Consider the following 55822-nt stretch of genomic DNA (forward strand, 5'->3'; position numbering starts at 1 on the left):
ATCCACATAAAGACACCGACGCGCTGACAATAATTGCACCCGATCCGGTCGGCGGGCTTGAGGTACAGACCCGCACCGGAGGCTGGATCACACCGGACTGCCCTCCAGGCGGCTTCGTGGTCAATATCGGCGACATGCTGGAACTATGGTCAGGCGGGCGATTGAAATCGACCCCGCATCGCGTAGTCAATCGATCCGGGCATGAACGCTATTCCTTCCCGTATTTCGCCGTTCCGCGCCACGATGTGGTGGTCGCGCCGCTGCTGCCCGCCCTGCCCGGCTTTGGTCGCCCCGAGGTGCATTGCGGCCACTGGTCAGCAGAAATTTGGCGCACCAATTGGCCTGATGAAATGGCTACAGGAGATACTCCGGAACTGGGTACACTGACAGACTAGGGCGTAAAAATTGCGCACCATGAACCGCTTGCATCGCCGGGCGTCATGGGCCAAGAACACGGCAATGCTGTGCAAACGAGGGATTGCGCTATGGCCTTGCCGGTGAAGGATCAGCTTAGATACTGGGGCATTGCCACTGTCGTTTTCGTGCTGCTTTTGTACCTGTTGGGTGATGTCTTGCTACCCTTCGTGATCGGTGGTGCGATTGCCTATTTCCTTGATCCTGTTGCGGACCGCCTGGAAAAACTGGGTCTATCGCGAATGGCGGCGACCGCGATCATAACCGTGGTTGGAGTGCTGGGCTTTGTATTGATGATCTTGATGGTCGTTCCGGCCCTGATCACGCAGCTACTGGATCTGATCGATACCTTACCTAGCCTTTTCAAGCAACTGCGCGCATTTATTGAACAACAATTCCCCGCTCTTCTGGACCGGGAATCGAACACGCACCAGATGTTGGTGTCTTTCGGCGAAACGCTGAAATCCAAAACCGGAGATGTTTTGCAGACGGTTCTGGCCTCGCTGGGATCGGCCATAAACGTTGTCGTATTGCTGGTCATCGTGCCGGTTGTTGCAGTCTATCTGCTTATGGACTGGGACCGCATGATTGCCCGGATCGGAGAGCTGCTGCCCCGCGATCACGCCCCTACGATTAAACGGCTGGCTGGCGAGATTGATGCCGTTCTGGCCTCATTCGTGCGCGGTATGGGCACAGTCTGTCTGATCCTTGGTACATATTACGCAGTTGCGCTGATGCTGGTTGGCTTGCAATTCGGCCTGATCGTTGGCTTCATCGCCGGGCTGGTCACGTTCATTCCTTATCTCGGTGCCTTAATCGGAGGCTCTCTGGCCATTGGTCTCGCTCTGTTTCAGTTTTGGGGGGACTGGGCGCATGTCGGTTTGGTCGCGGGCATATTTGCCATCGGACAGGTGACCGAGGGCAACTTCCTGACCCCTAAGTTGGTAGGCAGCTCAGTCGGTTTGCACCCCGTCTGGCTGCTACTGGCGTTGTCAGTCTTCGGCGCACTATTTGGCTTTGTCGGAATGCTGGTCGCAGTTCCAGTTGCTGCAGCCTTGGGTGTTTTGGCCCGGTTCGCGACCGAGCAATATCTGAACAGCCGTCTTTATACCGGGCTCGAAGGGCTCGAACAGGACGACGACTAAATGGCCACTCAGCTAAGCTTTGATCTGCCGTCCAAGACCGCCTTGGGCCGCGAAGACTTCTTTGTCTCGCCCGCCAATGCGTTAGCCGTCGCGATGATCTCTGCGACCTCATGGCCGGGGAACAAGCTGGTGCTGAGCGGCCCTGCAGGGTCAGGGAAAACCCACTTGGCCCATGTTTGGGCGGCGGAAACAGGCGGCCGCATCGTGCAGGCCACTGATTTGCGCTACGAAGAGGTTCCCAACCTCGCGCGTACCTCGGTCGCGGTCGAGGATGTTCCCCTAGTTTCAGGTGATCTTGAACAGCAAAAAACGCTATTTCACCTGCATAATCTGGTGCTGGCCGAAGGGAACGCCTTACTTATGACCGGACGCGCCGCACCAAAGCTATGGCGCCTGCCGTTGGCCGATCTGCAAAGTCGTGTGGAAGGGGCGCATTACGTGGCCTTGGAAGCGCCGGATGACGCTCTGTTAGGTGCAGTGCTCGCAAAGCTCTTCACTGACCGTCAGCTAAGCCCCGGCCCGGATGTTATCGCGTATCTGGTCAAACACATGGATCGTAGTTTTGAAGCTGCAGCGAAAGTGGTTGACGAATTGGATCGCATTGCACTCGATGAAAAGCGCGATATCACCCGTGCACTGGCGGTGCGTCTATTGAACACAGAACTCGAACAATCTGATGCCCACGATTGACCCAACACAGGTGATCCCGCATCCTGCGCCCAAAACATCTGGGGACACAATGACACAGACTGCCGAGACCGATTTCCCCGATCACGGGCTGTTTGGAAAGCCCATTTTCGAAGATCCGGGGGCTCGGGCGCTGTCTCGGGTTGGCGTTGTCGATATCGGATCCAACTCGGTCCGCATGGTGATCTTCGATGGTGCAGCGCGCTCTCCGGCTTATTTCTACAACGAAAAGGTCATGTGCGAATTGGGGGCAGGCCTATCCGAAACCGGGCGCCTTAACCCGTTGGGACGTGTACGCGCGCTGGCTGCATTGCATCGGTTCAAATATCTGGCCAACGACCTCGGGCTACCTACCCTGCACGCCGTCGCCACTGCCGCAGTGCGTGAAGCAAGAGATGGTCGCGATTTCTGTGAGCAGGTAAAAGCGGAAACAGGATTGATCATCAATGTGGTCAATGGCGAAGAAGAAGCCCGCCTGTCAGCGCAGGGCGTATTGTTGGGATGGCCCGGCGCGTATGGTTTGATCTGTGACATCGGAGGTTCGTCAGTCGAACTGGCAGAAATCGGAGGCGGCAAGGTCGGGCGTCGCATGACCTCGCCTTTGGGTCCGCTCAAACTGCGCGATATCAAAGGCGGTCGTCGGGCGCGTAAGACACATATCAAGAAGACTATGGAAGAGATGCGCGATAAGATGGGCCCCCAGCGGGATCGCCTGTTTCTTGTTGGCGGCAGTTGGCGCGCCTTCGCACGCCTTGACATGCTGCGCCGAGGCTACCCGCTAAACGTGCTGCACGAATACCGTATGACTCAGAGTCAAGTTCGCGAGACCATCAAATTCATCGAACAGAATAACGCGGATGAATTGCGCAGTAAGGCTGGTGTATCTGGTTCGCGTATGGCGCTGATCCCTTATGCAATGGATGTGCTTTCCCGCTTGATTCGCACCTTCAAGCCCAAGGACATCGCGATATCCAGCTATGGCATCCGCGAAGGATTACTGTATGAGCAGATGCCGCAACGCCTGCGCGATCGCGACCCGTTGATCGAGGTAAGCCGTTTTGCCGAAGCAAAAGATGCACGCCTGCCCGGGTTCGGAAAACACCTGTTCGATTTTGTCATGCCCCTTTTTCGCTCGGCGCCAGAGCAGCGGGTGCGACTGATCAAAACCGCCTGCCTGCTGCACGACGTCAGTTGGCGCGCGCATCCCGATTACCGAGCCGAGGCCTGTTTCGAATATGTGACCCGCGCCAACATGAGCGGGATCAAACACTCTGAGAGAGTATTTATCGGCCTCGCTTTGCAGCACCGATATAGGAACAAGCGTGAGGGAAGCCGATTTAACAAGCTCTATGAACTGCTGGATGAACGCGGCCAAGAACAGGCCGAAATTCTGGGTAAAGCGCTTCGCTTTGGCGCAATGCTTTGGATGCAGCATGACGCGGCTATGGGTAAGTTGCGCTACTATCCGAAGAAGCAAAAGCTTGAACTGCGCTTGCCCAAATCAGCAGGTCCATTGTTCAACGAAGTTGCCGAAGCGCGGTTCAACTCATTGGCTAATGCGCTGAATTCTGAACCCAAGGTTATCCTGAGGGGCTGATCAAATATCAGTCAAGCCATCGGATGGAATGTCATCTTGCGGAACCGTTTCTTCGGGTCGTTCCTGTGCTGGCTTTTTACGGATGATAATATCGCCGTTGGGCAACATTTCGGGCGTTTCATAGGCCGTCCAATCCTGAACCTGAGTGGCGAGTTCAGCCAGCGCTGGCCCCATCTCCTGCAGGAATGATTGCAATGCCGGGCCGAACTGCTCGGCAAAACCGCGCAAATCCTCGATCGTGGGCTCCATTTCCTGCCGTAGACCTTCCAGAAAAAGCTCGGCACCTCGCTCCATCAAGGACTTGCTGTCCTCTTCAGCATGGGCGGGTATTGCCACCAGTGCGCAGGTTGCGCAGATCTTCAACACATGTCGCATGGTTGAAATATAAGAGGTGGCCGATGCAGTTGAAAGGCTACAGATCTATATCCAGCGTCACAGGAAAGTGGTCGGATGCTGCCAGCAAAGCATCGCGCAATTCGGGGGTGCCCCAGCATGCTGCGTCTCGAAATGGATGCCATATGCGCCAGACCGGGTCATGATCACGCAGATCATTGCTGATCATGATGTAGTCGAGCAGCGCCTCAAGGTATCTTCCCTCCTCCCGACGTTCAAAACGCGCCGTAGCCGGTATTGATCCGGGACGCGGGCGATGCGCTTGCGCGGCATGAGGATCATAAAGCCCTGCCTGCAATAGAATCTCGACCGAAGACCGCCCGAACAGATGCTCAAACTCATCCAGCCCCGGGCCATCGTTCAGATCACCAAGCAAGATAACTGGCTCGTTGGCGTCAATGTGGTGTTCAACGCGTCGCGCCAACCAAACCGCCTGCGCCAGTTGTTTGCGGCGATTGGCAATGGACAGACGGATCATTTCGTCCCGTGACCCGGCACCATGGGGGGCTTTGGATTTTAGATGTGCCCCTATCAGGCGGAGGGTCGATCCATTGGACATCTCAATGGCCAGTTCCATTGGCGGTTTCGAGAACTCGACCTGATCTTCGGTCGCATCGATGTCCAGATCAATGCGGAACACGCCATCGAACCGAGGAGCGGCTAGATCACTCAGTTGTCCAACTGGCTCGTGGCGTGCTTTTAAGACATCCGGATCGAACAACAGCGCCAGTTCCTGATGCGTATCATTGGCAAACCCCATCACTGCATGGGACGTGCGCAGATTGAATGTTTCGGCAAACCGTTGAAGGGCGCGGACGGTATTTTGCGTTTTGCCTGTATTTGGGGCCTCAACGACTAGTACAGCATCGGCATCAACGGCGGTCAGAACCTTGGCCACCGCTTCGATCTGCTGCACTCTGGTTATGTCACGCCGCCCTGACCAACTATCGTCGGCGACCAAATTATCATCGCGATCAAACAGATTGGCGAACCATTCGATATTGTAGGTCGCCAGCCGCACCGATCACACCCGAGCGCCGTTTATTTCATCCCAGGCGCGATTGATATCGATCATTTTTTTCTCGGCCAGACGCACCGCTTCCTCGGGCACGCCGCGTGCCATCATCGCATCGGGATGAGTCTCTCTCACCAACTGCCGCCAGACTTTGCGTATTTCGGGCAGTGGCGCATTCCGCGCAACGCCCAACACTGTGTACGGATCTTTTGGTGCGTCCGGCACAAATCGCGCACGCAAGGCCATGAATTGAGCGTCAGTCTGACCAAATATTCGGCTGACCTCTTCAAGAAATTCATTCTCGTTTGGGTGATAGAACCCATCTGCCATAGCGATGTGAAAGAGCCCTTCCATCAAATCGCAAAGCGTGGTGCTGTCTTCCGCAAACATTCCCGCGATCTTGCGGGCGTAGTCTTTGTATCCAGCGACATCGGTTCGGGCCATGTCAAAGACCTTGGCTGCGCCGTCTTCGTCTTCGGGCGCGATCTGGAACACTTCGCGGAAGGCTGTAACCTCATCGCGTGTCACCTGACCGTCGGCCTTGGCCATCTTGGCCCCTAGTGCCACAACGGCAATTGCAAACGCGACCGAACGTTCGGGGGGCGTACGCAGCTTTTCAAATACTGCGGTCAGGCTTTCGCCCTGGGCAAGCGCACTCAGCGCATCAGCTATTCTGGTCCAGATCGACATGGCCGCACCCTAGCGCGCCTTTGCGCGACTGTCAGGTGCGACAGATGACTGCGGGGCAAGTATTTTCTGCATCAGAACAAGATCCAAGCGCTGCCCCCATTTAAACCCCACTTCGGGCATATGCCCCACCTGTTTGAAACCGATTGCCGAATGGAAAGCGACGGCTGCAGGGTTGGCCGAGGAAATACCCGCAACCAGAACATGCACATTGTTCGTTTTGGCGATGGCCTCCAAGGCCTGCATTAATGCGCGCCCCGTGCCCTGCCCTCTGGCCTCAGGCGCCAACTGGATCGAATGCTCGCGGCACTGCGCATATCCGGGGCCCGATCGGAATAAGTTATAAGTTGCAAATCCCTCGACCACCCCATCGCGCTCGGCGACCAGAAAAACCGGCCCACGGGTTTCTATCTCTGCCGTCACTTTTTCCACACTACGTTCATCGGAGGTGAAAGTGACCAGCGTGTCACGAATGATCGCGTTTGCGATCTCGGTAATCGCGGGTGCGTCGTCGACCGTTGCTTGTCGGATGATCATTCCAGCACGCGCAGCCCATGTGGAGTTTCAATTTCTGCGCGCAATGCTGCCGGACCACTATCAAAAATGACATAATCCAACGCCCCCAAGCCTTTGGCCAGATCGAGAGCATCCGGGTGGCACACGATCAAGCGTTGCAGCTGGCAGCCGCTGTCCTGCAACATTTGTGCAGGATGCAGATCGCCCAGCCACTGGATGAGGGCAGGAAAGAGATTATCAAACGGCAGACGCCCGTTCGGTGGAACCGCCATGCGCCAGCGCAGCGCGCCTCGGTTTAGATCGATGGGCTGACCAACACCGTCAGGAAAGACGGTCAGCGAAGCCTCGATATCGGGAACCTGGCAAATCCAGTTTGTCAGGCGGGGCGATCCGGAGAACCGGTCCAGATCGAACCAGCGCGTCCTTTGCGGGTTGGGCGCATCGGGATCGATCGCAATCGCCTCCAGATACAAGCCATCTCGCAAGCCCAACAGGCGGTTATACGTCCCGAATTTCTCGTGCTTGCCGCCATCCTGCAATCGAACGCCCAACGCCTGTTCGATATGGTCAGAAGCCTCTTCCAGCGTTTCACCTGCAACAGCCAAATGGTCCAACAACATTAAGACGCTCTCCCAAAAAACATGCGACCAGACAAGAAGTGTCTGGCCGCATGTTTTCCTCAAAGGTTCCGGATCACAAGATTTTTCGTACGAAAAATCTTGGCTCACCTCAGCCTTTGGCTTCGCCGATCAAACGCAAGATGTCTTGAGCCGCGTCAGGGATGTTCGTTCCCGGACCAAATATCGCCTTTACACCGTGATCGTAGAGGAACTGGTAATCCTGTTGCGGGATGACGCCACCACAGATGACGATGATGTCTTCGGCCCCAGCCTTTTTCAGTTCTTCAACCAACTGGGGTGCCAACGTCTTATGCCCAGCAGCCTGAGAAGAGATCCCGATCACATGCACATCATTGTCCACCGCGTCCTGCGCGGCTTCTGCGGGGGTCTGAAACAGAGGGCCGACGTCCACGTCAAACCCGATATCAGCAAAGGCGGTGGCAATCACCTTGGCGCCCCGGTCGTGACCATCCTGCCCCATTTTGACCACCAGTAGACGTGGGCGACGTCCTTCGGCCTCGGCGAATTTTTCAATGGATTTCTGGATCGCGGCAAAGCCTTCGTCACCTTCATAAGCCGCGCCATAAACCCCGGCCAGGGTTTTCACTTCGGCGCGGTGACGACCGAATTCCTTTTCCATTGCCATGCTGATCTCTCCTACGGATGCACGGGCGCGGGCGGCCTCGACGGCGGCGGCCAGCAGGTTACCACCCTCACGGGCAGTGGTGGTCAGCGCGTCCAACGACTGCTGACATGCTGCTTCGTCACGGGTGGCGCGAATGCGTTCCAGACGCGCCACCTGCGCCTCGCGTACGGCTACGTTGTCGACGTCCAATATGTCGATCGGGTCTTCCTGTTCCTTGCGGTATTTGTTGACGCCAACGATGACCTCTTCGCCCCGGTCGATCATGGCCTGACGACGGGCCGCGCTTTCTTCGATCCGCAGCTTGGGCATGCCAGAAGCAACCGCCTTGGTCATGCCGCCCATCTCCTCGACTTCTTCCATCAAAGCCCAGGCTTTTTCGACCAATTCATTGGTGAGGCTTTCGACGTAGTAAGAGCCCGCAAGCGGATCGACCACATCTGTCACGCCAGTCTCTTCCTGCAGCACCAATTGCGTGTTCCGTGCGATGCGGGCAGAAAAATCGGTGGGCAACGCAATCGCTTCGTCCAGCGCGTTGGTATGCAGCGACTGGGTGCCGCCCAGTACCGCGCTCATCGCCTCATAGGCGGTTCGGATCACGTTGTTATAGGGATCTTGCTCCTGCAGTGACACGCCCGAAGTCTGGCAGTGGGTGCGCAGCATCTTCGACCGTTCGGATTTCGCTCCGAACTCGGTCATTACCCGATGCCAGAGCGTGCGTGCTGCGCGTAGCTTCGCAATCTCCATGAAGAAGTTCATGCCGATAGCAAAGAAGAACGACAGACGGCCCGCAAACTTGTCCACATCCATGCCCGACTGAGTCGCGGCACGCACATATTCGCGGCCATCGGCCAGCGTATAGGCCAGCTCCTGCACCAGGTTCGCCCCGGCCTCTTGCATGTGATAGCCCGAAATCGAGATCGAGTTGAACTTCGGCATCTCGTTCGAGGTGAACTCGATAATGTCCGAGATGATCTTCATCGATGGCTCGGGCGGGTAGATATAAGTGTTGCGCACCATGAACTCTTTCAGAATATCGTTCTGGATGGTGCCCGACAGCACGGCCTTGTCATGCCCCTGCTCTTCTCCCGCAACTATGAAACTGGCCAGAACCGGGATCACCGCCCCGTTCATCGTCATCGAGACCGAAACCTTGTCCAGCGGGATGCCGTCGAACAGGATCTTCATGTCCTCGACACTGTCGATGGCCACACCGGCCTTGCCGACATCGCCGACAACGCGCGGGTGGTCGCTGTCATAGCCCCGGTGCGTCGCCAGATCGAAGGCCACCGAGACACCCTGCTGACCAGCGTCCAAGTTGCGACGATAGAAGGCGTTCGATTCCTCGGCGGTCGAGAACCCCGCATACTGACGGATGGTCCAGGGACGACCCGCATACATCGTCGCCTTCACCCCACGGGTAAAAGGGCCGAAGCCAGGCAGTGACCCCATATGCGGCAGGTCTGCGGTGTCGTCCTGCGTATAGAGCGGTTTGACATCGATGCCTTCGAGCGTTTCCTTGGTCAGATCGTCCAACGGACGCCCGCGCAGTTCTTTTTCGGCCAGCACCTGCCAGTCGTTGGTGTCGGTCATGTCGATTTCCTCTGTTCCAATCGGGGTTCCGCGGGGATGATCCCGCGCGTATCTCTTTTTGTCCGGCAGACAAGCTCGGCCAAGCCGTCTGCGCCGGAGGCAAGCCATTCCAGATCATCCGCATAATCTGACCACAGCTTCATCGCCTGATCTGCGTTTAGGCCGTGAGGGGCAGGATTGGGCGCGGCATTCAGCGAAAGGCCGTCGTTGGCCTCGGGTGCCTCGCGTCCGGTCAAAGCCTCAAGCTGTGCGCGCTGATGGCCCGCAAAATCTTCGAAGGGCAAGACTAGCAACGGAACGCCCGGAAACGCGCGGCCCATCTCCGTAATCACATTTCGCCAGCTCCGCTTGCTCTGGGTGATACGTTTCCATTTGGCGGGCTCAATCGGCTCACTTCCGCGTTTGAATTTATAGGCCGCAACAGAAGACCAATACATATCCAACGCCCGGATATTCAGAGCCAATTTGCCGACCCCGTCATCAAAGGCCTTCGCAAGCAGCAGACCACGCTCGTGCATGCTGGGATAAAGCGAGGCGAATGCAATATTACGCTCCATAGAACCTACGAAGTTCTCTTGACTTACTAATAGCTGCTTGGCACCCGCACGCCGACACGCATCCAGATCACGGCGTAGCGCGTCACAAACATCTGGCGTCAATTTGTTCAGGCTATTCAAACCGTTGGCACGTGTGCGTTCAGGCCCCCAATAGACCAACCCTTGCTCAGCCAGCGTGTTCTCATTCCTGCTTAGATAGTTTTGAAAGCTGGTGGTTGCGCACCTGTGTGCGCCGCAATGCAGGATGATCTCCATCGCCCTACCCTCCCCACCGAAAGTCTTCAGGAACAACCTGTATTCTCGGCGCTTGGATAGGCGCGGATGAGACGGGATCGAGCCTGAGGTACAATTTTTTGATGTCCGTAGACATTTCGCCAGTCGCATTCGTCCGCGCAGAGGCTATATTCAACAGAACAGGAGGCCATATGACACGCACGCTTGCCCTTGTTTTCTCGGCACTATTCCCGCTGGCCGCCTTGGCCGCGGACGCAAATGCCCCTGCGGATGACAGCTTTGTGCGTCCCGTAGATGACAGCGATCTGAGCGATTTTCTCTGGACCCATCGCCCGATCGTTGTATTTGCCGATACCCCTGCAGACCCAAGGTTCCAGCAACAGATTGACATGCTGTTGGAGGGCGAAGCGGCAATGCGTGATCGCGACGTAATCGTATTGACCGATACCGATCCGTCGGCACGATCTCCGATACGGTCAAAACTGCGACCGCGCGGTTTCCAGATGGTATTTGTCGACAAGGATGGCGTCGTGAAACTGCGCAAACCCAGCCCATGGAGCGTGCGCGAGATTGGCCGCTCGATTGACAAGACGCCCTTACGTGAACGCGAAATTCGCGAACGGCGCGAAGGCGGCTGAACACCTGAAACTTGCCTTAAGGTCCCGACGGAAGCCGCCGAGAACCCTGACAGGTATGAAACAGGTGCGCACATGATCATTCGAACTCGATAATCACATCGTCAACGGCAAGGCCGTCGCCGGGACCAGCATTGATTTTGGAGACAACGCCTTTCTTCTCGGCGCGCAGGATGTTCTCCATCTTCATCGCCTCGACGGTGCAAAGCGCCTGACCCTCCTGTACCTCCTGCCCCACTTCGACATCGATCTTCACGATCAAGCCGGGCATCGGGCAGAGCAGCATCTTGGATGTATCAGGCGGCAGCTTCTCGGGCATCATCCGGGCCAATTCGGCCTGACGTGGGGTGCGAACATGCACCTTGAGATCCGCGCCGCGGTTGCGGATGCGGAAACCGCCCGACACTTTGCCGACCTTCAGAACCAGTGGGCTGCCATCGACATCGAGCACTGCAAGCTGATCGCCCGGTGTCCAATCGGAGGCAACACGGTGCTTCGTGCCATCTGCAAAGGACACGGTGGAGCCATCCTGATCGGCCTCTATCGCAACCTCGAACTCTTGCCCTTGCAGCGAGACGACCCAATCTGTTCCAACCTTGCGTTCATGATTGTCCATCCGCCCCGACACCCGTGTACGACGAATCTCGGCCACGCGGTGCATCGCTGCGCACGATGCAGCGACTCGGCGCAGGTCAGCTTCAGGCAATTCCACACCCTCAAATCCGTCAGGATACTCCTCGGCGATGAAGGCGGTCGTCATATCACCGCTAACGAATTTCGGGTGGTCCATAACCGCTGACAGGAACGGTAGATTGTGACCGATGCCTTCAACCTCAAAACTGTCGAGCGCCACACGCATGGCTTCGATCGCCTGCTCGCGGGTCGGCGCCCAAGTGCACAGCTTGGCGATCATCGGGTCATAATACATACTGATCTCGCCGCCTTCATAGACGCCGGTATCGTTACGTACAGCGCTATCCCCTTTGGGCGCATCGCCTTGCCATTTGTCATTCACCAGCAACGGGCCAGCGGCGATTTCCTGTGGTGGGCGATAACGGGTCAGGCGGCCAATCGAGGGCAAGAAGCCGCGATACGGATCCTCGGCATAAAGACGGTTCTCGATGGCCCAACCCGTCAAGGTCACGTCATCCTGAGTGATGGTCAGCTTTTCACCAGCAGCCACACGGATCATCTGTTCCACCAGATCAACACCGGTAATCAGCTCGGTCACAGGGTGTTCCACCTGAAGGCGGGTGTTCATTTCAAGGAAGTAAAAGTTCTTTTCCCCATCCACGATGAATTCGACCGTTCCAGCACTGGCATAGTCCACGGCCTTGGCCAGCGCGACCGCCTGTTCTCCCATCGCTTTTCGGGTTTCAGGATCAAGGAAGGGCGAAGGCGCCTCTTCCACAACCTTCTGGTTCCGGCGTTGGATCGAGCATTCACGCTCGCCCAAATAGATGCCGTTGCCATGACTGTCGCACAGGACCTGAATTTCGATGTGGCGCGGTTGGGTCACGAATTTCTCAATGAAAATCCGGTCGTCGCCAAAGGAATTTGCAGCCTCGTTCTTGGAAGATTGGAAGCCTTCCCGCGCTTCTTCATCATTCCACGCGATCCGCATGCCCTTACCACCGCCGCCAGCGCTGGCCTTGATCATCACCGGATACCCGATATCATTCGATATCTTCACCGCCTCATCAGCGTCTTCAATCAGCCCCATGTAGCCGGGGACTGTCGAAACCCCGGCCTCCTGTGCGATCTTCTTCGAGGTGATCTTATCACCCATGCTTTCGATCGCACCAACCGGTGGGCCAACAAAGGCGACGCCTTCGGCATCCAGCGCTTCAGCAAACTTGGAATTCTCGGACAGAAAGCCATAGCCGGGGTGGACAGCCTGCGCACCACTTTGACGGATGGCGTCCATTACCTTGTCGATGACAATGTATGACTGATTGGCCGGTGGTGGACCAATATGCACGGCCTCATCCGCCATCGACACGTGCAGGGCGTTCCTGTCAGCATCAGAATAGATGGCGACCGTGCCAATGCCCATCTTGCGGGCAGTCTTGATGACCCGGCAGGCAATCTCGCCCCGGTTTGCGATCAGGATCTTGTTGAACATGGAACGTCCTTTGGATTGAAGTTCTGGAAACGCAAAACGCCGCCGCAGGGTGTTGACCCCACGACGGCGTGATGCGTGATGACGGACAGGGCGTTGGCTGCCCCGATAAATTCAGCGTTAGTTACAGGTGTTTTGGGTTTTGCAGTACAGCACGTTCCCCGCAGCCCCGACCGCTGCGCCAAACAGCGGATCTGCATTGAGGACCGCAGCCCCAACCGCACCTGCGCCGCCACCGAGGATCGCCTGCTCGCCTGTTGTGTCACCACAGGCCGCAAGGCCGGCGCATGTCGCCAACGCAAGGAAGATTCGTGATTTTTGCATGTTTTCTGCCCTTTTTGGTTTCTCAAAGTCTTTGAGGGCAGATGCCGATTTCCGGCATTGTTATGCAATAACAGAGGTTGCAAACCACAGAATTGCGCAGTTTCTCGCCGTTTTTGGCCTGTGTTCGGCAAAAAGAAAACCGCGGACAGAACTCTGTGGGGAACACAAGCCTGCCCGCGGAAGGAAGGGGTACGGAATAGTAGGTGCTTGTGCGACGCAGGCAAAGTAGAGCCGCACGGCCTCTTCACTGTGCACAGCACAATTTGCAGCGCAAACCCGTCTTCGTTTCCGTTTGAGATTCCGGCTAAAACTTGCCCACCGGCAGCGCGTCCGCGCAACTTTGCGCCGACACCATATCGCCCTGCACCCCCGAATTCCCTGCTCATGCCAGTCACGTTCATGTGACGATACTCGGCCGGATGATGGCCAACACGGCGGTATACCTCACGCGTTGCTTTCGGCAGTCCACTAAGAAAATCTACAGGGGCCAGGCGCTTATCCTGAGCTTTCACCGAGCTGTGAAAGCACGAGCCATTCTTGACACGGTTACTTGAAAAACTGCGCAGAATTCCTCGCAGATTGGTGATTTTCCTCGGGCTCTTATGCGTGAAACGGTGCCGGTGCACACTCGCATACAAGGAAATATCCCCATGATAATAAAGGGCAAAACTGCTAGCCTGCTTGCTGCCAGCACGCTTTCCGTGACCGGAATGCAGGCCTTGGCGCAAGATGCACAAACTCAGGCTGAACTCGATGCGCTTCGCGCAAGAGTAGAGGCTTTGGAATCGTCCAAGCCCGGAGCCGGGACCGGTGATCTGAGGATCGGAAACACCACGCTTGACGTCTATGGCTATGTCAAAGCCGATTTCTTCTACGACTTCGAATATGATCAGGGCGACACAGCGTTTGTGAATGTCATAGGTGAGCCCTCGGCCGAAACCGATGGCACATTTGGTGCCACCGTTCGGCAATCGCGAATCGGACTGCGTACCAACACACCAAGCGGCATTGGCGACATCCAGGGTCAGATCGAAGTGGATGCTTTCGGCTCGGGCGGTACAGCAGAATTCCGCATTCGTCACGCGAATATCCGGATTGGTGAACAATGGCTCATCGGTCAGTACTGGACCAATTTCCAGCCTCTGGACACTTACCCCACCACAGTTGAGTTCAATGGACCGGTCGGCATCCCTTTTGCGCGTGTTCCTCAGGTTCGATACACTAACGGCTTCGGATCGAATACCACCTTTGCTGTTTCTGTAGAGGAAAACGTCGGAGGTTCGAACTCGGATGATCCGGTGCTGACTGGTGCGGTCGAGTATAACGACGGCAAATACCTGGCGCGCGCCTCGGTTTTGTACGGCAAAGCCCAATCCGGCGATGTCGAAGTGGATCAGACCGGCTTTACCCTTTCTGGTTCGATCCGTCCCTGGCAAGGTGGCCTGTTCCAAGTCAACTACGTCAACGGTGAAGCGATCGGCCCCTACCTGATCGGTTTGGGTGACGCGATTGTTGGCGGTCAGGCGAACGATGTCGACGGGTATACCATCGAGTTTCGTCAAGATTTGACCCCCAAATGGAACGTGGGCATCTCCTACGGTAAGGAAGATTACGACCTGCCCACCTCGACAGGAAGTTTGTCCTTCACCGAGCTTGAGACCATCCATGTCAATGCGTTCTACAAAGCAACTGACAATCTGACATTGAGCGCCGAATACATCTATGGCGAGCGGAACGATACGATTTCGGGTGACACTTTCGATGGCAACCGTATTCAGTTGGCCGCACAGCTGAACTTTTGACTTGCCCCAAGTGCCCTGCCTGTTCTCGGGCAGGGCTCCACCAATTTGGGTTGGTCGAACTTGATATGCAGCTGCGGTGGGCAAATTCAGCGTACCCCGTCGAAGATTTCTGGAAACGATAGACGAGCAACGTCCGGGTCGATCACCAACAGCGCGTCATAGCTGGCGGGATCAAACGGATCTTCAGCGGCGATCACTTCCCGCTCGAACAGCCAACTCAGTCGGCCTGCATCCAGGTTACCACGCTCGAACGGCTGATCACCAAACTGCGCCCATAGCGCTTCCATGAATGCGGCATCTGCACGCCTATCTGCAGGCTTGCGGTCCCGAAAACGTTCGCGCCTGGTCAAGGGTGTCACTCCCTTGGGATTGGCGCGCCGGATCGTGAACTGAAAGTCAGTCCCGGCCAAGCGGCCGGGGAAGCCACGGTGTTTCAACATTTCGACACCTCGCTGGTTAAGGCATTGAAATTACATGGGTGCAGACGACCCTGCCGGGATGAAAACACGATATGAACCTCCGATTTGTATATGGGCACCCTGTGACCGAGATCGCGTACTCTCATGGTCAGAGTCCCTCCCAGATACATTGGGATTGTTCCAGCCGATAGGCCTCAAAAAACTGCGTCGCGTCAGGCTCGGACGTGCCGAACTCCAGCGGTCGATCCGAGAACGAAATCACGACACGCGCAGGATCCAGATCGTGCAGCGCCACGTAAGGGACCGCAAGCGTCTGGCACAGATGCTCCATGTCGATCACTGCGACATCATAGGTGATGCGGCCCACGGTCGCCCCGATATTGGGAGCAATAAACCTGAAACGAACCCAGAGTTCCCCGGGATTGGTATCAAGCAGTACATTGCTGAGCTCTACTGGCTGACCCGATGGCACGGGCAATAGATTACTTGCCTGAACCGAACTAGTCATAGACATCGCCAATACCAGCGCGCTCCCCAGGAAGCGTCCAGCGCGAGCCAGCCCCTCCGAAGTTGCTTGCGCGGCAAACGCGCTTTTATGTCCAATCAAGTCGATCATGAAGCAAATCGGTTTGTTCCATCTAACTCTTAGAGCGGGATATTATCGTGCTTTTTCCATGGGTTCTTCAGCTGCTTTCCGCGCAGACTGGCAAAGGCACGCGATACGCGGCGACGGGTTGAGTGTGGCATGATCACTTCATCGATAAAGCCACGCTCGGCAGCGACAAAGGGGTTGGCAAACCGGTCTTCGTAATCCTGCGTGTGTTTCGCGATCTTATTCGCATCTCCAAGATCAGCACGATGGATGATCTCGGTGGCGCCCTTTGCACCCATCACTGCGATCTCGGCCGTGGGCCATGCATAGTTGAAATCCCCGCGCAGATGCTTCGATGCCATCACGTCATAAGCACCGCCATAGGCTTTGCGCGTGATCAGCGTGACCTTTGGCACTGTTGCCTCTCCATAAGCAAACAGCAGTTTCGCGCCATGCTTGATTACGCCGCCATATTCCTGTGACGTCCCCGGAAGAAAACCCGGCACGTCGACAAGCGTAAGGATCGGAATTTCAAAGCAATCGCAAAACCGTACAAAACGCGCAGCTTTGCGCGAGCTGTCGATATCAAGACACCCGGCAAGAACCATCGGTTGGTTTGCCACAACGCCTACGGTTTGTCCTTCAAGGCGGATAAAACCGGTGATGATGTTCTTGGCGTAATCTTCCTGAATTTCGTAGAAGTCGCCCTCGTCCGCGACTTTGGTGATGAGCTCCTTCATGTCGTAGGGCGTGTTAGGATTATCTGGGATCAGAGTGTCCAGCGACGTCTCGATCCGACCCGGCTCATCAAAGAAGGGACGAACCGGAGGCTTTTCGCGATTGTTGAGCGGCAGGAAATCGACCAACCGGCGGACCTCGGCCAGCGCCTCAACATCGTTTTCGAACGCCCCGTCCGCAACCGAGGATTTTTTGGTGTGAGTCGAAGCCCCACCCAGTTCCTCGGCGGTAACGACCTCATTTGTGACAGTCTTTACGACGTCCGGACCGGTCACAAACATGTATGAGGTGTCTTTGACCATGAATATAAAGTCGGTCATCGCAGGGCTATAGACTGCGCCACCAGCGCACGGCCCCATGATCACACTGATCTGAGGCACCACGCCCGAGGCCATGATGTTGCGTTGGAACACCTCGGCATACCCCGCCAGCGAGGCAACGCCTTCCTGAATGCGCGCGCCACCCGAGTCATTGATCCCGATCACCGGCGCTCCATTTTGAACCGCCATATCCATAATCTTGCAAATCTTCTGCGCATGGGTTTCGGACAGCGAGCCGCCAAACACGGTAAAGTCCTGACTGAAGACATAGACCATCCGGCCGTTGATCGTGCCCCAACCAGTGACCACGCCATCACCGGCTGGCTTTTGCTTTTCCATTCCGAAATCGGTGCAACGATGGCTGACAAACATGTCAAACTCTTCGAAGCTGCCTTCATCCACCAGCAGCTCGATCCGCTCGCGCGCTGTCAACTTGCCTCGGGCATGCTGTGCGTCAATGCGCCGTTGTCCACCCCCTAAGCGTGCATCGTTGCGGCGGCCCTCGAGTTCGGAAAGGATATCTTTCATGACGGTAGTCTCCCATGAGATTTTGCGGGACCATAACGATACGAATACCGAGACCAAAGAAGTTTTCGGCAAATTTGCAAACATAAGAAAATCAAGCAGGTGGTAATTGCAAATTTGTAAAGTTGTGTGACATCACAAACCCGCTCTTGGCATTCCCCCAAACTAAGTTCTAAGTGTGAACCATGCAGTTCAGTTCAACATCCATCAGCCGGACACCCCCGACCCTTACAACGCTAATATTGTTGTCGGGCCTGTCAGCGCTAAGCATGAACTTGTTCCTACCCAGTCTCCCCTTCATGGCCGCCTACTTTGAGGCAGATTACAAGCTGATGCAGCTATCGATTGCATTGTATCTTTTGGTCAACGCGGTCTTACAGATCATAATCGGTCCCATCGCCGACAAGGCGGGGCGCCGGCCTGTTCTTCTATGGGGACTCGCATTGTTCCTGCTTGCGACTCTGGGCTGCATCTACGCACCAACAATCGAGGTCTTTCTGGCATTCCGCATGAGTCAGGCCGTGATTGTCGTTGGCATCGTTCTTAGCCGTGCAGCGGTGCGGGACATGTTCACCCAGGACAAAGCCGCATCGATGCTTGGGTATGTCACAATGGGCATGGCTGTCGTCCCAATGATCGGACCTGCAGTTGGCGGTCTGCTTGAAGAGGCGTTCGGCTGGAAAGCTAATTTCTGGCTGCCCTTTGCGTTGGGCGCACTGGCCCTGTTGCTTACCTACCGTGACTTCGGCGAAACCGCCGCTGCCAGCGGCAAAACCTTGGTACAACAATTCCGCGAATATCCCGAGCTTTTGGCCTCCCCCCGATTCTGGGGCTACTCGCTCTCTTCTGCGTTTTCGTCTGGGGCGTTCTTCGCATATCTCGGTGGAGCACCTTTTATCGGAACCGAAGTGTTCGGCATGACAGCGGCAGAAGTTGGCATATATTTTGGCGCGCCCGCACTTGGCTACTTCTTCGGAAACTTCATCAGTGGTCGTTATTCTGTACGCTTTGGCGTGAACCGAATGGTCCTCTGGGGATGCTGGCTGAATGCTATCGGCGTAGCCATTTCCGCTTCCCTATTTTTAGCGGGCATTGGCACCGCGCTCAGTTTCTTTGGCCTGATGACCTTTGTTGGGCTTGGCAACGGCATGTCGATACCCAATGCGACCGCCGGGTCATTGTCTGTCCGGCCTCATCTGGCAGCCACCGCATCAGGCCTTAGCGGAGCGATCATGCTCGGCGGCGGCGCTGCCCTCAGCGCGTGGGCGGGCGCATTGCTGACACGCGAGACAGGTGCAATGCCATTGCTCTGGCTGATGCTGGGGACGTCTATTCTGGCTATTTGCGCTATCAGCAGCGTAATCTGGCGCGAGAAGCAATTGGGGCTTTAGAGGGCTTGCGCCAATCGGTTTGCAAAGTTAACTTGAGCAATTAGTTAAGTTGCAAAGAATCAACATGGCTACTCAAAAACTCTATGCGGGCGCAAAACTGCGTGAGATGCGGACCCGGTTATCTCTGACCCAAAAGGAGTTTGCAACAAAACTAGGCGTTTCTCTGCCATATTTAAACCAGATGGAGAACAACAACCGTCCGATTTCAACGACAGTTGTATTGGCGCTGGCGCAAGAGTTCGGCATGGACGTGACCGAGCTTAGCACGGGCGATAGTGAGCGCCTGGTCTCGGACATGCGCGAGGCGCTTGCCGATCCGGTTTTTGCTGACACCATGCCCCCATTGGCTGACCTGCGGCTGACTGCATCGAATGCCCCTGCGCTGGCCCGCGCATTTATTGAATTGCATCGAAGCTATCGCCAAACTCATGAACGTCTGGCTTCTTTGGACGAAGCATTAGGTCGGGAAGACGCCCGCATTCAAGCCAGCCCTTGGGAAGAAGTGCGCGATTTCTTTCACTATTGCGACAATTACATTGACGCCGTTGACCGGGCAGCCGAACGGTTCGCCAGTCGCGCTGATGAATTCGGTGGCATTCGTCAGGCAGCGATCAACAGCCTGACTGAACGAGGAATCCACGTCACCTTCACCGATACCGAGACCCTACGTAGCTACAACGCGGATGATAAGACACTGCGCCTTTCTTCACGCGCTGCTCCGCAGACACAAGTCTTCCAGCTTTTGCTACAGGTCGCGCTGATCAGTCAGGACAAACTGCTTGAGGCGACGCTCGACTTCGCGCGCTTCCAGAGTGAAGAGGCCCGTGCGATCGCCAAGATTGGCCTCGCAAACTACTTCGCCGGGGCGTCCCTAATGCCATATGGTCTGTTCTTAAGTGCTGCGCAGGACTATCGTCACGATCTGGAATTGCTCAGCAATCGGTTCGGGGCATCCATCGAACAGGTCGCGCATCGTCTTTCCACTTTGCAGCGACCGGGGGCCAAAGGCATCCCGTTCTTCTTTGTGCGGGTCGATCAGGCCGGAACGATCACTAAACGCCATTCGGCCACTCGACTTCAATTCGCACGCTTCGGCGGGGCCTGCCCCTTGTGGAACGTCCACCGTGCCTTTGAAACTCCGGGCCACTTTCTGCAGCAGCTGGCAGAAACACCAGACGGTGTACGATATATCTCACTTGCGCGCGATGTATCGAAATCCGGAGGTTCCTTCGGCGCGCCTGTTCGTCGCTATGCCATCGCATTGGGGTGTGAAGTACGCCATGCCGAAGCATTGGTTTACGCCGACAATCTCGATATTAACAATGCCAGTGCCTACGAACCGATCGGCATCTCCTGTCGCATATGCGAACGCCAGACCTGTCATCAGCGTTCAGTACCGCCACTCGAACGCCGCCTGACCATCAACTCCGATATCCGCAGTATCCTTCCATACGAAGTCACCTGATCTTCATCTGGCCTGAAATACTCCGGGGGAGTCGCGGCTTGCCGCGACGGGGGCAGAGCCCCCGCCTATTCGTCAGCTTTTTGACAGGATCGCCCAGATTTGATCCTTGAGCACAGCTCGTTTCTTGCGCAACTCAACCTCGGCCAACTCTTCCATTGGCTCAACATTGGTTTCAGCTCGATGCACTACGCGATTGACCTCATGATATTCATCCGCAAGCCTCGCAAAATGGGCGTCCGTTTGCTTGAGCTGGCTTATGGTGTCGATCTTATCGGGAAACTCTTCAGCCAGTTCATGCGGGGTGTGCGACATCCTGTTAACTCCTCAATGTTGCGTTACATCGGAGAGATAAACATGGTTATCTCTCACCGCTTTGACGCCAATCAAATTCCTCGATAATTCTCTGCGAGCTACCTCTACTAATAGAACCGGATCAACGCTGCGCCGTGGCCCATCTCGGGCTGATCCAAGGCGCGTCATTTGCTTTGGCCAATGGCTCCTTGTCCAGCAGGTGATCCGACATTTTTTCCCCTACCATAATCGAAGGCGCATTCAGGTTTCCGTTGGTAATCTGAGGGAAAATCGAACTATCCGCGACGCGCAGCCCGTCCACCCCAATCACACGACCATGCGGGTCAACAACTGCAGTCTTGTCATCCGCGCGCCCCATTCGGCAGGTTCCACAGGGATGATAGGCGCTTTCCGCGTGCTCCGCGATGAACGCGTCAAGCTGCTCATCCGTCTGTACGTCTTTACCCGGCTGGATCTCCTTGCCGGCAAACGGCTTGAAAGCATCCTGCCCGAAGATTTCGCGCGTCAGGCGTATGCATGACCGAAAATCCTCCCAGTCCTTATCATGGCTCATGTAGTTGAAACGGATCACTGGGGCATCCTCAACCCGTGCCGAGCGCAGTGTGACAGCCCCCCGAGACGGCGAACGCATTGGTCCCACATGCGCTTGGAAACCGTGCCCCTCAGCCGCTGCCTGACCGTCATAACGCACCGCGATAGGGAGGAAATGGTACTGAATGTCGGGATATTCGACACCAGGTTTCGAGCGAATGAACGCCGCACTCTCGAACTGGTTCGACGCGCCTAGGCCGGTTTTTGTGAACAGCCACTGCGCCCCGATCAAACCTTTGCTGATAAGGTTCCAATGTTTGTAGAGCGTGATCGGCTGCAGCGAGGCTTGCTGGATGTATAGCTCAAGATGGTCCTGCAAATTGGCGCCAACACCAGGTCGATCCGCGACCACTTCGATTCCATGTTCGTTCAAATGCACCGCCGAACCGATCCCCGACAGCATCAGCAACTTGGGAGAATTGATAGATGACGCGGCCAATATGACCTCACGCCTTGCCGCAATAATTTCTTTCTTGCCGCCGCGGATCAATTCGACGCCGGTGGCGCGGCCGTCATTGATGATCACGCGTGCGGCGAGACCCCGAACAATGTCACAATTTTCACGTTTCAAAGCAGGCTTCAGATACGCGTTTGCCGCCGACCAACGCCGTCCTTTCCAGACGGTCTGCTCCATCGGCCCAAAGCCTTCTTGTTTTTCACCGTTGTAATCTCCGGTGACCTCATATCCCGCCTGCTGCCCCGCATCGACAAAGGCTTTGAACAGCGGGTTTTCACGGGGTCCGCGCGACACATGCAATGGCCCGTCAGTCCCGCGCCATGCGTGATCGCCACCATGGCCACCATCATGCCAGGTTTCCATGCGTTTGTAGTACGGCAGCACATCCGCATAGGACCAACCATCCGCACCCATATCCGCCCAGGTGTCGAAATCCCGTGCGTGGCCTCGCACATAGACCATTCCATTGATCGACGAAGACCCGCCAATCACCTTGCCGCGTGGGCAAACAAGGCGGCGATTGTTCAAATAAGGCTCGGGCTCGGATTTATAGCCCCAGTCATAGCGCGACATGTTCATCGGATAGCTGAGAGCGGCTGGCATCTGGATGAATGGGCCCGCATCGGTGCCGCCATGTTCGATCACCAGAACCGAGGCACCGGCCTCACTTAGTCGATACGCCATCGCACAACCGGCGGACCCAGCGCCAACGATGACAAAATCTGCTTCCATATTCGTGTCTCCATTTCCACGCAGGCTAAGATTTTTCGGCCAAAAATCTTAATCGCCTCTGGCAGAAGTATTTTGAAAAAGTGAACGTTATTCGCCCCGCGGGAAGCGTTGGCTTTCTTCAACGTCGTTTAGATCCATGTGATTGCGCATGTAGCGTTCGGATGCTTTCTGCAGCGGCTGGTAATCCCACGGGTAATAACCGCCTTGCCGCAGCGCTTCGTAAACTACCCACCGACGGGCCTGACTGGCCCTTACATCGGAATCAAATCGCTCAAGGTCCCAACGCGCCTCGGATTTGGCGCGTAAGGACTGCAGGGTGCCCGCGTGCTCGGGTTGGCTCGCCAGGTTTTTCAGCTCGTGAGGGTCCTCTTCAAGATCAAAAAGCTGGTCCGGGTCCAATGCGCAGCGATTGTACTTCCACTTTCCATACCGAAGCGAAACCAAAGGCGCGTAGGAGGCTTCTGCCGCGTATTCCATCGCGACAGGCGCTGTTCGTTCATTGCCCTTCGCCAAAGGCACAAGGTCTTCGCCATCAGTCCACGGAGCGATTTCGGCCATATCTACGCCGGCGAGCGCCCCAAGTGTTGGTGTGACATCGATCGTTGATACCGGTGTATCGATCCGGCCAGTGGGAAGATCGGGCGACGAAATCATCAAGGGCACTCGCGAGGACCCCTCGAAGAAAGTCATCTTGAACCACAATCCACGCTCGCCCAACATGTCGCCATGGTCCGAGACAAAGAGGATGATGGCCTCTTGCCGCGTGGATTCCAGCACTTCCAATATCTCGCCGATCTTGTCGTCCAGATAAGAGATGTTGGCGAAATAGGCGCGGCGGGATTTGCGGATATCATCGGTCTTTATGTCGAAACTGCGCCAGTCATTTGCATCAAAAATACGCTTGGAATGCGGGTCCTGATTGTCATAGCCCAAATCCGAGATCTGTGGCTCAAGATGCTCACAATCCTCATACAGATCCCAATATTTACGACGCGCCACGTACGGATCGTGTGGGTGCGTGAAGCTGACGGTTACACACCAAGGGCGTTCATCTTTGCCACGCGCCAGATCATACAATTTGGCCTTGGCGTAATAGGCAACTTCGTCGTCATATTCCATCTGGTTGGATATTTCGGCAACGCCTGCCCCGGTGACTGATCCCATATTGTGATACCACCAGTCGATACGCTCACCGGGTTTACGATAGTCCGGTGTCCAGCCGAAATCGGCTGGATAGATGTCGGTGGTTAGGCGATCCTCGAACCCATGCAACTGGTCGGGACCAACAAAGTGCATCTTACCTGATAGACAAGTGTAATACCCAGCCCGGCGAAGATGGTGCGCATAGGTTGGAATATCGCTGCGGAATTCAGCCGCATTATCATAGACGCCTGTCCGCGAGGGTAACTGGCCAGACATAAAGCTGGCCCGCCCCGGCGCGCACAGTGGCGACGCCGTGTATGTATTCGCGAAGCGCGTTGATTTTGCCGCCAGTTTTTTCAGGTTTGGCGCATGCAACCATTCCGCGGGACCGTCGGGGAAGAGGGTCCCGTTGAGCTGATCCACCATCAGGATCAGAATATTCGGCTTTGTCATTTTTCGGCCTCTAGGAAAACTCTCATAACCCGCAGCGCATGGTTCACGGCCAACTGCGGCTCTTGCGGGGCGTTCAAAGCAGCGTGGATGTACAGCCCATCGATCAGAGCAATCATGTCTTCGGCGGCTTCGGTCGGATCGCGCATTAGCGGGCGTAACGCGTGGATGAGATTCGAGCGGATACGGGCCTGATAGATTTGCCAAAGTCTAAGCGCGTCATCGTTGGTTTGCGCCAGAACATAAAAGGTCATCCATGCTGCAATCACGTCCGGCGTGAAACAGGATGGCGCAAAACAGGCGCGGATGATGGCCTGCGCACGTTCTTCAGGCTTGGCGGAACCAAGCTGGGTGCGCGCTTCTGCTCCGAAATCCGAAAGGATACGGCGCATAGCAGCAAGGAATATCTGCTCTTTCCCACCGAAATAGTGATGGGCCAATGCGCTGGACATTCCCGCACGCTTGGCGATTTGGCTGACGGTCACATCGAGGGATTTTTGTACGCCAAGTTCGGCAATCGTCGCCTTTACGATCGCATCCCGCCGGATCGGCTCCATTCCGAGTTTTGGCATCTTCGCCTCTCTACCCTGCTTGAGTGTAAGAGAAGCTAAGCGCTTTATATTGACTCGTCAATCAATAACGACTCTGGGCGGGTGTTTCTGAACCCTGGAGCGGGGTCGGCGGAGTAGCTTTGCCCTTACTAAGTATCGCCTCGCGCCACGTGATGAAACTGACGGCTGCCAGGATCAGAGAGCCTCCGACAACAACCCATATGTCGACACTCTCATGGAAAACCAATGTGCCAAGCAACGTCGCCCAAATCAACTGCAGGAATGTCACGGGCTGAGTCACGGCTACCGGAGCAGCTTGCAACGCGAGCGTCATGAAATAGTGCCCAGCCGTGGCAAAGCTGGCAACGACAAGCAGAATGCCCAAATCACGCATGGAAGGTGGCTGCCATACGGCGACAGCAAAAGGGATCAAGACAATCGTGACCCAGATAGAAAGATGCGCAACTACTGCCGATGGGCGAATATCACGCACCATAACTTTAGCCAGCAGATACGAACCTCCAAGTGCCAAGGCCGTACCCAACATCGCCAGATGTCCCGGCGATACCTCGCGAAATCCGGGTCTCAGTACGATGACAACCCCAACAATCGCAACACCGATTGCTGCGATTCGACGAATAGCGAGCCGCTCTCCCAGGAAAAGCGCGGCACCCAGAGTTACATAGATCGGCGTCATGTAATTCATTGCCGTTACTTCGGCCAGCGGAATGCGTGTCATGGCATAGAACCAGAGCATAACCGCTATCGCGTGAATCACGCCCCGCAAGCCAAACAGGGTCAAGTTACGAGTGGACAGCGGCGTTCCAATCAGCGCACGCCACGCGGGAATAAGAAAAACCAGCCCAAAAACATACCGCAAAAATGCGGCCTGAATTGGATCCATACTGGTCCCGAGCACTTTCACCAGAGCATTCATGCCCACAAAAGACAGACCTGCTGAAAGCATCCAGAACATGCCGACAAGCGGGCGCTGCTGATCGTTGGGTGAAGTCATACCGACGGTTGAACACCGTTTTCTGATCGGGAACAACCCTTCACATGATAACAAGTTTCATCGCAATACCCAGCATCACGATGCCGATCAGTACGTCGAGTATTTGCCATGCACGCGGACGCGCAAAGATCGGTGAAAGAATGCGCGCACCATATCCCAGTGAGAAGAAGAACACGAAGCTTGAGGATACTGCACCAATAGCAAACCCCATTCGGTCATCGTATTGGGCAGAAATCGATCCGATCAATACCACCGTATCCAGATACACATGAGGGTTAAGCCATGTGAAGGCCAATACGGTCAACATAGCCGCGCGCAAACTGGTACGCTGCCCTGCATCGGTGTCCAACATTGCGCCACCCCGCCAGGCGGACTGGAAACTGCGCAAAGCATACCATGTCAGAAAGATCCCGCCCCCATAGCGCATTACCGTTTCAAACCACGGTGCGGCCTGCGCCAGCGTGCCAAATCCGGCTACCCCAGCCGCAATTAGAATTGCATCCGAAACCGCGCAGGTCAGGCAGAGAGGAAAGACATGCTCGCGTCGTAGCCCCTGACGCAGAACAAAAGCGTTCTGAGCGCCAATCGCCAAGATAAGGCTGAAGCTAAGGGCAAATCCTGCGATCATTGATGGGAACATGCGACCTCCTGTTGTTGGCCGTTGACTATAGCCATCCCGAGGCCCTATCAAATTAATGTTTGTAACCTGAATTAAGAAAATCTAATGCTCCTGGATCCGCATCATCTTTCAGCGCTGTCTGCAATATTGCGCCATGGAAGCTTTGATGCGGCAGCAGCTGAATTGTCTGTGACCCCCTCCGCAATCTCTCAACGCATCAAGGCTTTGGAAGATCGTGTTGGAGCCGCTCTGATACATCGCGGTTCCCCTTGCACCGGAACACCTGCTGGCTTGCGGATTGCGCGTCATGCCGAAGATATTGGCCTGCTTGAAGCAAAGCTCGCACGAGAGCTGACCATGGATGAGCGCGAAGGCCCTACCCGCGTGCGGATCGCTCTTCCCGCCGACATTCTGGCAACATGGTTTATCGACGCTATGGCGCAGGCTGGCGATTTATTGTTCGATCTGGTGATTGACGATCAGGATCACTCGGCCGAATGGCTGAGGCGCGGCGAGGTCAGCGCGGCGATTACCGTCGGTGGACAAGCCGTCACTGGATGCGATTCATTTGCGCTGGGCGCGTTGCGCTATCTGCCAACCGCCAGCCCCGCGTTCATGGACCGCTGGTTCAGCGATGGCGTATCGGCAAACTCGTTGTCGCTGGCACCTTGTCTGACTTTCAATAGCAAAGACAATTTGCAGAAAATCTGGATCAGTAAACAGATAGGACGTCGGCTTGCGCCACCGACGCAATTTATGCCTTCCACAAACGGCTTTGTTGAGGCAGCGATTGCAGGCTTGGGCTGGGGGATGAACCCTGAAAGCCTTGCGCGCCCTGCAATTGTAAAAGGTCAACTCTGCGAGGTTATTCCCGGCGCGCCATTGGATGTGGAACTGACCTGGCAGATCGGGCGGGTGCTTGCCCCTGCCCTTGCACCGTTGACCAAGGCAGTTCGTCGTGTTGCAGCCCAGGCGCTCATCACAACAGACTGACCTTATGCCTGCGTATTCGCCTTCTGTTGCGGCTGCGCAATTCGGTAACAGGAAAACGCTGCCCAAATACTGACAAGCACGATGAACACAATAGCTGATGCAACCTCGTGCATATGGGCAACTGCGGCCAACGCAGCCGATAATGCAACGGCCGTTAACCGACACATAGACTTGATGGCTGCAGCGCCCTGAATACGTTGTTCTTTGGGGGCAATGTCCAGAAAATAGAGCTTCCGCGCGCTTGATATTCCGGTTGTTGCGACCGAGACGACAAACAATGCAATCGCGTGCAGATGAACTTCGTGGTCAATGTGGGCATAGTGGAAGGCCAGCAGAACGATCCCGGTTGCTGCGACCATCAGGTTGCCCGAGACCATCACCGCGCGGTGAGACTTCATGTTCACCAACTGCCACAACGGCGCCGAAACCAGATACCCGGATGCGGACGAAATGATCATGGCCGTCAGCCCCTTTGCAGAAGTATGGTGTGCCTCTGCAGCGATAAGCGCAAAGAACGGGACCGACAGCGATACAACAACCAAAGGAAGCCGCATCGCCATATAACGACGGAACCAAGGGTATTCGAACATTTCAACGATGCCGGAAATAATACTCCGCAGCGATTGACGGCCGGAAATCTTGATGTTTCCATCTTCAGGTTTTTCGGGGGCACTCTCTGCCATTCCGAGAATGCACAGCGCAGAAAACAGGAAGAACGAAACCGATGCTGCGATTACAGCAGAATGTCGCGAAAATGGCGGATATTCTTTTGTGATCTCGTGGATCAATAACACCAATCCGATCGCGCAAAGACCACCGGCACCCAATTGGAGATATCGGATAATCATGCGAGATTTCGATTTCAGATGATCACCGAACAGATCGGACAACATCAAGGATTGGCTCTCTTCAATCAGTCCGATCAGGAAAAACGCCGCAACAAAGGCGATTGCGGTCAGTGTAACGCTGCCGGTCGCCGCGATGGCCAAGGCCATCAAAAGGCAGCCGCCCAATCCTATTTCGGTCAGGGCGATACCGCGTTTCTTGCGAACCTGCGCCGCGATAGGACGCGCCAGAACGAGGTCAGAAATCATACTGCCCGACATGCGAATAGAAACTAATGCCGCCGCAAGGAACATCGGCAGCTCTAACGAGATCGCAAGAAAGGGCAAAACAACAGAGGGGCTGCCCAGAGTCCACGCAACTTGTGACAGGATGCTCTGGCCAGCTATGACCGGCACATTTCTTCGGGCAGGATCGGTCGTGTTCGTCGCCATTTCTTGGTCTGCGTAGTGCGCCTATGGTTACTTATTCAGATTTTTCAGCCTCATTGATCTGATCATAAATGCAAGGACCTTAGGGACCAAAGTTTCTGTTAGGCGTAGCCCTGCAACAGAAAAACCCGGCCAAAGGCCGGGTTCTAATTAACCAACGATTGCCCGACGCGTCAGAGCTGGGCCATGACCTCGTCTGTCGCCTCAAAATTGGTCGTAACCCGCTGGACGTCGTCATCGTCTTCCAATGCATCCACCAATTTCATCAGTTTCTGCATATCTTCCAGACCCAATTCGGTCGTGGTTGTGGGTTTCCAGACCAGCTTGGTGGATTCGGATTCGCCTAGCGCGGTCTCTAGCGCATTCGATACATCGTTCAGATCTGTATCAGCGCACCAGATGATGTGACCATCTTCCGAGCTTTCGACATCCTCGGCCCCGGCCTCGATCGCGGCTTCAAAGATCGTATCCGCATCGCCAGCATCCGCCTGATAGACAACTTCACCCTTGCGGTCGAACATGAACCCAACCGAGCCGGTTTCACCCAGATTGCCCCCATTCTTCGAAAACGTCGAACGCACGGTCGATGCGGTGCGGTTGCGATTGTCCGTCATCGTCTCGACGATCACGGCCACACCATTTGGGCCATAGCCCTCGTACCGGATTTCTTCGTATTCATCCCCTTCGCCCGCAACAGATTTCTTGATGGCCCGGTCGATCACGTCCTTGGGAACCGAGTTCGACTTGGCCTCTTTTACCGCCAGACGCAGACGCGGGTTCTTGTCGGGATCGGGGTCGCCCATCTTGGCGGCAACGGTGATCTCTTTCGACAGTTTGGAAAACAGTTTGGACCGCGCGGCGTCCTGACGTCCCTTGCGGTGCTGGATATTGGCCCATTTGGAATGGCCTGCCATGGTGCGTCCTCGTCATTCGTGATTGCGTGTTCGGCGCTCATATAGACGTTTGCGGGGGGCAGGATCAAGAGAGCGGCTTGCCCTGCCTTCGCCCTTGGCTATGGTGGCGATATGACGACAGATCAGATTATTCTTTTTTCCCTTTTCATTGCCGTATTTGGAATGCTGCTTTGGGGGCGGTTTCGATATGACCTCGTCGCCTTCACTGCCCTTATGATTGCAGTGACGCTGGGCGTTGTCCCGGTCGAGAACGCCTTCGCCGGGTTTGGCCATCCAGCAACAATTATCGTAGCACTGGTTCTTGTGGTCTCTGCGGGTCTGGTTCGGTCGGGCGCGGTGTTCCTGATTACACGGACACTGGTTGATGCCTCGCGCAGTCTGGGCGCGCATATCGCGCTGATGGGCGGGATCGGCGCTGTTCTGTCCGCTTTTATGAACAACGTTGCCGCGCTGGCGTTGCTAATGCCAGTCGACATCCAAACCGCTCGCAAGGCGGGGCGTTCGGTGGGTCTTAGCCTGATGCCGCTAAGCTTTGCCACCATTCTTGGAGGCATGGCCACGCTCATCGGCACGCCGCCCAATATCATTATCGCCTCAATCCGCGCCGAAACTCTGGGCGAGCCATTTCGGATGTTCGACTTTGCCCCGGTTGGCGGGATCGCAGCCATCGCCGGTCTGGCCTTTGTGGCCTTGGTGGGTTGGCGATTGATCCCCAATCGTGGCGTCCAGGAAGAAGCATCGGAAGTTCTGGCCGAGTACATCGCCGAACTGACCGTCCCGCCTGAGTCACCCCATATCGGCAAGCGCGTTAGCGAGCTTTATGAGGCGGCAGAGAAATCCGACGTCGCCATCATCGGCCTGATCCGGGATGGCAAGCGGCGCTATGGCAGGTCCACCCACACCACTTTGCGGGAAGGTGACGCGCTTGTGCTTGAAGCCCGACCCGAAGCGTTGGACGAATTCCGCGCTGCGCTTAATCTCGATTTTTCAGACACAAGGCGGCAAGAGGTGTTGACTGCCGAGGGCGACGGGCTTGAGGTGATCGAGGTCGTTGCCCCCGAAAGCGCCCGCATCACCGGACGCACCGCGCAGGCACTGGGGTTGGCCTGGCGACAGAGCACGGTGCTGATGGGGATTTCTCGTCAGGGCCGTCGCATCACGGAACAAGTCCGGAAGACCGAAGTTGAGGCGGGTGACATCCTGCTTCTGCTCTGCCCGCGCGACCGGGGCGCGGACGTGACCGAGTGGCTCGGCTGTTTGCCCTTGGCAGCACGCGGCTTGAACGTCACTGCCAACGACAAAGCGTGGCTCGCCATCAGCCTATTCGCAACAGCCGTACTGGCCGCTAGCATCGGGCTGATCTATCTTCCCATCTCTTTGGGTCTGGTCGTTGTGGCCTATGTGCTTACCAAGATCATGCCGATTGCGGATATCTACAATCACATTGAGTGGCCGGTGGTGGTATTGCTGGGTTCGATGATCCCGCTGGGAAGCGCATTGGAAACATCCGGCGGCACTGAACTGATAGCGAACGCACTGATCCAGTTGACAAACGGTCTGCCCGCATGGGCGATCCTGACTGTGCTGATGGTGGTCACCATGACCCTGTCGGACGTACTCAACAACACGGCCACCGCAATTGTTGCAGCCCCCGTCGGGATACAGATGGCGCGCACGCTTGAGGTCTCGCCCGATCCATTCCTGATGACAGTGGCCGTGGCAGCCTCGGCGGCATTCCTCACACCGATTGGTCATAAGAACAACACGTTGGTGCTGGGTCCCGGAGGCTATCATTTCGGGGATTATTGGCGCATGGGCCTACCGCTAGAGATATTGATCATCGCCGTATCAATCCCCTCGATCCTTGTGTTCTGGCCGCTTTGACGGGTAAAGGCAGCGCATGAAACGCTTTCTTATCCTGCAACTCCGCCCAGAAACCGATGCTTCGGATGCCGAGTACGCCTCAATTCTGGACAAAACCGGCCTTGAACCTTCGCAAACCCACCGCATCCGGCTGGATTGCGAAGACCTGCCCGCAGGGCTGGACGTTACCGACTACGCCGGTGTGATCGTCGGCGGAGGCCCGGGTTGCGTCAGCGACGATCCGGCAAGAAAATCTACTTTGGATGCCAAGATCGAGGGCGCGATCATGGGGCTGATGCCGCAGATCACAGCACAGGACCACCCGTTCATGGGCTGCTGCTACGGCCTGGGAATTCTCGCGGCGCATCTGGGCGGTGATGTCAGCAAACGGCAATTCGGCGAACCGGTTGGACCATCGGATTGCGAACTGACCGAAGATGGCGCACAGGATCCTCTGACCGCTGGCCTAGTTCCGCAGTTTGAAGCCTTTGTCGGCCATAAAGAGGCCGTGCAATCCCTGCCAGAAGGCTGCGTGCATCTAGTCGCCTCGGACCCCTGCCCGATCCAGATGATCCGCTGGGGACAAAATGTCTATGCCACTCAGTTCCACCCCGAAGCGGATGCCAAGGACTTTGAACAGCGGATTAACATCTACAAAGATCACGGGTATTTCCCGCCCGAAGATGCACAACGCCTGATCGAAATCTGCCACGCGGCGGACGTTACACAACCTGGGGAAATCCTGCGACGGTTCGCCGAACGCTACGGGTGACCCAACGGCGTTATTGCCTGATTAACACCCCCTCGCATAGGCTGGCCCGAATGACTTTGGGAGGAGTTGTTCTTGGACCTGCTCATAAATGTTGGCCTGCCGCTTTCGCTGGCCATTATCATGCTGTCGCTCGGGATCGGGCTTGAGGCCGCTGATTTTCGCCGAGTTTTTACCCGCGGATACCCATTCACCATAGGTGCGATCAGTCAGGTTGTGTTGATACCACTGGCTGCCTTCACAACCGTCACGATGTTCGGGCTACCCGCTGAGATTGCCGTTGGCGTGATGCTTCTAAGCTTTTGTCCCGGCGGCGTAACCAGCAACATCCTTGCAAAGTTTGCCAAAGGCGACGTTGCGCTATCAGTCAGCCTGACGGCTGTGATCAGCTTGTTGTCAATTGTGACAGTTCCTATTCTGGCCGCTTGGTCCATCGATTACTTCATGGGTGAGACCGCTCCGGAAGTATCGATTGGCGCCCTTGCTACCGCATTGTTTCTGATCACAACGTTGCCTGTCGCGATAGGCGTTAGTATTCGCCACTTTGCTAAAGAGTTCGCAGTTAGGATCGATAACCCTTTGTCCACGCTTGCCTCGATCCTGTTCGTGCTGATCGTTCTGGCAGCGCTGGCCGGAAATTGGCAGTTCTTCATTGAGAACCTCAGCTCGATCGGGGCCGCGTTGATCGCGCTGAACATCGCACTGCTACTAATTGGGCTTGGACTGGCGCGGATCGCCAAGCTGACATGGGAAGAGGCGAAAACCATTTCGGTCGAAACAGGCATACAGAATTCGGCGATGGGAATTACGTTGGCGGCACTGATCACAGGCACCACAACGGGCTTCAGTCCGCTTGCCGTTCCGGCCGCGGTTTATGGTATTACGATGTATGTGGTCGTGACCCCCTTTATCCTTTGGTTCCGCAACCGCTGAAAGGAGATCAGATGGCTGATAATACAGCAGACGCGATTGTCGTCGGCGGCGGACTTGCCGGTCTGGCTGCCGCGGCAGAGCTGGGGGATCGCGGTAAGCGTGTGATTATTGTGGATCAGGAGCCGGAACACTTCCTTGGCGGGCAGGCGTTTTGGAGCCTTGGCGGTCTGTTCATGGTCGATACCCCGGAACAGCGTCGCATGGGTATTCGCGACAGCTACGATCTGGCACTGCGCGACTGGATGGGCAGCGCTCAGTTCGACCGTGATGAGGACAATTGGCCCCGCAAGTGGGCGGATGCCTATGTCGAGTTTGCGGCAGGTGAAATGCGTCCGTGGTTGTATGACATGGGGTTGCGCTGGTTTCCGGTCGTGGGATGGGCCGAACGCGGTGGGTCCTACGCCAATGGTCATGGCAACTCGGTCCCGCGCTTTCATATCACGTGGGGCACGGGCCCGGGAGTGTTGGAACATTTTATCAGACGTGTGCAGGATCATGTCAGTGCCGGTCTAATCCAATTGAAGTTCCGCCACCAAGTCAGCCATATCATTATGCAAAATGGCACAGCCAAGGGCGTATCCGGAGAGGTCCTAGCCGATGATAGCGTCCAGAGGGGTGGCAAGACCAATCGGGACGAGGTCGGCGAGTTCGAAGTCTACGCGCCTTCGGTCATCGTTACCTCCGGCGGGATCGGTGGGAACTTCGAAATGGTGCGAAAAAACTGGCCCACAAACCGATTGGGTGAACCACCCAAAGACATGATCGCTGGCGTGCCCTTTCATGTCGATGGCCGTATGATCCCGATCAGCGAGAAAGCAGGCGGCCATGTGATCAACGGTGATCGAATGTGGCACTATACGGAAGGCGTGCGCAATTGGGATCCGATCTGGCCCGCGCACGGAATTCGCATCCTGCCCGGTCCAAGCTCGATGTGGTTTGACGCATGCGGCAATCGTCTGCAACCCCCTTGTCTGCCGGGCTTCGATACGCTGGGCACGCTGCGCGAAATCTTGAAGACGGGTTATGAATACAGTTGGTTCGTTCTGACCCAGAAAGTGATCAAGAAGGAATTTGCCCTCTCCGGGTCCGAGCAGAACCCGGACTTCACTTCGGGCAGCTGGAAAGAGGTTATTCAACAGCGCATTTTATCCGGCTCAAAGGCAACTGGCCCGGTCGAAGCTTTCAAGGAAAAGGGTGAGGATTTCGTTGTTGCCAACACGCTGACGGAATTGGTCAGTGGCATGAACCAATTGGGCGGCGGACTGATTGACGAAGCGTATTTGCGCACGCAAATCGAGGCGCGGGATTCTCAGATCGACAACCCATTCTCGAAAGACGCTCAGATGATGGCTATCCATGCCGCGCGCAATTACCGGGGCGATAGGTTGATCCGCACCGCCAAGCCACACAAATTCCTCGATCCGTCAAATGGCCCTTTAATTGCAGTTAAATTGCATGTTCTGACTCGCAAAACGCTTGGTGGGTTGCAGACCAATCTCGACAGTCAGATGATTGGCGCAGACGGCCAAGTCGTCCCCGGCCTGTTTGCAGCCGGAGAGGTCGCGGGCTTTGGCGGTGGCGGTTACCACGGATACAACGCGCTGGAGGGCACGTTTCTGGGCGGTTGCATCTTCTCGGGCCGCAATGCGGGACGGTCCCGCGCCGTGGCCTGATTACTGGTTGCGCACAAACTTCAGGACAGGTTCGCCTGCGGCGTCGAGCATAACCAGACTGTCACCGGCAACCGCATAAGTGGTTACACTTTGCAAAGCGGCTAGAAATTGATCTTCAATCTCTTCCATTTCTGGTGGGCACGCCATCAAAGTGGCAGCCATATTCTCAGGAAATTCTATGCTATTGCCGATGATTTCGGCTTGTCCGGTAAACCGATTGCAACCGCCTGTACCGCCGAACGCTCCGCCTTGAGCAAATGAAAGCTGTGGCGGGCGCTTTGCGTCCAACACCTCTCCATCTATTCCGATGGCCACCCATTCAGTCCCTTCTAGTGTCGCGGCGCTCTGATCGTGCGCCTGCACCAGTATCAGGTCTGCGGAATTGCCTTCTCCGTTGGTCAACACCGGGTGAATCGTATCGGTCGTAAACAGCAGCTCCTCTCCACGATAGATCGCACCCCGGACCGCGTAGGTCATTCCTTCGCGGATCAGCGCATCATCAAACGACAACTCAAATTCTGATGGCACGCCGTTCAGAGCGTAGCGCTGCGCTGCCAGTGTCACTGCAGCCGCGTCCGCCCGCGAGATATCCTGCAGTTCGACATACAGTGTTGCATCCGGTGGCAGAGCGATCCGTTCACGATATGTCGCTGTGCCTGTCACCGATCCGGCGTGGCTCTGGCTGCCCAGCAAAGCCAATACAACTGCTCCGGCCACAATGGCCTGTCCGAGTTTTGGAAAAGGCATGATCCTATCCTCTCTCATTCGTCTTTGAGAAAAAGATTGTGGCTGGATTGCCATTTACAAGGGCAACACATTCAAGTCGGCGAAACTGTGCCAGTCTCAGAGTGGCCAGATGAACGGGATCAAGAGTGAGGCCAACAAACCAACCGTCAGGTTTAACGGCACACCAACCTTTAGAAAATCGGTGAACCTGTACCCGCCCGGCCCGTACACCATCATGTTGGTCTGATAACCGATGGGCGTCGCAAACGAAGCCGACGCCGCCACCATCACCGCAACGACCAATGGGCGTGGATCGATGCCAACTGCCTGCGCCAACGAGATTGCAATTGGTGTTACCACCACTGCAACTGCATTGTTTGAAACCAATTCGGTCAATACCGAGGTTAGCAAATACACAGCCCAAATGATAAGGAAGGGCGGCAACATGCCCAGCGCGGGTGCGATCGCCTCGACAATCAGCGTCACAGCGCCAGATTTATCGAGCGCCGCGCCGATTGCGAGCATTGAGAAGATCAGCGCCAGCAATCTGCCTTCGACAAAGGAAAACGCCTCATCCGCATCGATACAGCGGGACAGCAGGACCACCGCAACAGCCAGTATAGACAAAAGCAGAATTGGAGCGACGCCCAGCGCAGCCAACGCAACGATTCCCACCAATGATCCAATGGCAATGGGTGCGTGACTGCGACGGAAGGCACGTGCCGAGGGCTGTGTCACATCAACCATGTCCATATCTGCTGCCAGCCTTTGAATATCACCGGGTGAGCCTTCAAGCAGCAGTGTATCCCCCACGCGTACAGTTAGAGCATCCAACTGGCGCCCGATATTCTGGTTTCGGCGATGCACAGCCAAAACGTAGACACCGTACCGACGACGCAAACGCATCGCACCCAATGTTCGCCCAACCATACGGCAACCCGGTGTAATCAGAACTTCGACCGTCTTGGTTTCAACTGCCGAGACCTGATCAACCCTCTTTAATTCCTTATTGCTTTGCAGGCTCAACAACTCAGTCATCTCGGTGCGGAGAACCACTCTGTCACCCACTTTCAGCGTGACACCTTTTAGGTTCCGACGTAACGACTCATCACCCCGAACCACGTCGATCAGCCGCACACCTTGGCGTTTGAACAGTTGAACCCCCGTTACTTCGCGGTCGATCAAGTTGCTTTCGGGTGGGATGACCGCCTCAGTAAAGAACTTCATCTTGGATCGGTCACTCAGCATTTCGGCCATGCTGTCGCGCTCTGGCAACAAACGCGGCGCTATGAAGCGCAGATAAACCATGCCGTAGATAACCAGAGCTATGCCCAGTGGGGTGACCTCAAATATCGTGAAGGCCGTCATGCCCTGCGCACGCGCGACGCCATCAACCAGAAGGTTGGTTGAGGTGCCGATCAGGGTCAACGTTCCCCCAAGAATTGCCGCATAGCTAAGCGGAATCAACAGTTTGGACGCCGAAACGTTCAGTGTGCGAGCGATTTGAATAAAGACCGGGATCATCACGACGACAACAGGTGTGTTCGACACCACCGCAGATGCGATGACGACAAACCCCATCAACAAACCGATGGCTATACGCGGATTAACCTGCGCCTGCTTTTGCGCCACAGATGTGAACGCATCAAGCGCCCCTGTTCGCACCAAAGCCCCCATGATGATGAACATGGCACCGATGGTCCATGGCGCAGGGTTAGACAGTACCGCAAGCGCGCTTTGATAGGGCAGTATACCCGTTGCAAGCATCAGGGCCACGCCGCCAATGGCGACAACTTCGGTCGGATAGACCTCGCGCAGGAACATGATGAACATCCCTGCAACAATCATCAGCGCCAGAATTGCGCTACCCGTTTCTGTCAGTTGAAGGAATTGCATTCTTGGTATTCTGTCCGAAACCTGATCTGGCACACGCGCCTATCAGCCAGTTTCACGCATTGCATGCCACAGGGCAAGCCTGACATGTGACTTAGGGGCCTGCCTGCTGCAAACGCCCACCAACGCGGACCATCTGCACAGTTTTTGCGCTTCCGTCGCGATCATCGGTTTCGACATACACACCGCTCAGCGTTGCCTCGCCATTGGCGGGTGTGAACCGGGCTTTGGGCATACCGGTGATGAAACGACGCATAGGTTCTTGTTTGTCCATACCAATGACCGAGTCATAGTCCCCGCACATTCCGGCATCGGTCAAGTATCCTGTCCCGCCAGTCAAAATCTGCGCGTCCGCCGTCGGCACATGGGTGTGCGTGCCCACCACAAGGCTGGCGCGTTTGTCGCAATAGTGGCCCATCGCCATCTTTTCAGACGTCGCCTCGCAATGCATATCGACGATAATCGCCTGCGCCTGCCCACCGCGAGGGTGGGATTTCAGAATTGGTTCGATAGCTGAGAACGGATCATCGAACGGACGCTTCATAAATACTTGCCCCAGTACCTGCACCACCAGCACCTTGCGTCCACCCGGCGCCGTGAACAGCCGATGACCTCGCCCAGGTGCCCCTTTGGCATAGTTCACCGGGCGCACAATGCGCGGCTCTTTCTCGATGAACTGCAACATGTCTTTCTGATCGAACGCATGGTCGCCCAAAGTGATGCAATCGGCACCGGCGTCCAAAAGCAGCTTGGCGTGATCACCACCGAGCCCCATGCCATTGGAAGCATTCTCGCCGTTAACCACGACGAAATCCAACCGCCACTCCTCGCGCAAACGCGGCAGGTGCTGTTGAACGGCGGCGCGACCCGAGCGCCCCATGACGTCGCCAAGAAATAATATCCTCATGCCATCCGTCCTAAGTGTGGTGCAACACAAGCACAAGTGATTAAACTGTCACCATAAACCGCAAATAATATTGGTTAGGAGAAACTTATGACCCGCCATCTTATTATTGTTACCCTGCTCGCCACCCTCGCCGCGTGCGATCAGCCAGCCGGGCAATCAACTGAACTGGCAAACCCGGCGGCGACTTTTTGCATCGAACGGGGCGGCACGTACAATATTCAGGATGGCGACGGCGGCCAAACCGGGATCTGCACCCTGCCAGACGGAACCAAACAGGATGCCTGGGACTATTTCCGTGCTGAGCACACGGGCTAGGCCGAAAACGTCAGCACGCGGCTTTCTGTGATAACCATATCCAGAGGTTGGTCCGTCGGCTCAAGCGGCAGCTCCTCCGCCTCTTGCGCATCGAAGGCAAACCCGATCGCCAATGTCGGGCGCTTGCCGCGCAACACCTCTAGCGTGCGATCATAGAAGCCACCGCCATATCCCAGACGACCACCCTGAGCATCAAACGCAACCAACGGCACAATCAGGATTTCGGGATCAAAATAATCGTCGATCTCGGGCACCTTCGCACCAAATGGTCCGTCTTTCAGCGCGCCTTCCGGAGTCCAACGCGAAAATCGCAGCGGCTTCTCGGCGGCCTGAATGACGGGTACGCCGACGGCCCCGTAAGCGGCTGCTTCGGCCATTGCCGGCAATGGGTCGATCTCGGTTCGGATGGGCATGTAGCCTGAGATGGGAACACCTCGGTGCCCGGCCAAAACCTCGGACAAACGTCCTGCAGCACCCGGTAGGCGCGTGTCAAACGCCGCCTTTCGACGCGCAAAGGCCGCCTTTCGGGCAGCGGCTTTGATTTCAGTCAGATCGGTTGTGTCGGTCACAGTAGCACCATGCTGGCAAGCCCCAGAAATATGAAGAACCCCATCACGTCCGTCGTCGTTGTCACAAAGGTTCCCGATGCCAGCGCAGGGTCGATCCCCAGACGATCCAGCACCACCGGTACTACCGTACCTGCAAAGCCCGCGATGATCATGTTCACGACCAGCGCCGATCCAATCACGACACCCAGCAACGGAGAATCAAACCACATCATCCCAACAGTTCCCAACACGATGGCAAAGCATAAACCGTTGAGCATCCCAACCAGTAATTCGCGGCGGATCACGCGCCACACATTCGAACTCGTCAGGTCACGTGTCGCCAGCGCGCGTACAGCCACTGTCAGTGATTGAGTTCCAGCGTTGCCTCCCATTGAGGCAACAATCGGCATCAGGATTGCGAGTGCAACAAGCTGATCGATTGCGGCCTCAAACTGCGAAATGACCAGCGAACCACAAATCGCGGTGATCAGATTGACACCGAGCCATGGCAAGCGCCGTTTACTGGTTGCCGCTACGCTATCGGACAAAGAGCTTTCGTCCGAGACACCAGCCAGACGCATCATGTCTTCTTCATATTCTTCATCCAACACCACCATCGCGTCATCAATGGTAATGACGCCAACCAACCGCCCATCCGTATCCACAACCGGGGCCGAGATCAGATGGTATTGGTTGAACGCATAGGCCACATCCTCTTCGTCCTGATCGACAGGGATGGTGTGGAATTCTTCCTCGGCGAGGTCATGCAAGGGCACCTCTCGCCGGGTCGCCATCAGCTTTCCCAGTGTAACCTGCGCAACGGGCTTCAGCCGCGGGTCAACAAGGACGACATGATAGAACTGTTCTGGCAGATCATCATTGGCCCGCATGAAATCAATGGCCTGCCCCACCGTCCAGTGCTCGGGCGCCATGACGACTTCACGCTGCATAAGACGACCGGCGGAATTTTCAGGGTAGGACAACGCCTGCTCAGCGGCGACTCGTTCGGAGTCTTCAAGCGCATCTAGGATCGTCTCTTGTTGCGGCTCTTCGAGATCCTCGAGCAGATCAACGACATCGTCGCTTTCCATGTCCCGAACAGCTTCGGCCAAGACATCCGGCTTCAGAACATCGATCACTTCTTCCCGGACAGCTTCATCCAGTTCTGAAAGAATATCCCCGTCAAATTCCTTATCGTACAACCGGATCAGGCTCGCCCGGTCAAAGGGGCTGATCTGTTCCAGAAGGTCGGCAATATCAGCCGCATGTAGCGGCTCCATGAGCTCGATCAGCTTGGCGCGATCTTCGACCTCCACCGCATAGAGGATGGCTCCGACGGTTCGCGGGTCGAGCGCATAGGCGTCCTCGTCCTGGGGCTGATCGGGTCTGGCTTCGTCACTGCCTGTCGTCATGCGCTGCCCCTTTTTTCCTGCCGATTGACCCTAGATAGAAGAAGCAGCTACCGGAAAACAATGACAATGGTCCAATTTACCCACATCTTTTGCATCCCTATGCTGGATAGCGGCCCCAAACAGGCGGAGAACACAGCAGATGGCGCAAAAGACGCTTTTGAAGGGACGCGTGCTCAGCTTCAACGGATCACCGTTCGAAGGCGAACCCACAGACGCGACCGAACTACACGAAGCCGTATTGATAGAAGATGGTCGCATCGCAGCATTGGGATCCGCGACCGATCTTTCTGTCGCGCACCCCGAGGCCAAAGTTAAGGATTATGGCGACAAGCTTATTTTGGCGGGCTTTGTGGATCCGCACGTTCACTATCCGCAAACCGCGATGATTGCGAGTTGGGGCAAGCGGCTGATCGACTGGCTCAACAGCTACACGTTCCCGGAAGAGATGAAGTTCAGCGATCCCGACTATGCCGCTGAAATTGCAAATAGATACCTCGATTTAACGGCAGCACACGGCACTACGACAATGTGCAGCTTTTGCACTATTCATCCTGAGAGTGTTGATGCGTTTTTCTCGGCAGCCAAGGCGCGAAGTCAACGGGTTGTCGCCGGCAAAACCTGCATGGATCGAAATGCACCCGAGGGGCTGCGTGACACCGCACAGACCGGGTATGACCAGTCCAAGTCACTGCTTGAAAAGTGGCACGGGGTGGATCGCATATCCTACGCCATTACACCGCGTTTCTCGCCGACATCGACACCAGATCAGTTAGAGGCCATGGGCGCACTTTGGGCGGAGCATCCCGAATGCCTGATGCAAACCCATCTCAGCGAACAAACCGACGAAATTGAATGGGTGCGCTCTCTGTTCCCTGAGGCGCGCGACTATTTGGATACATATGAGCAGTTTGGATTGTTGGGTGGAAACGGTCTCTACGGTCACGTGATCCATCTGGAGGATCGCGAACGTGACCGCTTGCGCGAGGTAGATGCAGCTCTGATCCACTGCCCCACGTCCAATACGTTTATCGGTTCTGGTCTGTTCGACATGAACGGCCTGATCCGCGAGGGGCACCGGGTTGGTCTTGCCACCGATACAGGCGGTGGTTCCAGCTTTTCGATGCTGCGCACAATGGCCGCAGCGTACGAAATTGGTCAACTGCGGGGTCGTCCGCTACATCCTTCGCAATTGCTTTGGCTTGGAACGGTTGGATCAGCTCAAACTTTGCGGATGGATGATCGTATCGGCAATATTGCGGTGGGTATGGAGGCGGATCTGGTGGTATTGGACCTTGCCTCGACTCCGGCCATCGCCCAACGCGAAGCACATGCTGATGATCTTTGGGAAGCGGTGTTCCCGACCATAATGATGGGGGATGATCGGGCTGTTGCCGAGGTCTGGATCGCCGGGCGAGCTGTTTCTAATTAATAGGAATGGGCCTGTGGCCCATGCCTCCGGCGGGGATATTTTCAGTCAGATGAAGAGCGCATCCGCTATTCTGCCAACGCGCTTGCCAGACGATTCTGGGTTTCTATGGTCTTCGGCAGGTCAATGGTGGAGATCTGACCGTCGCGCACAACCTGGCACCCCTCGACAAACAGGTGTTTGACACGCGTTGGTCCGGCCAGAAGGAGCGCAGCTGGGTCCCAACTGCCTGCACTTTCGATGCCGCGTACGTCCCAAATGGCTATGTCAGCGCGTTTGCCAGGCATGAGCCTGCCGCAATCGGGTCGGTTCAGCACATCCGCCCCACCTCTGGTGGCAATCTCGAGCGCTTCGCGGGCTGACATGGCGTCAGCGCCATTTGCAACCCGTTGCAGAAGCATGGACTGGCGCGCCTCGGCGATCAGATTGCCGCTGTCATTGCTGGCTGAACCGTCCACTCCCAGCCCGACATGCACGCCTTGGTCGCGCATTTTGCGGACTGGCGCGATACCTGAGCCAAGACGGCAATTTGAGCATGGGCAGTGCGCAACGCCGGTTCGGCTACGCGCAAATAGGTCGATCTCGGAGCCATCCAGCTTGACACAATGGGCGTGCCAAACATCCGATCCGGTCCAGCCCAATTCCTCGGCGTATTGGCCGGGGCGGCAACCGAACTGCTCTTCAGAATAGGCGATATCCTCATCGTTTTCCGCCAGATGAGTATGTAGCATTACACCTTTATCGCGCGCGAGAAGCGCGGCATCGCGCATCAGGTCGCGACTAACCGAGAACGGAGAACACGGCGCAAGGCCAACGCGGCACATCGAACCCTCAGATGGATCGTGATAGGCATCAACCACGCGGATCATGTCCTCCAGAATGGCTTGCTCGGCTTCGACCAGAGCATCAGGAGGCAATCCACCATCACTTTCGCCGATACTCATTGCCCCGCGCGTCGGTTGAAAACGCAAACCCAATTCCGACGCGGCATGGATCGTATCTTCAAGTCGCGCACCATTGGGATAAAGGTAGAGGTGATCAGAACTGAGCGTGCAGCCAGACAGCGCCAACTCTGCCAGACCGACCTGAGCGGAGATAAACATCTCTTCAGGTCCAAAGCGGGACCAGATGGGATAAAGTGTTCGCAACCATCCAAATAGCAACGCATCCTGCCCACCGGGCACCGCGCGTGTAAGGGTTTGGTAGAGATGATGATGGGTGTTCACAAGACCAGGGGTAACAACACATCCGGCGGCATCATGTATTTCACCCCGGCTGGTCAAACCAAGGCCAATCTGGGCAATCTTTCCGTCCCGAACCAACAGATCAGCGCCCACAAGCTCTTGCCGATCATCGTCCATCGTCACGATAATGTCGGCATTCCGGATCAATATTTCTGTCATTTTTGCACTCCCGCATCCTGCCCGTCTCATGCGTGGAGTATTGGGCTGGTGGAAAACGGGCATAAGAACCAGCCGCTATCAGTTTAAATCCGCATGGGGGGTGCGGCAACCCGTTTAATATTGCTTCAGGATTTCCAGCGCCGCCGCATGAATCTCAGCATTGGCTGCTGCGAGGGCACGCCCGCCATTATGGGCAGGATTACCCTGCCAATCTGTCACAATACCACCTGCGGCTTCGATCACCGCGATTGGGGCTTGGATATCGTAGGCATTCAACCCAGCCTCGACCACCAGATCTGTTTGCCCTGCAGCAAGTAGCGCATAGGCGTAACAATCCATCCCATAACGCGTCAGCTTCGTTTTCTGAGAAACCGCCTTGAAGGCAGCGGCCTCGGCCTCGGTGCCGACCTCAGGAAAGGTGGTGAAGATGATCGCTTGATCCAAAGATCGCGTATTCCGCGTCTCGAGTTCCGCACGCCCCATTGGGCCTTTGACAAAGGCGTGCTCTGTATCTCCGATAAAGCGTTCACCGATATAGGGCTGATCGATTACGCCAAGCTTAGGTCCAGTCTCATCGCTCAGGGCGATCAGAACACCCCATGTGGGCGTACCACTTATGAATCCGCGCGTGCCGTCGATTGGGTCCAGCACCCAAACCCGTCCGCTCACCCCCTCGGAATGGCCAAACTCTTCCCCTAAAACGCCATCCTTGGGCCGGTGAATGGCCAGCACCGCACGCATCGCCTTCTCTGCTTCGCGGTCAGCTGCAGTCACAGGATCAAACCCGGCATCGAGCTTGTTGTCCGTCTTCAAGTTAGATTGGCGGAAAAACGGAAGAATGGCCGCCCGCGCCGCGTCGGCCATTTCTTCGGCAATCTCTAGATCACTTCGTAGGGTGTTTTGCATGGCTTACCCGTGCGACGGGCACCCCGCGAAGTCAAGCGATTGTATTAGGCGACGTCGCTCAGCACGCGCGCCAGTTCAAACAAGCGGCGACGCTGATTTTCCGGTATCGCATAGTACGAGCGAACGAGATCAAGCGCTTCTTTATCACCCATCAGATCTGCAGGAACTGATTTTTTGTCAGCCTCTGCTTTCTGAGCTTCTTCAAGGCCTTCAAAGAAAAAGCTGACCGGAACATCCAATGCCTCGGCAATGTCCCACAAACGCGACGCGCTTACACGGTTGGCACCCGTTTCATATTTTTGAATCTGTTGAAACTTGATACCAACTTGCTGCGCCAACTGCTGCTGGGTCATGCCAATCAGCCAGCGGCGATGCCGGACGCGTTTGCCCACATGGACATCGACGTGATGGGTCATTGGTAGTCTCCTTTACACAAACACCTGTCCGGGAAACCGCAACAGCAGCCGTCACCGCCAAGTTAGCGGGTCGCTGCTTAAGAACTTCCTAACTAGGATCGTGCCCCCCGAACAGCACCATAGAACAACAATATTGCCGCAATCGATTCTTTTTTCAAGACGGTTGAATCCAAGAATATGGACTGTTGATTATGGTTGAGTACCGGGATCATCACATCTGTGTATGTTCGGAGACAACAAATCAGACCAGACACCTGTTTGAGAAGGGTGTTTGATTGGAATTGACAAAACGCGCGCGCTCTCCGCCTATGTGCCCTAAAATACCGGAGAACACTGATGCTGGCATTTCGTATCAAAACCAAGGGAGCAATGGCGCAAATTTGCCAAATGCCCGAGCCGACACCAGCGGAAAATCAGGTGCGCGTATCCATTCGGGCCTGCGGGCTGAACTTTGCCGATCTTTTGATGCAGAAAGGCTCCTATCAGGATACACCCGGCACTCCGTTTACTCTGGGTATGGAAATTGCAGGGGTCGTTGCCGAAGTCGGAAATAGTGTTACGCATCTAAAACCAGGTGACCGCGTCGCTGTTTTCTCTGGTCAGGGCGGCCTGGCCGAATCTGGTGTCTTCGATGCTGACCGGGTTATTGTCATCCCAGACACAATGAGTTTCGAAGACGCTGCCGCCATTCAGATCGCCTATGGCACCAGCCATATCGCGTTGGAGCACCGGGCACGCCTACAGGCCGGCGAAACGCTGCTGGTGACCGGAGCTGCTGGCGGCGTTGGGCTGACCGCCATCGAAATCGGGAAACTGATGGGGGCGACCGTCATCGCGCAAGCGCGCGGCGCGGACAAATTGGTGGTGGCGCAGCAGGCCGGTGCGGACCATTTGATCGATGCGGATGAGGATCTGCGAAACCGCGTTCGCGCCCTTGGCGGAGCCGACGTGGTCTATGACGCCATCGGTGGTGACGTTTTCAAGGCTGCGTTCCGCGCCACGAATCCCGAGGGCCGCCTATTGCCCATCGGCTTTGCGGGGGGTGAAGTTCCTCAGATTCCGGCCAACCATCTTTTGGTTAAAAATCTCAGTGTGATTGGCGTCTATATCGGTGGTTACCTGAAATTTAAGCCGGAAATCGTTCACAATAGTTTCAGCACTCTGTTTCGCTGGCACTCAGAAGGACGGATTAAACCTCATATCAGCCACATCCTGCCTTTGCAGGACGCAGCCAAGGGATTGGAATTGCTGCGTGATCGCAAATCCACCGGTAAGATCGTCATCCAGATCAACTCGCCACTTTGAGGGGGCGCGCACTGGGGTGTGAAAAGTTTTGCCGCAGGAGATTTGCGAGCTCAGCCACATATTCCTCGCGCACTCTTTCAGCACCATAAAGGTTGATGAACTGCACCGGCAGGTCCGGAAGGACCCCAGCATGGTCGATCAGTTCCTGATGGTTGGGCTGTGTCCCCTCCAACAGTACACCCACCGCCAGATCAGCACTGACTGTTGCTTCAACCGTACGGTCTGAGTCGCTGTCGATGCTCATGTCCCATTCGATCCCAGCGTCATCCAGCGCCGCGGTCGCAACCGGACGGAAGATGCAATTGCGGCAAAACCCGAGCCGCAAAGGCTGTTGTCGCCAGGCGGACCCGTTCAGAGCTCCGACCCAGCGCAGTGGCATATGATACAAGGTTTCAGCACCCTCGCCCGCTCCCGATTCCGTGGTCACGATCAAATCAAAACCTCCGCGCGCAAATTCTTCCTTCAGGTGACGCGTATTCGAGGTAACCAAGTTCACATTCACGCGCGGGAAGCTGGCATTGAAGCGCTTTAGGACACGGGGGATGAACGGATGAACGACATCATGCGGCACCCCCAGCACGACTTCTCCTTCAAAGGCCTGATCAGTGAGCCGCCCGATCACCTCATCATTCAACGCAATCATCCGGCGCGCATAGGCCAGCAGTTGCTCGCCAGACGCGGTCAGCGCAATGGTACGACCGGATCGATCCAGCAGCTCCAGCCCGAGTAGCTCTTCTAACCGCTTGAGCTGCATGGAAACAGCCGATTGCGTGAGATGAAGAAATCCAGCTGCGCGGGTAACGCCGCCGTGATCCGCGACGGCAACGAATGAACGAAGCGTAGTGATGTCCAGATTTCGCATCTTCAAGATTCCTTATGGGTAACGTCAAAAACATTCATTTTTAAAATATGTCAGAATGCTCCATATAGATCAAGGAAATTGATTGAAGCACGGTGTTTCATCAGTCAAACATGAAAGGGCAATACCCATGACCCATCTAGCCATTTCGACTCTGCGTCGCATCAAAGGTAAATCGATTGGAGACCGCCTGCTCAACATGTTGAGCCTTTCGCGGCAACGGCAAAAACTGGCTCAGCTTGATGATCGCGCTTTGGAAGATATCGGAATCACCCGCTCCGAGGCAGAAGCCGAGGCTTCTCGTCCTATGTGGGATGCGCCTGACTGCTGGTACAAACACTTGTATTAATTGGACAATAGAAGAAATCTGGCGGCATTAGGGACTGCGCCGTCAGGTTTTTTGCACCAGTCGCGAAATTTGCCGACAGTTTTGCTGAGTTTTAGAGTGAAAACCCTTGAAACGAGGGCCGTACTCTCCGATATTTAGTGGGAAACCGGCCTGCAATCGCAGGCTGAGCACAGAATATTGAAGGGAGACCCTTAAATGGCACAATTCGACACGATCCGGACGGCGTCCGGGGCGCGCGCTGCCGAGATTGATGAGGGCCTGCGCGCCCATATGAACAAAGTCTACGGCACAATGTCCGTAGGTATGCTGATCACGTTTGCTGTTGCCTGGGCCGTTGGCTCAAGCCCGCAACTTCTGTCGATCTTCCGTGACCCAGTCACGCTTAGCCCGAATATCCTGGGCTGGATCGTAATGTTCGCACCTCTTGCAATGGTGTTTGGCTTTGGTGCCGCCATCAACCGCCTTTCAGCGTCTGGTGCGCAGCTGTTCTTCTATGCATTTGCAGCCGTCATGGGCCTGTCGCTGAGCTGGATTTTTGTAGCCTTCACCGGCATCTCGATCGCGCAGGTATTCCTAGTGACTTCGATCGCATTCGCGGGCCTGTCGCTTTACGGATACGTCACTAAGAAAGACCTGTCCGGTATGGGTACTTTCCTGATGATGGGCGTGATCGGTCTGATCGTCGCGATGGTCATCAACATCTTCCTGCAGTCGCCTGCGATCATGTTCGCTGTGTCGATCCTGGGTGTTCTGATCTTTGCGGGCCTGACCGCGTATGACACTCAGAAGATCAAAACGACCTATCTGCAGATGGCCCATGCGGGTGACAAGGAATGGCTAGGCAAGGCGGCCATCATGGGCGCACTGAACCTGTATCTGGACTTCATCAACATGTTCATGTTCCTGCTGCAGCTGCTTGGTAATCGCGAATAACGCGAACCTCATACTCACAGCCAAAGGGCGGGTCCGAAAAGACCCGCCCTTTTTGTTTGGATAATCGGAGGACCATTGATGTCCATCGCCACCATTTGCCCGTCACAGGCGCATCGTTTGCTGCCATTACTTCAACAGGTGCATGACCTGCATGTTCAAAACCAGCCACAGCGATACGCGCCTTTGCCAGATGACAAGGAAGTCGTTTCCTATCTTTCAGAATGGCTCAGCCACGACGCAGTGGTTGCATTGGGCTATGAGGAGAATCAAATACTGTTGGGATATGCGATTTTTGAGCTTGAGAAGCGTGCTGCGACACCTTTTCGCCGGGCGGAAACACGTGCGATGCTGCACCATATCAGCGTCGATACCAAGCACCGTCGGAAAGGAATCGGATTAGCCTTGATAAACGAGGTTCGCGCACGTCTGCTTGCTGATGGCGGAGATGTTTTGGCCACGACCTATGCAATCTTCAATACGCCTTCGGCTGAATTGATGGCGCGCGCCGGGCTAAACCCCGTGATCAGTTTCGCTGAATGGCGCGTTGAATAACGGCGGAAACAGAAAACCCCCACCAAACTGGCGGGGGTACAAATTGGTTTGGTACTTTGGCAATCAGCTACAGTTCAGCGGCACCGCAAAACCAGAGCTGCGCTTGGACGAGCCTTTGCGGTAAACATCTCCAGCGGGCAAGCAACCGGTAAAGCGCTCGGTCCGAGCTCCGAAGTTTGCACCGATGGAATTGTCCACGCGAGTGTCCCCTTCTTCAGTTCGCAACACACCAAACAATGTCCCGTTCACACTGACCGTGCTCAGCAGCAGATTAGTGCTCTGGCCTGACAGTTGAACGGCGCTGGTATCAGTGCGCCCACCATTCTCGATAGCTACTTTCGCCATCTTGGAAAGCTCGGTCTGATCAGACGAGACCTGAACTGTTGGCAACTTGGCGAGCTCTGCCGGGATATTGGTTGCAGGTTGAACAAATGCCGCGGCTCCTTTCACATCGGATACCGTACGCGGTTCACCATCTATCCCGGTGAAACCAACACCTTCGCGGTTAAACGGATCTTCGCAGGCTGACAGGGTCAGAACTGCAAGGGCGGGTAACAAGATTTTTTTCATGGCGGTCAACATTTTGGAAAGAGTTGCTGAAGCGTAGCGGCATGGAGTGCGTAAAAGCAAGCCGCCCTCACCCAGAACACCCGAGGGGCTGATGCGCCCCTGCAACGCCCGTGTTTCGCACCGACGCGCTGTGGGACGCCTCAAACCAACAAAAAAGGACCCTGCATCGGCAGAGTCCTTTTTCAAAAATTCAAGTCAGAGGGCAGATTACTTGATCTTGCCTTCTTTGTACTCGACATGTTTCCGAGCAACCGGATCGTATTTACGAATGGTCATTTTCTCGGTCATGGTGCGCGCATTCTTTTTGGTCACGTAGAAGTGGCCCGTGCCCGCGGTCGAGTTCAGACGGATCTTGATTGTCGTCGGCTTCGCCATGGTTATCTCCTGCGTCCGAAAAGGCAGGGGCCTTTCGGTTGAATCCTTATGAGCGTGCGCTTTTAACTGCTCGTACGCCCAAGTCAACCAGATTCGCCGTGTTCCGGGAACAATTCCCTACTCCGCCTGAACGGGGTGTCGCTTGGTGTGTTCACGAAACTGTGATAGGGTCACCGTGACCAAAGAGTCCGTGTTGCGATCATGGGCAAAATCTGACCGGGACTATCGTCCGGCACCCTACACCACTCACATCAATAGTATCGCCCGGGTTACCGGGGTGTTCCCGAATTGCAGGCGTCTCAGCAAGCAATCTGGCCATGGAACCGGCCAGTCGGATGGTTCCGCATAGACTTAAACAGTGGGAGGTTTTCATGCCTGTATTCATCACTTACGCATCCTACTCATCCGAGGCCGTTCAGGCGATGGTTGCCAATCCTCAGGATCGTACCGGCCCGGTCAGTGCGCTGCTTGAGAAAGCGGGCGGAAAACTGATCTCATTCTACGTCACCACCGGTAGCAACGATGTTGTTGTCATCAGCGAGGTTCCCGACGGCACTGATGCGGTCGCAATCGGGATGGCCGTCGCCAGCACGGGTGCAGTATCGAAAATCGAAACCGTGCGCGCATGGTCTGCCGAAGAGTTCGTTTCGGTCGCTGCAAAAGCAGCAACGCTAACCGGGGCGTATACGCCGCCGACGGGCTGAGGAATTATGCGCGGAGGGCCTGTAAGCCGGATCCTGTTCCGGGGTTACCCCCTTCGATGACCATTCCTCTAGGCCGTGCATTGCTGCGCGGCTCAAGCTGCCAACCCGGTCCCTCTCGGCCAAAGCGAGCCTAGCGGCGGTATCGGTTTGCACCGACCGGCCCGCGCGGGGACCCTATTCGGCATTGCTCCCGGTGGGGCTTGCCGTGCCGCCACTGTTGCCAGCGGCGCGGTGGGCTCTTACCCCACCGTTTCACCCTTACCTCGGGCCAAGGCCCGCGGCGGTCTGATTTCTGTGGCGCTTTCCGTCGGGTTTCCCCGCCCGGGCGTTACCCGGCACCGTTGCCTTGTGGAGTCCGGACTTTCCTCTCGGGCATATGCCCCAGCGGTCATCCGGCCCTCCGCGCGAGGTGTTGGGTATGCTTTGGGAGAGGTTACGTCAAGAGCGGTTGGAGGATGAAGGGGCCAGCCCCTTCTTGGCCTTCGGTCAATTCAACCCCGGGATTTTTTTGGCCTGATGAAGCGCGGATCAGGTCGTATGTGGAGGAAGGGCCAGCGCTTTGAAATCGTCAGGGTGCAATGGGCCTGTGGCCCAGGGACGGTGGCGCAGGCGAATGGTTTTGAGCAGGATGTCATCATCGACATCAGCTGTATATCCCCGGACTTGCGCCAGCGCCCGGAACGTCGTTTCGGAAGGCGCTTCGGTGCCAGTTGGAGCGGCAAGGCTTTGACGTTCCAGTCTTTGCCAATCAAAACGGGGGCCTGGGTCGGTCTTGCGCCCGGGTGCCATGTCGGAATGTCCAATGATACCTTCCGGGGGGATCGACCAGCGCCGCATGAGTTTGGACAGAAGCTGTTCCAGCGCGTTCATCTGAGGCTCGGAGAACGGGTGATCGCCCCGATTGTCCAATTCGATGCCAATGGAACGGGAATTTATATCTGTCTGCCCGTGCCACTCCCCGGCCCCGGCGTGCCAGGCGCGGTCTTCCTCGCGTACAAGCTGCCAGAGCACGCCATTGCCGCCAATCAGATAGTGAGCGGAAACTTCAGGACCGGGATCGCAAAGGCGCTCGAGCGCAGCTGATGCGCTTTCCATTGCGGTGTAGTGCAGAACGATCAGCGCAGGCTTCAACCCATCGCGCCGGGGGCCGAAATTGGGCGATGGATGCCAGATCGGCGGAAGCTCAGTTGTTGACGGCACTGCGGAACGCACTGGGGTCCCAGCCGCAGGCATAGCCGTCGCCATCCGGGTCCAGACCTTTACGGTCGCGCTGGGGACCGCCATTGGATAGAAATTCGATCTGGGCCTGATCCGGCGATGCGAATTGCGCACAGTTCCGCTCGGCTTTGGCCTTTAAATTGAACCCTGCACGGCTGTAGAGCTGGGTTCCAACGGGGTTTGACGTGTTCAACGCGTATTGCACGATGTTGGGCTGTCCATCTGTACCGCGCTGTGGAACCGCGGTTGGCGCGACAACTTCATATGTCTGTCGGTTCTGTTCGATCTGCGCCGCATCTGCATCTATACTACGCCTGTTTGAAACGGCTTCAAAATCCTGTTCGTCAGAAATGCCTGTGTTGTTTGTCACTGGGGCAATTAAGCCTTGCTGGTCAGACGTACTGGCCAGCGCCACAGCCGTCTGGTTTGCAATATCAGCCGCACTGCCGTCATTCAGAGGAGCACCTTGCGCCGAAAGCGGCTGCTCTGAAATCGCTTCGGGTGGCAGCAACGGGTTACCAGCCAGCCCCTGCCCGGTTAGTTCAGCCTCGCGTTGGGCCTGGTATTCCGGCGTATTGAATCCGGTGCCCGATACAGGGGCGACCGTATCACAGGCTGCTACCAGCCCGAGGGTCGAAATCAGAAGCAATTTACGCATTCGGCTGCTCCGCCTTCTTGTCGTTCTGCCGGTCAGAGAATTACCACCATTTGCCCGGCTTGGCCACAAACCCGGCGGCATTCTCAAGCGCATAGGCGGTGTTGAGCAGATCGCCTTCTTCCCATGGGCGGCCGATCAGTTGCAGACCCAGCGGCAGTCCCTGAGCGTCCAGTCCTGCAGGAACCGAAATTCCGGGCAAACCAGCGAGGTTCACGGTCACGGTGAACACATCGTTCAGGTACATCTGAACCGGATCAGCCTCAGTCATCTCGCCCAGACCGAACGAGGCCGACGGCGTTGCCGGGGTCAGGATTGCGTCAACGCCAGTCGCGAAGACATCTTCGAAGTCTTTCTTGATCAGTGTCCGCACTTTGCGGGCGCGGTTGTAGTAGGCGTCATAGAAACCCGCCGACAACACATATGTGCCGATCATTACCCGGCGCTGGACCTCGGGGCCGAAGCCTTCCGCGCGTGTCTTTTCATACATTTCGGTGATTCCGTCACCTTGTGCCAGCTGCGCGCGGCGGCCATAGCGGACACCGTCATAGCGGGCAAGGTTCGAAGACGCCTCAGCAGGAGCAATCACATAATATGCAGGTAGTGCGTATTTGGTGTGCGGCAGCGAAATATCGACGATCTCAGCCCCTGCGTCTTTCAGCATAGCAGCGCCATCAACCCAGAGCTTTTCGATCTCAGCGGGCATACCGTCCATGCGGTATTCTTTGGGAATACCGATTTTCTTACCCTTGATATCGCCGGTCAGCATTGCCTCAAAATTCGGCACAGCCAATTCGGCGCTGGTGGAATCCTTGTGGTCATGGCCACACATGGTTTCCAGCATGATCGCCGCGTCACGTACGTTCTTGGTCATCGGGCCGGCCTGATCCAGCGACGAGGCGAAGGCAACGATGCCCCAGCGTGAGCAGCGGCCATAGGTCGGTTTGATGCCGGTAATGCCAACAAAGGCGGCAGGCTGCCGGATCGAACCGCCGGTATCGGTGCCGGTCGCAGCCAGACACAGATCGGCAGAAACAGCCGAGGCCGAACCACCAGACGAGCCGCCTGGTGTTAGCTGAGCCTCGTCGTTGCCACGCCGCCACGGGCTGACGGCGTTACCATAAACGGAGGTTTCGTTGGACGAGCCCATGGCGAATTCGTCCATGTTCAGTTTGCCCAGCATCACGGCACCTGCGTCAGCCAATTGCTGAGACACAGTGGATTCGTATTCGGGCTTAAAGCCATCGAGTATCTTGGACGCGGCCTGCGAGGGAACACCTTTGGTGCAGAACAGATCTTTTATACCGATCGGCAAGCCGCACATCGAAGGGGCGTCGCCTGCTTTGATCCGATCATCCGCGGCCTTTGCACGCTCAATCGCAATCTCGGGTGTCTTGTGGACGAACGCGTTCAGCGCATCAGCTTCATCAATGGCTGTCAGGCAGGATTCAGTCAGTTCAACTGAAGTTACATCACCGGCACGCAACGCGTCGCGGGCTTCAGCCAGCCCCAGTTTGTTCAGTTCGCTCATGACTTACTCCACAACTTTGGGAACAGCGAAGAACCCTTCGCGCGCATCGGGGGCATTGGACAGAACTTTGTCCTGCTGGTTTCCGTCAGTGACTTCGTCCTGACGACGCTTCAGGCGCATCGGCGTGACCGAGACCATCGGCTCGACACCTTCGACATCCACTTCGTTCAGTTGCTCGATGAAACCAAGGATGGTGTTAAACTCGGATGCCAGCGCAGGCAGCGCGTCATCCTCAACCTTGATCCGGGCGAGTTTGGCCACCTTGGCGGCGGTGCTTTGGTCTATCGACATCGGAAAACCTCATATGCGTTAAGGGGCGTTTACCCGTCTGTCGCATCACTCGCAAGACCGGTCACCGGATGACGCCGTCGTGCGCACTCAATTCGCCAGCAGCCATGCGTTTTTGAATGCCCCATATGCAAATTAGTGAACTGATTAGTTCACTATAGATATTGAAAACTAAACCGAACTGTTCATTTCAATAGTGTAACACAACACGAAACCGGAGACAGCATATGAAAACCTTTGTCCCTGCATTCATCTTGGCCGCCGTGGTTCTGACATCTCCTGCCCTGGCATTGGGATTAGACATGAACAATCTGACCCGAAACCTCAGCTTCCCTCAGCCTGAATCGGAACCTGTGACCAAAGACCAAACCCAGACAGGCAAGTAGACCTGCCCCATGTGCCGGATCGGTTTCCCCCTCCTGATCCGGCACTTTTTCCAAATCACCGCTGTACCCTGACCGACAAGTCGTTAGCATGACCAAAGACCATCTGCCGAAACACCCACAGGTGACGATCAGGCGAGCTAACGGAGCAGAACATGAGCGCACGCAAGCAAGCAGTACTGAACGCAATTGACGCCGCCAATGCGGAAGATCCCAATATGGAAAACGGGCAGCCCGCAGAACTGCTGTATGGCCAGCGCATGAGTGCCGAGCTTGATCGCCTTTTCCCAAATGCATCTGATGCACTACAGATTGCCGCGCGCGGGCAGCATGTCGAACGCTGGAAGCTGAAGCGCACCGAATATCCGGAAGGGCGTGCCGGTTATCTGGCATGGCGCAAGGCACAAGGTGTTTACCACGCGGACGTGGTCCGAGGCTTTATGGAACAAGCCGAATACGGTGCGGATCAAATCGAAGCAGTCGAACAGATGCTGCGCAAACAAGGCATCAAGCGCCATGCCGACGTGCAGGCGCTTGAGGATGTGATCTGTTTCGTTTTCCTGAAATGGTATTTTGAACCCTTCGCAGCGAAGCATTCAGCCGAGAAAATTCAGCGCATCGTAGAAAAAACCGCCATCAAGATGTCCGCCGAAGGCCGCGCCAGAGTTTTGGCGGAATTTGATCTGCCCGAGACTTTGGCGGCAGCATTCCGTGACTGACCTCATGTGATTCCCAGGTATGGTCAGTCTGCCACGATATTTCAGTTCGGGCTCAAGTACCCGGCGCGGTAGGGACAGGCACCTTCCGAACGGCGCGCAGATATACCTCGATCATCCAGCCCAGCATGGTGGCGTTCAGGATGTGCCACATGAAATGCGTTCCGATGGGAAAGTGACCGCAGGTTGGCTCATCCAATGCTCGGAAAATAATCGAGGCGATCAGTATGCCCGCCCCGATCGCCAACCCGCGCGCTGTATCGGGTGTTCGCGACCTCAACAGTAAAGCATAAATCAGGATCAATAGCGGCACCGGTGCATAGGCAGCTGAACCGCCCAAACCCGGCACCAGCTGAAACACGGGAATCGTCAACGCCGCGTAGGGAATGAACAGCGCGGTCAGACCCAGCGCATAAACGGGCCGCATCCCCCAGACATCCCGGTTCACCGCAAAGATATAAACCAGAATATAAAGCAAGATCGGCGTTGTATCAGCTATCGCGGCCCAAACCTGTGCATGCGTATGAAACAGGTAGCTGCCGACACCAATCATTGTCAGTATCACAACCAAAGCCATCGCCAGCGGTGCACCCTGCCCTCGCACCCTGCGCCACATGACGAATGCCGCAACAAGAAACGCCACATTGGTCACGGCGTTTATCGGCTCGGCCCAATACGATGGCGAGAGCCGCTCGCAATAACCGTCAAT

At 56.0% G+C, this 55822-nt stretch carries 58 protein-coding genes and 1 other RNA gene (2 of these 59 cut by a window edge); 22 read left to right on the top strand and 37 right to left on the bottom strand.

What is annotated here, in order from left to right; genetic code table 11:
- From ACR0DU_RS11655 to ACR0DU_RS11670, 4 genes are all read left to right on the top strand, one after another.
- Nucleotides 1-395 carry the end of an isopenicillin N synthase family dioxygenase gene (locus ACR0DU_RS11655; protein ID WP_480874710.1) on the top strand. It extends 580 nt beyond the left edge of the window, so 395 of the gene's 975 nt are visible here — the last part of the coding sequence; the start codon falls outside the window, past its left edge; the stop codon is at nt 393-395.
- Between the two features lie 90 nt (nt 396-485).
- Nucleotides 486-1559 carry an AI-2E family transporter gene (locus tag ACR0DU_RS11660; RefSeq protein ID WP_170779720.1) on the top strand — a complete coding sequence of 358 codons (1074 nt, stop codon included), beginning with the start codon at nt 486-488 and terminating at the stop codon, nt 1557-1559.
- A complete protein-coding gene (locus tag ACR0DU_RS11665) occupies nt 1560-2249 on the top strand; it encodes a P-loop NTPase family protein (protein WP_480874713.1) in 690 nt (229 codons plus the stop codon). It begins immediately after the preceding gene.
- A 49-nt stretch (nt 2250-2298) separates the two neighbouring features.
- Nucleotides 2299-3843: a Ppx/GppA family phosphatase gene (locus tag ACR0DU_RS11670; RefSeq protein WP_480606531.1), complete on the top strand. Its 1545-nt coding sequence runs from the start codon at nt 2299-2301 to the stop codon at nt 3841-3843.
- Here ACR0DU_RS11670 and ACR0DU_RS11675 read toward each other — a convergent pair whose 3' ends face one another.
- The 7 genes from ACR0DU_RS11675 to ACR0DU_RS11705 form a co-directional block, all read right to left on the bottom strand.
- The gene (locus tag ACR0DU_RS11675; RefSeq protein WP_170779714.1) at nt 3844-4218 is read right to left on the bottom strand and encodes a hypothetical protein; all 375 of its coding nucleotides are present in this window, start codon (nt 4216-4218) and stop codon (nt 3844-3846) included. It lies immediately after the preceding gene.
- 37 nt (nt 4219-4255) lie between these two features.
- Nucleotides 4256-5257, bottom strand: a complete 1002-nt coding sequence (locus tag ACR0DU_RS11680) for an endonuclease/exonuclease/phosphatase family protein (protein WP_480874716.1) — start codon at nt 5255-5257, stop codon at nt 4256-4258.
- Between the two features lie 3 nt (nt 5258-5260).
- Nucleotides 5261-5941, bottom strand: a complete 681-nt coding sequence (locus tag ACR0DU_RS11685; protein ID WP_170779710.1) for a molecular chaperone DjiA — start codon at nt 5939-5941, stop codon at nt 5261-5263.
- Between the two features lie 9 nt (nt 5942-5950).
- Entirely contained in the window at nt 5951-6475 is a 525-nt protein-coding gene (locus tag ACR0DU_RS11690) for an N-acetyltransferase family protein (protein WP_480874718.1), read from the bottom strand.
- On the bottom strand, nt 6472-7074 hold the full coding sequence (locus ACR0DU_RS11695) for a VOC family protein (RefSeq protein ID WP_480874720.1): 603 nt from the start codon (nt 7072-7074) through the stop codon (nt 6472-6474). Before ACR0DU_RS11695 ends, ACR0DU_RS11690 begins: the two co-directional genes overlap by 4 nt.
- Nucleotides 7075-7183: 109 nt before the next feature.
- Nucleotides 7184-9310, bottom strand: a complete 2127-nt coding sequence (gene scpA, locus ACR0DU_RS11700; RefSeq protein WP_480874723.1) for a methylmalonyl-CoA mutase — start codon at nt 9308-9310, stop codon at nt 7184-7186.
- Nucleotides 9307-10122, bottom strand: coding sequence for a hypothetical protein (locus tag ACR0DU_RS11705; RefSeq protein WP_480874725.1), 816 nt, complete (start codon nt 10120-10122; stop codon nt 9307-9309). The genes scpA and ACR0DU_RS11705 overlap by 4 nt, the downstream gene beginning before the upstream one ends.
- Nucleotides 10123-10292: 170 nt before the next feature.
- Here ACR0DU_RS11705 and ACR0DU_RS11710 point away from each other — a divergent pair, with 170 nt between their 5' ends.
- Nucleotides 10293-10739 (top strand): DUF4174 domain-containing protein, encoded by a 447-nt coding sequence (locus ACR0DU_RS11710; RefSeq protein WP_010441940.1) that lies wholly within the window; start codon nt 10293-10295, stop codon nt 10737-10739.
- A 76-nt stretch (nt 10740-10815) separates the two neighbouring features.
- Here the strand turns inward: ACR0DU_RS11710 and ACR0DU_RS11715 are convergent, their stop codons facing one another.
- Both ACR0DU_RS11715 and ACR0DU_RS11720 read right to left on the bottom strand, forming a co-directional pair.
- Nucleotides 10816-12861: an ATP-binding protein gene (locus ACR0DU_RS11715; RefSeq protein ID WP_480874728.1), complete on the bottom strand. Its 2046-nt coding sequence runs from the start codon at nt 12859-12861 to the stop codon at nt 10816-10818.
- A 117-nt stretch (nt 12862-12978) separates the two neighbouring features.
- Nucleotides 12979-13182 carry a hypothetical protein gene (locus ACR0DU_RS11720; protein WP_170540911.1) on the bottom strand — a complete coding sequence of 68 codons (204 nt, stop codon included), beginning with the start codon at nt 13180-13182 and terminating at the stop codon, nt 12979-12981.
- 650 nt (nt 13183-13832) lie between these two features.
- On the opposite strand from ACR0DU_RS11720, the gene ACR0DU_RS11725 reads away from it, so the two are divergent.
- A complete protein-coding gene (locus ACR0DU_RS11725) occupies nt 13833-14984 on the top strand; it encodes a DcaP family trimeric outer membrane transporter (protein WP_010441937.1) in 1152 nt (383 codons plus the stop codon).
- 86 nt (nt 14985-15070) lie between these two features.
- Here ACR0DU_RS11725 and ACR0DU_RS11730 read toward each other — a convergent pair whose 3' ends face one another.
- The 3 genes from ACR0DU_RS11730 to ACR0DU_RS11740 form a co-directional block, all read right to left on the bottom strand.
- Complete coding sequence (locus tag ACR0DU_RS11730; RefSeq protein ID WP_480715373.1) at nt 15071-15424, bottom strand: hypothetical protein; 354 nt, start codon at nt 15422-15424, stop codon at nt 15071-15073.
- Nucleotides 15425-15551: 127 nt separating this feature from the next.
- The gene (locus tag ACR0DU_RS11735; protein WP_170540916.1) at nt 15552-16019 is read right to left on the bottom strand and encodes a DUF6497 family protein; all 468 of its coding nucleotides are present in this window, start codon (nt 16017-16019) and stop codon (nt 15552-15554) included.
- 29 nt (nt 16020-16048) lie between these two features.
- The gene (locus ACR0DU_RS11740) at nt 16049-17581 is read right to left on the bottom strand and encodes an acyl-CoA carboxylase subunit beta (RefSeq protein WP_480874733.1); all 1533 of its coding nucleotides are present in this window, start codon (nt 17579-17581) and stop codon (nt 16049-16051) included.
- 182 nt (nt 17582-17763) lie between these two features.
- Between ACR0DU_RS11740 and ACR0DU_RS11745 the strand changes: the two genes are divergently transcribed.
- Nucleotides 17764-18969, top strand: a complete 1206-nt coding sequence (locus ACR0DU_RS11745; RefSeq protein ID WP_480874736.1) for a multidrug effflux MFS transporter — start codon at nt 17764-17766, stop codon at nt 18967-18969.
- 64 nt (nt 18970-19033) lie between these two features.
- Nucleotides 19034-20434 (top strand): helix-turn-helix domain-containing protein, encoded by a 1401-nt coding sequence (locus ACR0DU_RS11750; RefSeq protein WP_170472520.1) that lies wholly within the window; start codon nt 19034-19036, stop codon nt 20432-20434.
- Nucleotides 20435-20506: 72 nt separating this feature from the next.
- On the opposite strand, the gene ACR0DU_RS11755 is transcribed toward ACR0DU_RS11750, so the two are convergent.
- The 6 genes from ACR0DU_RS11755 to ACR0DU_RS11780 all read right to left on the bottom strand — a co-directional run bounded on the left by ACR0DU_RS11755 (nt 20507) and on the right by ACR0DU_RS11780 (nt 26325).
- The gene (locus tag ACR0DU_RS11755) at nt 20507-20746 is read right to left on the bottom strand and encodes an HP1242/YdcH family protein (protein WP_010441930.1); all 240 of its coding nucleotides are present in this window, start codon (nt 20744-20746) and stop codon (nt 20507-20509) included.
- A 121-nt stretch (nt 20747-20867) separates the two neighbouring features.
- On the bottom strand, nt 20868-22526 hold the full coding sequence (gene betA, locus ACR0DU_RS11760; RefSeq protein ID WP_170703380.1) for a choline dehydrogenase: 1659 nt from the start codon (nt 22524-22526) through the stop codon (nt 20868-20870).
- An 87-nt stretch (nt 22527-22613) separates the two neighbouring features.
- Nucleotides 22614-24122, bottom strand: coding sequence for a choline-sulfatase (gene betC / locus ACR0DU_RS11765; protein ID WP_480874740.1), 1509 nt, complete (start codon nt 24120-24122; stop codon nt 22614-22616).
- The gene (gene betI / locus ACR0DU_RS11770) at nt 24119-24691 is read right to left on the bottom strand and encodes a choline-binding transcriptional repressor BetI (RefSeq protein ID WP_480874743.1); all 573 of its coding nucleotides are present in this window, start codon (nt 24689-24691) and stop codon (nt 24119-24121) included. Before betI ends, betC begins: the two co-directional genes overlap by 4 nt.
- Nucleotides 24692-24752: 61 nt before the next feature.
- Nucleotides 24753-25685 (bottom strand): DMT family transporter, encoded by a 933-nt coding sequence (locus ACR0DU_RS11775; protein ID WP_480874746.1) that lies wholly within the window; start codon nt 25683-25685, stop codon nt 24753-24755.
- Between the two features lie 40 nt (nt 25686-25725).
- Complete coding sequence (locus tag ACR0DU_RS11780; protein ID WP_480874749.1) at nt 25726-26325, bottom strand: LysE/ArgO family amino acid transporter; 600 nt, start codon at nt 26323-26325, stop codon at nt 25726-25728.
- A gap of 84 nt (nt 26326-26409) precedes the next feature.
- Here ACR0DU_RS11780 and ACR0DU_RS11785 point away from each other — a divergent pair, with 84 nt between their 5' ends.
- Entirely contained in the window at nt 26410-27297 is an 888-nt protein-coding gene (locus ACR0DU_RS11785) for a LysR family transcriptional regulator ArgP (RefSeq protein ID WP_480874750.1), read from the top strand.
- A gap of 2 nt (nt 27298-27299) precedes the next feature.
- On the opposite strand, the gene ACR0DU_RS11790 is transcribed toward ACR0DU_RS11785, so the two are convergent.
- The gene (locus tag ACR0DU_RS11790) at nt 27300-28574 is read right to left on the bottom strand and encodes an MFS transporter (protein ID WP_480874752.1); all 1275 of its coding nucleotides are present in this window, start codon (nt 28572-28574) and stop codon (nt 27300-27302) included.
- A gap of 170 nt (nt 28575-28744) precedes the next feature.
- On the bottom strand, nt 28745-29485 hold the full coding sequence (locus ACR0DU_RS11795) for a YebC/PmpR family DNA-binding transcriptional regulator (protein ID WP_010441922.1): 741 nt from the start codon (nt 29483-29485) through the stop codon (nt 28745-28747).
- Nucleotides 29486-29596: 111 nt separating this feature from the next.
- Here ACR0DU_RS11795 and ACR0DU_RS11800 point away from each other — a divergent pair, with 111 nt between their 5' ends.
- The 4 genes from ACR0DU_RS11800 to ACR0DU_RS11815 all read left to right on the top strand — a co-directional run bounded on the left by ACR0DU_RS11800 (nt 29597) and on the right by ACR0DU_RS11815 (nt 34723).
- Nucleotides 29597-31369 (top strand): SLC13 family permease, encoded by a 1773-nt coding sequence (locus ACR0DU_RS11800; protein ID WP_480874754.1) that lies wholly within the window; start codon nt 29597-29599, stop codon nt 31367-31369.
- A gap of 16 nt (nt 31370-31385) precedes the next feature.
- Entirely contained in the window at nt 31386-32120 is a 735-nt protein-coding gene (locus ACR0DU_RS11805; RefSeq protein WP_480874756.1) for a glutamine amidotransferase, read from the top strand.
- A gap of 72 nt (nt 32121-32192) precedes the next feature.
- On the top strand, nt 32193-33050 hold the full coding sequence (locus ACR0DU_RS11810) for a bile acid:sodium symporter family protein (protein ID WP_480874757.1): 858 nt from the start codon (nt 32193-32195) through the stop codon (nt 33048-33050).
- A gap of 11 nt (nt 33051-33061) precedes the next feature.
- The gene (locus ACR0DU_RS11815; RefSeq protein WP_480874759.1) at nt 33062-34723 is read left to right on the top strand and encodes an FAD-binding dehydrogenase; all 1662 of its coding nucleotides are present in this window, start codon (nt 33062-33064) and stop codon (nt 34721-34723) included.
- Here ACR0DU_RS11815 and ACR0DU_RS11820 read toward each other — a convergent pair whose 3' ends face one another.
- The 3 genes from ACR0DU_RS11820 to ACR0DU_RS11830 all read right to left on the bottom strand — a co-directional run bounded on the left by ACR0DU_RS11820 (nt 34724) and on the right by ACR0DU_RS11830 (nt 38249).
- Nucleotides 34724-35470 (bottom strand): YbaY family lipoprotein, encoded by a 747-nt coding sequence (locus ACR0DU_RS11820; protein ID WP_480653366.1) that lies wholly within the window; start codon nt 35468-35470, stop codon nt 34724-34726.
- 96 nt (nt 35471-35566) lie between these two features.
- Nucleotides 35567-37345 carry an SLC13 family permease gene (locus tag ACR0DU_RS11825; RefSeq protein WP_170772943.1) on the bottom strand — a complete coding sequence of 593 codons (1779 nt, stop codon included), beginning with the start codon at nt 37343-37345 and terminating at the stop codon, nt 35567-35569.
- Between the two features lie 91 nt (nt 37346-37436).
- Nucleotides 37437-38249 carry a TIGR00282 family metallophosphoesterase gene (locus tag ACR0DU_RS11830; RefSeq protein WP_480874763.1) on the bottom strand — a complete coding sequence of 271 codons (813 nt, stop codon included), beginning with the start codon at nt 38247-38249 and terminating at the stop codon, nt 37437-37439.
- Between the two features lie 87 nt (nt 38250-38336).
- On the opposite strand from ACR0DU_RS11830, the gene ACR0DU_RS11835 reads away from it, so the two are divergent.
- Nucleotides 38337-38564 (top strand): putative hemolysin, encoded by a 228-nt coding sequence (locus ACR0DU_RS11835; protein WP_010441914.1) that lies wholly within the window; start codon nt 38337-38339, stop codon nt 38562-38564.
- Here ACR0DU_RS11835 and ACR0DU_RS11840 read toward each other — a convergent pair.
- Nucleotides 38561-39133, bottom strand: a complete 573-nt coding sequence (locus ACR0DU_RS11840) for a 5-formyltetrahydrofolate cyclo-ligase (protein ID WP_170779674.1) — start codon at nt 39131-39133, stop codon at nt 38561-38563. The genes ACR0DU_RS11835 and ACR0DU_RS11840 overlap by 4 nt on opposite strands.
- Complete coding sequence (gene mgtE, locus ACR0DU_RS11845) at nt 39130-40524, bottom strand: magnesium transporter (RefSeq protein ID WP_170779672.1); 1395 nt, start codon at nt 40522-40524, stop codon at nt 39130-39132. The genes ACR0DU_RS11840 and mgtE overlap by 4 nt, the downstream gene beginning before the upstream one ends.
- 139 nt (nt 40525-40663) lie before the next feature.
- Here mgtE and guaD point away from each other — a divergent pair, with 139 nt between their 5' ends.
- Complete coding sequence (guaD, locus tag ACR0DU_RS11850) at nt 40664-41953, top strand: guanine deaminase (RefSeq protein WP_170779670.1); 1290 nt, start codon at nt 40664-40666, stop codon at nt 41951-41953.
- A 65-nt stretch (nt 41954-42018) separates the two neighbouring features.
- Here the strand turns inward: guaD and ACR0DU_RS11855 are convergent, their stop codons facing one another.
- The 3 genes from ACR0DU_RS11855 to ACR0DU_RS11865 form a co-directional block, all read right to left on the bottom strand.
- Nucleotides 42019-43353, bottom strand: coding sequence for an 8-oxoguanine deaminase (locus ACR0DU_RS11855; RefSeq protein ID WP_480874768.1), 1335 nt, complete (start codon nt 43351-43353; stop codon nt 42019-42021).
- A 114-nt stretch (nt 43354-43467) separates the two neighbouring features.
- Nucleotides 43468-44259, bottom strand: coding sequence for a histidinol-phosphatase (gene hisN / locus ACR0DU_RS11860; RefSeq protein WP_480874770.1), 792 nt, complete (start codon nt 44257-44259; stop codon nt 43468-43470).
- A gap of 44 nt (nt 44260-44303) precedes the next feature.
- Nucleotides 44304-44675 carry a helix-turn-helix domain-containing protein gene (locus tag ACR0DU_RS11865; RefSeq protein ID WP_010441908.1) on the bottom strand — a complete coding sequence of 124 codons (372 nt, stop codon included), beginning with the start codon at nt 44673-44675 and terminating at the stop codon, nt 44304-44306.
- A gap of 336 nt (nt 44676-45011) precedes the next feature.
- Here ACR0DU_RS11865 and ACR0DU_RS11870 point away from each other — a divergent pair, with 336 nt between their 5' ends.
- A complete protein-coding gene (locus tag ACR0DU_RS11870) occupies nt 45012-45980 on the top strand; it encodes an NADPH:quinone oxidoreductase family protein (RefSeq protein ID WP_170540972.1) in 969 nt (322 codons plus the stop codon).
- On the opposite strand, the gene ACR0DU_RS11875 is transcribed toward ACR0DU_RS11870, so the two are convergent.
- A complete protein-coding gene (locus ACR0DU_RS11875) occupies nt 45964-46842 on the bottom strand; it encodes a LysR family transcriptional regulator (RefSeq protein ID WP_010441906.1) in 879 nt (292 codons plus the stop codon). The genes ACR0DU_RS11870 and ACR0DU_RS11875 overlap by 17 nt on opposite strands.
- A gap of 127 nt (nt 46843-46969) precedes the next feature.
- On the opposite strand from ACR0DU_RS11875, the gene ACR0DU_RS11880 reads away from it, so the two are divergent.
- From ACR0DU_RS11880 to ACR0DU_RS11890, 3 genes are all read left to right on the top strand, one after another.
- The gene (locus ACR0DU_RS11880) at nt 46970-47188 is read left to right on the top strand and encodes a DUF1127 domain-containing protein (RefSeq protein ID WP_170472574.1); all 219 of its coding nucleotides are present in this window, start codon (nt 46970-46972) and stop codon (nt 47186-47188) included.
- Between the two features lie 195 nt (nt 47189-47383).
- The gene (locus ACR0DU_RS11885) at nt 47384-48121 is read left to right on the top strand and encodes a Bax inhibitor-1/YccA family protein (RefSeq protein ID WP_480874775.1); all 738 of its coding nucleotides are present in this window, start codon (nt 47384-47386) and stop codon (nt 48119-48121) included.
- A gap of 78 nt (nt 48122-48199) precedes the next feature.
- A complete protein-coding gene (locus ACR0DU_RS11890) occupies nt 48200-48673 on the top strand; it encodes a GNAT family N-acetyltransferase (protein WP_170779659.1) in 474 nt (157 codons plus the stop codon).
- A 63-nt stretch (nt 48674-48736) separates the two neighbouring features.
- Here the strand turns inward: ACR0DU_RS11890 and ACR0DU_RS11895 are convergent, their stop codons facing one another.
- Both ACR0DU_RS11895 and rpmG read right to left on the bottom strand, forming a co-directional pair.
- Nucleotides 48737-49243 carry a lipoprotein gene (locus ACR0DU_RS11895; protein WP_158005272.1) on the bottom strand — a complete coding sequence of 169 codons (507 nt, stop codon included), beginning with the start codon at nt 49241-49243 and terminating at the stop codon, nt 48737-48739.
- Between the two features lie 207 nt (nt 49244-49450).
- Nucleotides 49451-49618 carry a 50S ribosomal protein L33 gene (gene rpmG / locus ACR0DU_RS11900; protein ID WP_010441901.1) on the bottom strand — a complete coding sequence of 56 codons (168 nt, stop codon included), beginning with the start codon at nt 49616-49618 and terminating at the stop codon, nt 49451-49453.
- A 371-nt stretch (nt 49619-49989) separates the two neighbouring features.
- Here rpmG and ACR0DU_RS11905 point away from each other — a divergent pair, with 371 nt between their 5' ends.
- Nucleotides 49990-50322 (top strand): GYD domain-containing protein, encoded by a 333-nt coding sequence (locus ACR0DU_RS11905; protein ID WP_170772925.1) that lies wholly within the window; start codon nt 49990-49992, stop codon nt 50320-50322.
- A gap of 6 nt (nt 50323-50328) precedes the next feature.
- On the opposite strand, the gene rnpB is transcribed toward ACR0DU_RS11905, so the two are convergent.
- The 5 genes from rnpB to gatC form a co-directional block, all read right to left on the bottom strand.
- An RNA gene (gene rnpB / locus ACR0DU_RS11910) (RNase P RNA component class A) lies at nt 50329-50726 on the bottom strand.
- 124 nt (nt 50727-50850) lie between these two features.
- Nucleotides 50851-51555 carry an N-acetylmuramoyl-L-alanine amidase gene (locus ACR0DU_RS11915; RefSeq protein WP_480874779.1) on the bottom strand — a complete coding sequence of 235 codons (705 nt, stop codon included), beginning with the start codon at nt 51553-51555 and terminating at the stop codon, nt 50851-50853.
- Complete coding sequence (locus ACR0DU_RS11920; RefSeq protein ID WP_319544946.1) at nt 51506-52198, bottom strand: hypothetical protein; 693 nt, start codon at nt 52196-52198, stop codon at nt 51506-51508. Before ACR0DU_RS11920 ends, ACR0DU_RS11915 begins: the two co-directional genes overlap by 50 nt.
- A 40-nt stretch (nt 52199-52238) precedes the next feature.
- Nucleotides 52239-53726 carry an Asp-tRNA(Asn)/Glu-tRNA(Gln) amidotransferase subunit GatA gene (gatA, locus tag ACR0DU_RS11925; protein ID WP_480874782.1) on the bottom strand — a complete coding sequence of 496 codons (1488 nt, stop codon included), beginning with the start codon at nt 53724-53726 and terminating at the stop codon, nt 52239-52241.
- A gap of 3 nt (nt 53727-53729) precedes the next feature.
- Nucleotides 53730-54017 carry an Asp-tRNA(Asn)/Glu-tRNA(Gln) amidotransferase subunit GatC gene (gene gatC / locus ACR0DU_RS11930; RefSeq protein ID WP_170472591.1) on the bottom strand — a complete coding sequence of 96 codons (288 nt, stop codon included), beginning with the start codon at nt 54015-54017 and terminating at the stop codon, nt 53730-53732.
- A 224-nt stretch (nt 54018-54241) separates the two neighbouring features.
- Here gatC and ACR0DU_RS11935 point away from each other — a divergent pair, with 224 nt between their 5' ends.
- Nucleotides 54242-54400 carry a hypothetical protein gene (locus ACR0DU_RS11935; protein WP_480874785.1) on the top strand — a complete coding sequence of 53 codons (159 nt, stop codon included), beginning with the start codon at nt 54242-54244 and terminating at the stop codon, nt 54398-54400.
- A 152-nt stretch (nt 54401-54552) separates the two neighbouring features.
- Nucleotides 54553-55116, top strand: a complete 564-nt coding sequence (locus ACR0DU_RS11940) for a DUF4202 domain-containing protein (RefSeq protein ID WP_480874787.1) — start codon at nt 54553-54555, stop codon at nt 55114-55116.
- 52 nt (nt 55117-55168) lie between these two features.
- Here ACR0DU_RS11940 and ACR0DU_RS11945 read toward each other — a convergent pair whose 3' ends face one another.
- Nucleotides 55169-55822 carry the 3' portion of a ceramidase domain-containing protein gene (locus tag ACR0DU_RS11945; protein ID WP_480874789.1) on the bottom strand. 18 nt of this gene lie beyond the right edge of the window, so only the last 654 of its 672 coding nucleotides appear in the window; its start codon lies off the right edge, out of view — the gene reads right to left on this strand; its stop codon occupies nt 55169-55171.

It is taken from the genome of Ruegeria sp. G2, from assembly GCF_056533505.1.

Excerpts from the sequence above, each read along its gene's own strand:
- ACR0DU_RS11805 (WP_480874756.1), top strand. The coding sequence starts at position 31,386 with ATGAAACGCTTTCTTATCCTGCAACTCCGCCCAGAAACCGATGCTTCG.
- ACR0DU_RS11905 (WP_170772925.1), top strand. The coding sequence starts at position 49,990 with ATGCCTGTATTCATCACTTACGCATCCTACTCATCCGAGGCCGTTCAG.
- mgtE (WP_170779672.1), bottom strand. The coding sequence starts at position 40,524 with ATGACGACAGGCAGTGACGAAGCCAGACCCGATCAGCCCCAGGACGAG.
- ACR0DU_RS11750 (WP_170472520.1), top strand. The coding sequence starts at position 19,034 with ATGGCTACTCAAAAACTCTATGCGGGCGCAAAACTGCGTGAGATGCGG.
- ACR0DU_RS11735 (WP_170540916.1), bottom strand. The coding sequence starts at position 16,019 with ATGATCGACTTGATTGGACATAAAAGCGCGTTTGCCGCGCAAGCAACT.
- ACR0DU_RS11785 (WP_480874750.1), top strand. The coding sequence starts at position 26,410 with ATGCTCCTGGATCCGCATCATCTTTCAGCGCTGTCTGCAATATTGCGC.
- ACR0DU_RS11935 (WP_480874785.1), top strand. The coding sequence starts at position 54,242 with ATGAAAACCTTTGTCCCTGCATTCATCTTGGCCGCCGTGGTTCTGACA.
- ACR0DU_RS11745 (WP_480874736.1), top strand. The coding sequence starts at position 17,764 with ATGCAGTTCAGTTCAACATCCATCAGCCGGACACCCCCGACCCTTACA.
- ACR0DU_RS11730 (WP_480715373.1), bottom strand. The coding sequence starts at position 15,424 with ATGTTGAAACACCGTGGCTTCCCCGGCCGCTTGGCCGGGACTGACTTT.
- ACR0DU_RS11710 (WP_010441940.1), top strand. The coding sequence starts at position 10,293 with ATGACACGCACGCTTGCCCTTGTTTTCTCGGCACTATTCCCGCTGGCC.
- ACR0DU_RS11815 (WP_480874759.1), top strand. The coding sequence starts at position 33,062 with ATGGCTGATAATACAGCAGACGCGATTGTCGTCGGCGGCGGACTTGCC.
- ACR0DU_RS11865 (WP_010441908.1), bottom strand. The coding sequence starts at position 44,675 with ATGACCCATCACGTCGATGTCCATGTGGGCAAACGCGTCCGGCATCGC.
- gatA (WP_480874782.1), bottom strand. The coding sequence starts at position 53,726 with ATGAGCGAACTGAACAAACTGGGGCTGGCTGAAGCCCGCGACGCGTTG.
- scpA (WP_480874723.1), bottom strand. The coding sequence starts at position 9,310 with ATGACCGACACCAACGACTGGCAGGTGCTGGCCGAAAAAGAACTGCGC.
- ACR0DU_RS11920 (WP_319544946.1), bottom strand. The coding sequence starts at position 52,198 with ATGCGTAAATTGCTTCTGATTTCGACCCTCGGGCTGGTAGCAGCCTGT.
- ACR0DU_RS11695 (WP_480874720.1), bottom strand. The coding sequence starts at position 7,074 with ATGTTGTTGGACCATTTGGCTGTTGCAGGTGAAACGCTGGAAGAGGCT.
- ACR0DU_RS11780 (WP_480874749.1), bottom strand. The coding sequence starts at position 26,325 with ATGTTCCCATCAATGATCGCAGGATTTGCCCTTAGCTTCAGCCTTATC.
- ACR0DU_RS11830 (WP_480874763.1), bottom strand. The coding sequence starts at position 38,249 with ATGAGGATATTATTTCTTGGCGACGTCATGGGGCGCTCGGGTCGCGCC.
- ACR0DU_RS11720 (WP_170540911.1), bottom strand. The coding sequence starts at position 13,182 with ATGCAAAAATCACGAATCTTCCTTGCGTTGGCGACATGCGCCGGCCTT.
- guaD (WP_170779670.1), top strand. The coding sequence starts at position 40,664 with ATGGCGCAAAAGACGCTTTTGAAGGGACGCGTGCTCAGCTTCAACGGA.
- ACR0DU_RS11915 (WP_480874779.1), bottom strand. The coding sequence starts at position 51,555 with ATGCCTGCGGCTGGGACCCCAGTGCGTTCCGCAGTGCCGTCAACAACT.
- ACR0DU_RS11660 (WP_170779720.1), top strand. The coding sequence starts at position 486 with ATGGCCTTGCCGGTGAAGGATCAGCTTAGATACTGGGGCATTGCCACT.
- ACR0DU_RS11890 (WP_170779659.1), top strand. The coding sequence starts at position 48,200 with ATGTCCATCGCCACCATTTGCCCGTCACAGGCGCATCGTTTGCTGCCA.
- ACR0DU_RS11885 (WP_480874775.1), top strand. The coding sequence starts at position 47,384 with ATGGCACAATTCGACACGATCCGGACGGCGTCCGGGGCGCGCGCTGCC.
- ACR0DU_RS11690 (WP_480874718.1), bottom strand. The coding sequence starts at position 6,475 with ATGATCATCCGACAAGCAACGGTCGACGACGCACCCGCGATTACCGAG.
- ACR0DU_RS11855 (WP_480874768.1), bottom strand. The coding sequence starts at position 43,353 with ATGACAGAAATATTGATCCGGAATGCCGACATTATCGTGACGATGGAC.
- ACR0DU_RS11795 (WP_010441922.1), bottom strand. The coding sequence starts at position 29,485 with ATGGCAGGCCATTCCAAATGGGCCAATATCCAGCACCGCAAGGGACGT.
- ACR0DU_RS11725 (WP_010441937.1), top strand. The coding sequence starts at position 13,833 with ATGATAATAAAGGGCAAAACTGCTAGCCTGCTTGCTGCCAGCACGCTT.
- rpmG (WP_010441901.1), bottom strand. The coding sequence starts at position 49,618 with ATGGCGAAGCCGACGACAATCAAGATCCGTCTGAACTCGACCGCGGGC.
- betI (WP_480874743.1), bottom strand. The coding sequence starts at position 24,691 with ATGCCAAAACTCGGAATGGAGCCGATCCGGCGGGATGCGATCGTAAAG.
- ACR0DU_RS11675 (WP_170779714.1), bottom strand. The coding sequence starts at position 4,218 with ATGCGACATGTGTTGAAGATCTGCGCAACCTGCGCACTGGTGGCAATA.
- ACR0DU_RS11775 (WP_480874746.1), bottom strand. The coding sequence starts at position 25,685 with ATGACTTCACCCAACGATCAGCAGCGCCCGCTTGTCGGCATGTTCTGG.
- betA (WP_170703380.1), bottom strand. The coding sequence starts at position 22,526 with ATGGAAGCAGATTTTGTCATCGTTGGCGCTGGGTCCGCCGGTTGTGCG.
- ACR0DU_RS11835 (WP_010441914.1), top strand. The coding sequence starts at position 38,337 with ATGACCCGCCATCTTATTATTGTTACCCTGCTCGCCACCCTCGCCGCG.
- ACR0DU_RS11880 (WP_170472574.1), top strand. The coding sequence starts at position 46,970 with ATGACCCATCTAGCCATTTCGACTCTGCGTCGCATCAAAGGTAAATCG.
- ACR0DU_RS11755 (WP_010441930.1), bottom strand. The coding sequence starts at position 20,746 with ATGTCGCACACCCCGCATGAACTGGCTGAAGAGTTTCCCGATAAGATC.
- ACR0DU_RS11715 (WP_480874728.1), bottom strand. The coding sequence starts at position 12,861 with ATGTTCAACAAGATCCTGATCGCAAACCGGGGCGAGATTGCCTGCCGG.
- ACR0DU_RS11870 (WP_170540972.1), top strand. The coding sequence starts at position 45,012 with ATGCTGGCATTTCGTATCAAAACCAAGGGAGCAATGGCGCAAATTTGC.
- betC (WP_480874740.1), bottom strand. The coding sequence starts at position 24,122 with ATGACAAAGCCGAATATTCTGATCCTGATGGTGGATCAGCTCAACGGG.
- ACR0DU_RS11685 (WP_170779710.1), bottom strand. The coding sequence starts at position 5,941 with ATGTCGATCTGGACCAGAATAGCTGATGCGCTGAGTGCGCTTGCCCAG.
- ACR0DU_RS11895 (WP_158005272.1), bottom strand. The coding sequence starts at position 49,243 with ATGAAAAAAATCTTGTTACCCGCCCTTGCAGTTCTGACCCTGTCAGCC.
- hisN (WP_480874770.1), bottom strand. The coding sequence starts at position 44,259 with ATGCAAAACACCCTACGAAGTGATCTAGAGATTGCCGAAGAAATGGCC.
- ACR0DU_RS11790 (WP_480874752.1), bottom strand. The coding sequence starts at position 28,574 with ATGGCGACGAACACGACCGATCCTGCCCGAAGAAATGTGCCGGTCATA.
- ACR0DU_RS11940 (WP_480874787.1), top strand. The coding sequence starts at position 54,553 with ATGAGCGCACGCAAGCAAGCAGTACTGAACGCAATTGACGCCGCCAAT.
- ACR0DU_RS11820 (WP_480653366.1), bottom strand. The coding sequence starts at position 35,470 with ATGCCTTTTCCAAAACTCGGACAGGCCATTGTGGCCGGAGCAGTTGTA.
- ACR0DU_RS11705 (WP_480874725.1), bottom strand. The coding sequence starts at position 10,122 with ATGGAGATCATCCTGCATTGCGGCGCACACAGGTGCGCAACCACCAGC.
- ACR0DU_RS11670 (WP_480606531.1), top strand. The coding sequence starts at position 2,299 with ATGACACAGACTGCCGAGACCGATTTCCCCGATCACGGGCTGTTTGGA.
- ACR0DU_RS11800 (WP_480874754.1), top strand. The coding sequence starts at position 29,597 with ATGACGACAGATCAGATTATTCTTTTTTCCCTTTTCATTGCCGTATTT.
- ACR0DU_RS11740 (WP_480874733.1), bottom strand. The coding sequence starts at position 17,581 with ATGAAAGATATCCTTTCCGAACTCGAGGGCCGCCGCAACGATGCACGC.
- gatC (WP_170472591.1), bottom strand. The coding sequence starts at position 54,017 with ATGTCGATAGACCAAAGCACCGCCGCCAAGGTGGCCAAACTCGCCCGG.
- ACR0DU_RS11825 (WP_170772943.1), bottom strand. The coding sequence starts at position 37,345 with ATGCAATTCCTTCAACTGACAGAAACGGGTAGCGCAATTCTGGCGCTG.
- ACR0DU_RS11665 (WP_480874713.1), top strand. The coding sequence starts at position 1,560 with ATGGCCACTCAGCTAAGCTTTGATCTGCCGTCCAAGACCGCCTTGGGC.
- ACR0DU_RS11875 (WP_010441906.1), bottom strand. The coding sequence starts at position 46,842 with ATGCGAAATCTGGACATCACTACGCTTCGTTCATTCGTTGCCGTCGCG.